The sequence below is a fragment of the Kluyvera intermedia genome, assembly GCF_021440345.1.
Classification (GTDB): domain Bacteria; phylum Pseudomonadota; class Gammaproteobacteria; order Enterobacterales; family Enterobacteriaceae; genus Kluyvera; species Kluyvera intermedia_A.
Window position 1 is genome coordinate 1 of record NZ_JAKCNS010000044.1, and the last position, 57,227, is coordinate 57,227.

Annotated in this window: 54 protein-coding genes and 2 pseudogenes (1 of these 56 running past the window's edge); 29 read left to right on the top strand and 27 right to left on the bottom strand. The window is 53.3% G+C overall.

All coding sequences use genetic code 11. The features are described 5' to 3' along the window. Positions 1-419: pseudogene (locus tag LZ634_RS13945) on the top strand (hypothetical protein); the annotation flags it as partial. A gap of 48 nt (positions 420-467) precedes the next feature. Here LZ634_RS13945 and LZ634_RS13950 read toward each other — a convergent pair. From LZ634_RS13950 to pcaH, 3 genes are all read right to left on the bottom strand, one after another. Then, positions 468-1,391 (bottom strand): LysR substrate-binding domain-containing protein, encoded by a 924-nt coding sequence (locus tag LZ634_RS13950; RefSeq protein ID WP_234506199.1) that lies wholly within the window; start codon positions 1,389-1,391, stop codon positions 468-470. A gap of 175 nt (positions 1,392-1,566) precedes the next feature. Next, positions 1,567-2,187, bottom strand: a complete 621-nt coding sequence (gene pcaG, locus LZ634_RS13955; RefSeq protein WP_234506203.1) for a protocatechuate 3,4-dioxygenase subunit alpha — start codon at positions 2,185-2,187, stop codon at positions 1,567-1,569. Continuing rightward, positions 2,184-2,924, bottom strand: a complete 741-nt coding sequence (pcaH, locus tag LZ634_RS13960; protein ID WP_234506205.1) for a protocatechuate 3,4-dioxygenase subunit beta — start codon at positions 2,922-2,924, stop codon at positions 2,184-2,186. The genes pcaG and pcaH overlap by 4 nt, the downstream gene beginning before the upstream one ends. 227 nt (positions 2,925-3,151) lie before the next feature. On the opposite strand from pcaH, the gene LZ634_RS13965 reads away from it, so the two are divergent. From LZ634_RS13965 to rimL, 4 genes are all read left to right on the top strand, one after another. Beyond that, on the top strand, positions 3,152-4,495 hold the full coding sequence (locus tag LZ634_RS13965; RefSeq protein ID WP_234506208.1) for a VOC family protein: 1,344 nt from the start codon (positions 3,152-3,154) through the stop codon (positions 4,493-4,495). A gap of 42 nt (positions 4,496-4,537) precedes the next feature. Continuing rightward, entirely contained in the window at positions 4,538-6,043 is a 1,506-nt protein-coding gene (locus LZ634_RS13970) for a carboxylesterase/lipase family protein (protein ID WP_234506211.1), read from the top strand. 113 nt (positions 6,044-6,156) lie between these two features. Continuing rightward, a complete protein-coding gene (locus LZ634_RS13975) occupies positions 6,157-7,812 on the top strand; it encodes a glucan biosynthesis protein D (protein WP_234506216.1) in 1,656 nt (551 codons plus the stop codon). Between the two features lie 65 nt (positions 7,813-7,877). Beyond that, positions 7,878-8,429 (top strand): 50S ribosomal protein L7/L12-serine acetyltransferase, encoded by a 552-nt coding sequence (gene rimL / locus LZ634_RS13980; RefSeq protein ID WP_234506219.1) that lies wholly within the window; start codon positions 7,878-7,880, stop codon positions 8,427-8,429. Here rimL and ydcK read toward each other — a convergent pair. Then, a complete protein-coding gene (gene ydcK / locus LZ634_RS13985; RefSeq protein WP_234506223.1) occupies positions 8,424-9,404 on the bottom strand; it encodes a YdcK family protein in 981 nt (326 codons plus the stop codon). The genes rimL and ydcK overlap by 6 nt on opposite strands. A gap of 181 nt (positions 9,405-9,585) precedes the next feature. Between ydcK and tehA the strand changes: the two genes are divergently transcribed. From tehA to LZ634_RS14000, 3 genes are all read left to right on the top strand, one after another. Continuing rightward, the gene (gene tehA / locus LZ634_RS13990; protein ID WP_234506225.1) at positions 9,586-10,587 is read left to right on the top strand and encodes a dicarboxylate transporter/tellurite-resistance protein TehA; all 1,002 of its coding nucleotides are present in this window, start codon (positions 9,586-9,588) and stop codon (positions 10,585-10,587) included. Next, the gene (tehB, locus tag LZ634_RS13995) at positions 10,587-11,183 is read left to right on the top strand and encodes a tellurite resistance methyltransferase TehB (RefSeq protein WP_234506228.1); all 597 of its coding nucleotides are present in this window, start codon (positions 10,587-10,589) and stop codon (positions 11,181-11,183) included. Before tehA ends, tehB begins: the two co-directional genes overlap by 1 nt. A gap of 147 nt (positions 11,184-11,330) precedes the next feature. Beyond that, complete coding sequence (locus LZ634_RS14000) at positions 11,331-11,999, top strand: DUF3313 domain-containing protein (protein WP_234506231.1); 669 nt, start codon at positions 11,331-11,333, stop codon at positions 11,997-11,999. 126 nt (positions 12,000-12,125) lie between these two features. On the opposite strand, the gene LZ634_RS14005 is transcribed toward LZ634_RS14000, so the two are convergent. After that, complete coding sequence (locus tag LZ634_RS14005) at positions 12,126-13,025, bottom strand: DMT family transporter (RefSeq protein WP_234506234.1); 900 nt, start codon at positions 13,023-13,025, stop codon at positions 12,126-12,128. Positions 13,026-13,210: 185 nt separating this feature from the next. Here LZ634_RS14005 and LZ634_RS14010 point away from each other — a divergent pair, with 185 nt between their 5' ends. Then, the gene (locus LZ634_RS14010) at positions 13,211-14,086 is read left to right on the top strand and encodes a helix-turn-helix transcriptional regulator (protein WP_234506237.1); all 876 of its coding nucleotides are present in this window, start codon (positions 13,211-13,213) and stop codon (positions 14,084-14,086) included. On the opposite strand, the gene LZ634_RS14015 is transcribed toward LZ634_RS14010, so the two are convergent. Continuing rightward, positions 14,063-15,271 (bottom strand): benzoate/H(+) symporter BenE family transporter, encoded by a 1,209-nt coding sequence (locus LZ634_RS14015; protein ID WP_265178958.1) that lies wholly within the window; start codon positions 15,269-15,271, stop codon positions 14,063-14,065. The genes LZ634_RS14010 and LZ634_RS14015 overlap by 24 nt on opposite strands. A gap of 94 nt (positions 15,272-15,365) precedes the next feature. Here LZ634_RS14015 and LZ634_RS14020 point away from each other — a divergent pair, with 94 nt between their 5' ends. Together LZ634_RS14020 and LZ634_RS14025 are read left to right on the top strand one after the other, a co-directional pair. Beyond that, positions 15,366-15,941, top strand: coding sequence for a helix-turn-helix domain-containing protein (locus LZ634_RS14020; protein WP_234506243.1), 576 nt, complete (start codon positions 15,366-15,368; stop codon positions 15,939-15,941). A gap of 197 nt (positions 15,942-16,138) precedes the next feature. Beyond that, on the top strand, positions 16,139-18,097 hold the full coding sequence (locus LZ634_RS14025; protein WP_234506246.1) for a peptidase U32 family protein: 1,959 nt from the start codon (positions 16,139-16,141) through the stop codon (positions 18,095-18,097). 72 nt (positions 18,098-18,169) lie between these two features. On the opposite strand, the gene LZ634_RS14030 is transcribed toward LZ634_RS14025, so the two are convergent. The 10 genes from LZ634_RS14030 to LZ634_RS14075 form a co-directional block, all read right to left on the bottom strand. Next, complete coding sequence (locus tag LZ634_RS14030; protein ID WP_234506249.1) at positions 18,170-18,295, bottom strand: DUF2474 domain-containing protein; 126 nt, start codon at positions 18,293-18,295, stop codon at positions 18,170-18,172. Then, positions 18,295-19,305 (bottom strand): cytochrome d ubiquinol oxidase subunit II, encoded by a 1,011-nt coding sequence (gene cydB, locus LZ634_RS14035; protein WP_234506252.1) that lies wholly within the window; start codon positions 19,303-19,305, stop codon positions 18,295-18,297. Before cydB ends, LZ634_RS14030 begins: the two co-directional genes overlap by 1 nt. Next, on the bottom strand, positions 19,302-20,702 hold the full coding sequence (locus LZ634_RS14040; RefSeq protein WP_234506255.1) for a cytochrome ubiquinol oxidase subunit I: 1,401 nt from the start codon (positions 20,700-20,702) through the stop codon (positions 19,302-19,304). Before LZ634_RS14040 ends, cydB begins: the two co-directional genes overlap by 4 nt. Before the next feature lie 98 nt (positions 20,703-20,800). After that, positions 20,801-21,469, bottom strand: coding sequence for an anti-sigma factor domain-containing protein (locus LZ634_RS14045; protein ID WP_234506257.1), 669 nt, complete (start codon positions 21,467-21,469; stop codon positions 20,801-20,803). Then, positions 21,466-22,014: a sigma-70 family RNA polymerase sigma factor gene (locus LZ634_RS14050; RefSeq protein WP_234506259.1), complete on the bottom strand. Its 549-nt coding sequence runs from the start codon at positions 22,012-22,014 to the stop codon at positions 21,466-21,468. Before LZ634_RS14050 ends, LZ634_RS14045 begins: the two co-directional genes overlap by 4 nt. Before the next feature lie 65 nt (positions 22,015-22,079). Beyond that, the gene (locus LZ634_RS14055) at positions 22,080-22,640 is read right to left on the bottom strand and encodes a fasciclin domain-containing protein (RefSeq protein ID WP_234506454.1); all 561 of its coding nucleotides are present in this window, start codon (positions 22,638-22,640) and stop codon (positions 22,080-22,082) included. Positions 22,641-22,833: 193 nt separating this feature from the next. Beyond that, the gene (locus tag LZ634_RS14060; RefSeq protein WP_234506262.1) at positions 22,834-23,538 is read right to left on the bottom strand and encodes an oligogalacturonate-specific porin KdgM family protein; all 705 of its coding nucleotides are present in this window, start codon (positions 23,536-23,538) and stop codon (positions 22,834-22,836) included. 56 nt (positions 23,539-23,594) lie between these two features. Beyond that, positions 23,595-24,746: a glycoside hydrolase family 88 protein gene (locus LZ634_RS14065; protein WP_234506266.1), complete on the bottom strand. Its 1,152-nt coding sequence runs from the start codon at positions 24,744-24,746 to the stop codon at positions 23,595-23,597. A gap of 30 nt (positions 24,747-24,776) precedes the next feature. Further along, positions 24,777-26,027: an oligosaccharide MFS transporter gene (locus tag LZ634_RS14070; protein WP_234506269.1), complete on the bottom strand. Its 1,251-nt coding sequence runs from the start codon at positions 26,025-26,027 to the stop codon at positions 24,777-24,779. Between the two features lie 4 nt (positions 26,028-26,031). Next, a complete protein-coding gene (locus LZ634_RS14075) occupies positions 26,032-27,885 on the bottom strand; it encodes a DUF2264 domain-containing protein (protein WP_234506272.1) in 1,854 nt (617 codons plus the stop codon). Positions 27,886-27,995: 110 nt separating this feature from the next. Between LZ634_RS14075 and LZ634_RS14080 the strand changes: the two genes are divergently transcribed. The 9 genes from LZ634_RS14080 (at position 27,996) to LZ634_RS14120 (ending at position 36,798) form a co-directional block, all read left to right on the top strand. Continuing rightward, a complete protein-coding gene (locus LZ634_RS14080; protein ID WP_234506275.1) occupies positions 27,996-28,931 on the top strand; it encodes an AraC family transcriptional regulator in 936 nt (311 codons plus the stop codon). 88 nt (positions 28,932-29,019) lie between these two features. Beyond that, complete coding sequence (locus tag LZ634_RS14085) at positions 29,020-30,432, top strand: PLP-dependent aminotransferase family protein (protein ID WP_234506280.1); 1,413 nt, start codon at positions 29,020-29,022, stop codon at positions 30,430-30,432. A gap of 284 nt (positions 30,433-30,716) precedes the next feature. Then, complete coding sequence (gene ydcS / locus LZ634_RS14090) at positions 30,717-31,862, top strand: putative ABC transporter substrate-binding protein YdcS (RefSeq protein ID WP_234506283.1); 1,146 nt, start codon at positions 30,717-30,719, stop codon at positions 31,860-31,862. A gap of 17 nt (positions 31,863-31,879) precedes the next feature. After that, positions 31,880-32,893 (top strand): ABC transporter ATP-binding protein, encoded by a 1,014-nt coding sequence (locus LZ634_RS14095; protein ID WP_234506285.1) that lies wholly within the window; start codon positions 31,880-31,882, stop codon positions 32,891-32,893. Positions 32,894-32,905: 12 nt separating this feature from the next. Then, complete coding sequence (locus LZ634_RS14100) at positions 32,906-33,835, top strand: ABC transporter permease (protein ID WP_414467742.1); 930 nt, start codon at positions 32,906-32,908, stop codon at positions 33,833-33,835. Continuing rightward, positions 33,825-34,640 carry an ABC transporter permease gene (locus LZ634_RS14105; RefSeq protein ID WP_234506291.1) on the top strand — a complete coding sequence of 272 codons (816 nt, stop codon included), beginning with the start codon at positions 33,825-33,827 and terminating at the stop codon, positions 34,638-34,640. The genes LZ634_RS14100 and LZ634_RS14105 overlap by 11 nt, the downstream gene beginning before the upstream one ends. 14 nt (positions 34,641-34,654) lie before the next feature. Continuing rightward, positions 34,655-36,079, top strand: a complete 1,425-nt coding sequence (gene patD / locus LZ634_RS14110; protein ID WP_234506293.1) for an aminobutyraldehyde dehydrogenase — start codon at positions 34,655-34,657, stop codon at positions 36,077-36,079. Between the two features lie 111 nt (positions 36,080-36,190). Next, positions 36,191-36,427 (top strand): hypothetical protein, encoded by a 237-nt coding sequence (locus tag LZ634_RS14115; RefSeq protein WP_234506296.1) that lies wholly within the window; start codon positions 36,191-36,193, stop codon positions 36,425-36,427. A gap of 197 nt (positions 36,428-36,624) precedes the next feature. Next, complete coding sequence (locus LZ634_RS14120; RefSeq protein ID WP_072129045.1) at positions 36,625-36,798, top strand: GhoT/OrtT family toxin; 174 nt, start codon at positions 36,625-36,627, stop codon at positions 36,796-36,798. Positions 36,799-36,801: 3 nt separating this feature from the next. Here LZ634_RS14120 and LZ634_RS14125 read toward each other — a convergent pair whose 3' ends face one another. Then, on the bottom strand, positions 36,802-37,833 hold the full coding sequence (locus tag LZ634_RS14125; protein ID WP_234506299.1) for an AI-2E family transporter: 1,032 nt from the start codon (positions 37,831-37,833) through the stop codon (positions 36,802-36,804). Between the two features lie 404 nt (positions 37,834-38,237). Between LZ634_RS14125 and mdtJ the strand changes: the two genes are divergently transcribed. The 3 genes from mdtJ (at position 38,238) to LZ634_RS14140 (ending at position 41,180) form a co-directional block, all read left to right on the top strand. Beyond that, entirely contained in the window at positions 38,238-38,606 is a 369-nt protein-coding gene (gene mdtJ, locus LZ634_RS14130; protein WP_234506301.1) for a multidrug/spermidine efflux SMR transporter subunit MdtJ, read from the top strand. Beyond that, on the top strand, positions 38,593-38,922 hold the full coding sequence (gene mdtI, locus LZ634_RS14135) for a multidrug/spermidine efflux SMR transporter subunit MdtI (RefSeq protein WP_234506305.1): 330 nt from the start codon (positions 38,593-38,595) through the stop codon (positions 38,920-38,922). Before mdtJ ends, mdtI begins: the two co-directional genes overlap by 14 nt. A gap of 92 nt (positions 38,923-39,014) precedes the next feature. Continuing rightward, on the top strand, positions 39,015-41,180 hold the full coding sequence (locus LZ634_RS14140) for a putative bifunctional diguanylate cyclase/phosphodiesterase (protein WP_234506309.1): 2,166 nt from the start codon (positions 39,015-39,017) through the stop codon (positions 41,178-41,180). Here LZ634_RS14140 and LZ634_RS14145 read toward each other — a convergent pair. The 4 genes from LZ634_RS14145 to LZ634_RS14160 all read right to left on the bottom strand — a co-directional run bounded on the left by LZ634_RS14145 (position 41,177) and on the right by LZ634_RS14160 (position 45,429). Further along, positions 41,177-42,001 (bottom strand): trypsin-like serine peptidase, encoded by an 825-nt coding sequence (locus LZ634_RS14145; protein ID WP_234506312.1) that lies wholly within the window; start codon positions 41,999-42,001, stop codon positions 41,177-41,179. The two genes, LZ634_RS14140 and LZ634_RS14145, sit on opposite strands and share 4 nt — an antisense overlap. A gap of 256 nt (positions 42,002-42,257) precedes the next feature. After that, on the bottom strand, positions 42,258-42,677 hold the full coding sequence (gene asr / locus LZ634_RS14150; protein WP_234506315.1) for an acid resistance repetitive basic protein Asr: 420 nt from the start codon (positions 42,675-42,677) through the stop codon (positions 42,258-42,260). A 169-nt stretch (positions 42,678-42,846) separates the two neighbouring features. Next, complete coding sequence (locus LZ634_RS14155; protein ID WP_234506318.1) at positions 42,847-44,043, bottom strand: MFS transporter; 1,197 nt, start codon at positions 44,041-44,043, stop codon at positions 42,847-42,849. Positions 44,044-44,178: 135 nt separating this feature from the next. Continuing rightward, complete coding sequence (locus tag LZ634_RS14160) at positions 44,179-45,429, bottom strand: MFS transporter (RefSeq protein ID WP_414467743.1); 1,251 nt, start codon at positions 45,427-45,429, stop codon at positions 44,179-44,181. Between the two features lie 116 nt (positions 45,430-45,545). On the opposite strand from LZ634_RS14160, the gene LZ634_RS14165 reads away from it, so the two are divergent. The 3 genes from LZ634_RS14165 (at position 45,546) to bioD (ending at position 48,617) form a co-directional block, all read left to right on the top strand. Further along, positions 45,546-46,463 (top strand): LysR family transcriptional regulator, encoded by a 918-nt coding sequence (locus LZ634_RS14165; RefSeq protein ID WP_234506321.1) that lies wholly within the window; start codon positions 45,546-45,548, stop codon positions 46,461-46,463. 110 nt (positions 46,464-46,573) lie between these two features. Beyond that, on the top strand, positions 46,574-47,791 hold the full coding sequence (gene mlc / locus LZ634_RS14170) for a sugar metabolism global transcriptional regulator Mlc (protein ID WP_234506324.1): 1,218 nt from the start codon (positions 46,574-46,576) through the stop codon (positions 47,789-47,791). A 130-nt stretch (positions 47,792-47,921) separates the two neighbouring features. Further along, a complete protein-coding gene (gene bioD / locus LZ634_RS14175) occupies positions 47,922-48,617 on the top strand; it encodes a dethiobiotin synthase (protein WP_234506328.1) in 696 nt (231 codons plus the stop codon). Here the strand turns inward: bioD and clcB are convergent. The 5 genes and pseudogenes from clcB to LZ634_RS14200 form a co-directional block, all read right to left on the bottom strand. Continuing rightward, positions 48,570-49,865, bottom strand: coding sequence for a voltage-gated ClC-type chloride channel ClcB (clcB, locus tag LZ634_RS14180; RefSeq protein ID WP_234506330.1), 1,296 nt, complete (start codon positions 49,863-49,865; stop codon positions 48,570-48,572). The genes bioD and clcB overlap by 48 nt on opposite strands. Before the next feature lie 5 nt (positions 49,866-49,870). Further along, positions 49,871-50,485, bottom strand: coding sequence for a Tat proofreading chaperone DmsD (dmsD, locus tag LZ634_RS14185; RefSeq protein WP_234506333.1), 615 nt, complete (start codon positions 50,483-50,485; stop codon positions 49,871-49,873). 47 nt (positions 50,486-50,532) lie between these two features. After that, complete coding sequence (locus LZ634_RS14190; protein WP_234506335.1) at positions 50,533-51,390, bottom strand: dimethyl sulfoxide reductase anchor subunit family protein; 858 nt, start codon at positions 51,388-51,390, stop codon at positions 50,533-50,535. A 1-nt stretch (position 51,391) separates the two neighbouring features. Next, complete coding sequence (locus LZ634_RS14195) at positions 51,392-52,009, bottom strand: DMSO/selenate family reductase complex B subunit (RefSeq protein WP_234506340.1); 618 nt, start codon at positions 52,007-52,009, stop codon at positions 51,392-51,394. Positions 52,010-52,019: 10 nt separating this feature from the next. Further along, a pseudogene (locus tag LZ634_RS14200) lies at positions 52,020-53,054 on the bottom strand (molybdopterin dinucleotide binding domain-containing protein); the annotation flags it as partial. 300 nt (positions 53,055-53,354) lie between these two features. Here LZ634_RS14200 and LZ634_RS14205 point away from each other — a divergent pair. The 3 genes from LZ634_RS14205 (at position 53,355) to LZ634_RS14215 (ending at position 56,979) form a co-directional block, all read left to right on the top strand. Beyond that, the gene (locus LZ634_RS14205; protein ID WP_063216352.1) at positions 53,355-54,689 is read left to right on the top strand and encodes a site-specific integrase; all 1,335 of its coding nucleotides are present in this window, start codon (positions 53,355-53,357) and stop codon (positions 54,687-54,689) included. Between the two features lie 1,610 nt (positions 54,690-56,299). After that, positions 56,300-56,785 (top strand): hypothetical protein, encoded by a 486-nt coding sequence (locus LZ634_RS14210; RefSeq protein WP_064513567.1) that lies wholly within the window; start codon positions 56,300-56,302, stop codon positions 56,783-56,785. Positions 56,786-56,787: 2 nt separating this feature from the next. Beyond that, positions 56,788-56,979, top strand: a complete 192-nt coding sequence (locus tag LZ634_RS14215; protein ID WP_074143632.1) for a hypothetical protein — start codon at positions 56,788-56,790, stop codon at positions 56,977-56,979. Here the strand turns inward: LZ634_RS14215 and LZ634_RS14220 are convergent. Then, positions 56,960-57,227, bottom strand: partial view of a hypothetical protein gene (locus tag LZ634_RS14220; RefSeq protein ID WP_063216582.1) — the 3' portion only. The gene runs 41 nt beyond the window's last position; the window shows 268 of its 309 coding nt (coding positions 42-309); its start codon lies off the right edge, out of view; its stop codon occupies positions 56,960-56,962. The two genes, LZ634_RS14215 and LZ634_RS14220, sit on opposite strands and share 20 nt — an antisense overlap.

The window sequence follows — 57,227 nt, forward strand, 5'->3', positions numbered from 1 at the left end:
GTAAGTTGGCAGCATCACCTTCTTCCGTACATCAATTTCTCGGTGCCACCTACCCGGTAACAGCGGATGAAGCCCCTTTTTATTGGCGTAATGGCATGGGTTTTTCCGATGATATCAACCAGGTGCTATTTGATTATGGCACGGTAACGTATCCCGCTTTACAAATTGCCTGCGCGCTCGGATATAAAGAGATCTATCTCGCGGGCCTGGATATGAATAACTTTGCGACGCCGCGGTTTTATGAACAAAGAGAAAACATGTTATCGACCCGGCTTGAAAGAGACTTTAATCCAATCATTAATGCTTTCATCACCGCTCAATTATATTGCGAAGAAAATAATATTCGCGTGATAAATCTTTCCCAAGCGAGCGCCGTCAATGCATTCCCCAAAGTCGCGTGGGATAGCGTCGAAAAATAACTCACCGTTAGATGAAAACTGAAGCCCGCGTTAGCGCGGGCGTAGCGGTCATGAAGGCATCGATTTACGTACCGCACTGAGTAAAATCTGTGCGCCAGCCGAAAGCGGTGTGTCGACACGGGTCAGAATGCCAATCGGCTCGCCCTGGCCCTGAGTGCCAATCGGCAGTGCGGTAAGAATACCGCGACGTAAATCATCTTTCACCGCCCCGGAAGGGACGAACCAGATGTAGTTATAGTCCACCGTCAACTGGCGGGAGAGCGATGCGGAGAGGGTTTCAATACAACCCGCGGGCATTTTACACCCCTGGTTTTGCAGCAACGTTTCTGCGTTCTGTCGCGGAACCGTGCCTTTGGGCGACACCACGACCGGCCATTCGAGCACCCGGCTTAGGGTAATATTGTCCTGCAACAGGGGATGATCGGGGCGAACCACCAGCTTCAGCGATTCCAGGAACAGCAGCTCATAGTTAAGCCCGGTCATTAACTCCGGATCGGACATCCGGCCAATACCCAAATCAATATCACCGGATTTTAACGCCGCCAGCAGCATCGTATTGTTCATGGTGGCGACCTGTAGCGTCACCTCTTTTTGCTGCTGATGAAACGGTCCTATCACGGAAGGTAAAACACCGAGGGCGGCAGTTGGTAGCGCGCCGATGCGCACCACATCATTGTTAACACCTTCTTTACGATTGAGCGCCTGGCCTGCTGTGTTCAGTGCGTCAAGAACCTTCACCGCATGGGTTAAAAACTGTTCGCCGGTGAGGGTGAGTTGTGCGCCCATGCGGCCGCGTTCGAACAGCCGAGTGCCGGTGAGTTGCTCCAGCTCATTGAGCGTTTTAGAGAGCGCGGGCTGGCTTAAATTGAGAGTTTCAGCCGCTCGCCCCAAAGTTCCTTGCTGGGCGACGGCTACGAATGTGTGCAGATGGCGCAGACGAATGCGCTGACTAAAGAGAGCATTTTTTTCCATAAGCGATGTTAAAAACGAAGCGGTATCAGTGACAAGTGATGTTGTTTAAATTTGATAACTTGCTAGCAAAATATTATTAACATTTGTGCGGTTTAACAGACAAGCGTTTTGTTGCATAAGAATAGGGAAAGTATCGCTACGCAGGTTTGCGCGTAGCGACACTGGAGAAAAAACGTTACACGTCGAAAAAGACGGTTTCTTTCTCGCCCTGAAGATAGATATCAAAGCAATACACCGTTTCGCTTCCACGGATTTCTTTGCGGCCAATCAGCGTCTGGCGGCGAACTTCCCATTCGATGATATTCAGCACCGGATCTTTGGCGTTGGCTTGCGTCTCGTCGGAGAAGTACATCCGCGTATTCAGGCCGATGTTAATCCCTCGTGCCACGATCCACAGGTTAACGTGCGGAGCCATCATGCGCCCATCGCGACCCGCTACCGGGCCGGGTTTGATGGTGTCAAAACGCCAGACGCTGCTGTCAAAGTTAGAGCAGGCACGGCCCCAACCGCGAAAATCCTCATCCAGCGCTTTTTCCTGCTGCTGGTCGGCGATGTGGTTGTAGCGCCCGTTGGCGTTGGCCTGCCAAATCTCAATCAACACATCGCGCACCGGCGTGCCTGAACCATCAAACACGCGCCCCTCGATGGCAATCCGTTCGCCTGGGGTGTGGCTGTTAGTCAGCGTTGGGCCAAAATTCTTCTCGAAAATATGAAAACCAGCCGCATCTGGCGCAAGGCCAATGTGCACGTAGGGACCGGCGGTTTGAGACGCGGTTTCCGGCAAATAGTCTTTCATCGTGCTGCCCCCTGAGTGCGGTTTTCAAATAACGTGGCGCGGTGGCCGCGCAGGACTAAATCAAAGCGGTATGCCAGGCAATCCAGCGGTATCGCCGCATGGGTATCCAGCTCGGCAATCAGTGTGCGAATTGCATCATCGTTATTAATGGCCTTCACGATAGGACACTGTTTGATAAGCGGGTCGCCCTCAAAGTACATCTGGGTAATCAGACGTTGGGCAAAAGCTTCGCCGAAAATCGAGAAGTGAATGTGCGATGGACGCCAGTCGCTGGCCTGGTTACGCCACGGATACGGGCCAGGCTTAATGGTGCGGAAAAAGTAGTAGCCATTTTCGTCGGTCATCACCCGGCCACAGCCGCCAAAGTTGGGGTCGATAGGGGCCAGATACTGATCTTTCTTATGGCGATAGCGGCCACCGGCATTAGCCTGCCAGACTTCAACCAGCGTGTTTTTCAGTGGACGACCAAACCCGTCGCGCACGTAGCCGTGAACGATAATGCGCTCGCCAATCGGCAGACCTTCTTTGGCGTAGTTAAGGATCAGGTCATTATCCAGCGGGCCAAGATCTTGCTGGGAAAAGACCGGACCGGTAATTTCGGACAACGAGTTTTGCAGCGAGATAAGCGCGTTGCGCGGTGAACGCAGAACGCTGGTTTTATAGCCCGGTGCATAAGCCGGCGGGTGATTGTTGTAATCCCGGTGAATCACTTCTTGCGGTGACCATTTCGTGCTCATAGGTGGCTCCGTGTAGGGTATTTTATTATTGCCACAGACAGTGTGTGTAAATGTATTGTTAATTTAAAGTGAATTTAAGGTGTATTTTGAATAACCTATGGTTATGCAATGGTGGAAATTCACTTACTAAATCAAGTCAGTAGCCGGGATCACACTTTGTAAATTCTTACCGCATAGCGTCCTTGGTTTTCCTACACTGCAAATATGGTCACAGGAGACATGACAACATGGCGCACACCCTTTCGGCAGATGATATTCGGGAAGAGTTTTCACAAGCGATGTCGGCGATGTACCAGCAAGAAGTCCCGCAATATGGCACTTTGCTGGCATTAGTAGCTGACGTAAATCTGGCCGTGCTGGAAAATAACACGCGCTTACATGAGCAATTGGCCAATGCCGATGAGTTGGCACGGCTGAACGTTGAACGACACGGGGCGATCCGCGTGGGTACCGCGGAAGAACTGGCGACGCTATGCCGCATTTTTGCCATCATGGGGATGCAGCCGGTCGGCTATTACGATCTTTCGGTCGCCGGGGTTCCGGTTCACTCCACCGCGTTTCGCCCGGTGGAGGATGCGGCGCTACAGCGCAACCCATTCCGCATTTTTACCTCCTTACTGCGTCTGGAGTTGATTGACTCTCCGACGCTGCGGCAAAAAGCCGCGCAGATCCTGGCCCAGCGCGATATTTTCACGCCTCGTTGCCGTGCGCTGATGGATATTCACGACGAACAGGGGGGCCTAACTGCCGTCCAGGCGCATGAATTTGTCCACGAGGCGTTAGAGACCTTCCGCTGGCATCGCCACGCGACGGTAGATAAAGAGACCTATCAAGCGCTTAACCAACAGCATCGACTGATTGCCGATGTGGTGTGCTTCCCTGGCTGCCACATCAATCACCTGACGCCGCGCACGCTGGATATCGACCGGGTACAGTCGCTGATGGCGGAATACGGTATTGAACCGAAAGCGGTAATTGAAGGCCCGCCGCGTCGTGCGGTGCCGCTGCTGCTACGCCAGACCAGCTTTAAAGCGCTGGAGGAACCGGTGCAGTTTGCCGGGGAACTCAGCGGCACCCACACTGCGCGCTTTGGTGAAATAGAACAGCGCGGCGTGGCGCTCACGCCCAAAGGCCGGGCGTTATACGACAAACTGTTGGCCGAAGCGGGGGTTGGTAAAGACAATCTGACGCATCAGGAACACCTGCAGGCGGTGTTTAAAGCCTTCCCGGACAGCGAGTTTTTACTGCGTCAGCAGGGGCTGGCCTGGTTCCGCTATCGCCTCACGCCAACCGGTGACGCGCACCGACAGGCCATTCGTCCCGGCGACGACCCGCAGCCACTTATCGAACGCGGCTGGATTGTGGCACAGCCTATTACCTACGAAGATTTCCTACCGGTCAGCGCGGCGGGGATATTTCAGTCAAACCTGGGGGATGAGACCCATACCCGTAGCCATGGCAATGCCAGCCGCGAGGCCTTTGAACGGGCGCTGGGACGGGCGGTACTCAATGAATTTAGCCTCTATGAAGAGGCCGAATTGCGCAGTAAACGCCGTTGCGGTCTACTTTAAAACGGGTACTCTGCAGGGATTGAAAGTAAAAAGGACAGATTCATGCAGAATGCTTCAACCCGCGTGGAAACTCAGCAGGGAACGTTGTCGGGAGTGGTGGACGGGGATATCCATCTGTGGCGCGGAATTCCTTACGCCGCAGCGCCAGTCGGTGCTCTACGCTGGCGCGCACCGCAGCCGGTAACACCGTGGGGCGGTGTGCGTCAGGCCGCTCATTTCCCCGCATCAAGCTGGCAAAACAGCGAATATTGCGTGGCGTTGGGGGGCGGAGATCCGGGCCATTTTTCCGAAGATTGCCTCTATCTCAACGTCTGGTCGCCCGCCGAACGCTCGGCCAGCCTGCCGGTGATGGTCTGGCTGCACGGCGGCGGTTATTCCATCGGCGCGGGTGGTTTGCCTCCGTACGATGGCAAAGCGCTGGCAAAACGCGGCGCAGTGGTGGTGACGATCAACTATCGCCTTGGACATCTGGGCTTTTTTGCCCATCCCGCGCTGGAAGGTGAAGACGGTGAACGGCTGTATAACTTTGGTTTAATGGATCAAATCGCTGCGCTGCGCTGGGTGCAAGAGAATATCGCGTCCTTTGGCGGCGATCGTGACAATGTCACTTTATTTGGTGAGTCTGCCGGTGCGCGCAGCGTAATGTCGTTGATGACCTCGCCGAAAGCGCACGGGCTGTTTCACAAAGCGATTATCCAAAGCAGCTACACATTACCCGATCTGCCGCGTGAGACGGCGCTGGTTCGTGGTGAGCGGCTGGCTGAACATCTCAATCTCCCTAATGCCACTGCGGACAAGCTACGCGAACTGCCCGCCGATGCCTTCTGGTCACTGGACGATGTCCATAATATCGGGCCGGTGCCTATCGTCGGCGATGCGGTTTTGCCGCAGCCAATGCTCGACGTTTTCTATGCCGGAAAACAACACGCCATGCCGGTGCTGGTGGGTTCCAACAGTGATGAAGCCAGCGTGATGCCGGTATTTGGCGTCGACCTTGCCGGGCAGATTCAGAAACTGCGCCGGGAAAGACGTTTGGGGTTAGGGCTGATTAAGCTGCTGTATCCGGGCGTGAAGGGCGATGAAGCGCTGGGTCGACAGGTTTGCCGGGATATGGCGTTTACCACCCTGGGCTATGTGGTGATGCAGGCGCAGCAGCGGGTTAATCAACCCTGCTGGCGCTACTGGTTTGATTATGTAGCCGAAGCCGAGCACCAGACCTATCTCCACGGCGCGTGGCACGGTAACGAAGTGCCTTATATCTTCGATACGCTCGGGCAGATAACGCCGTCACGTGATTATGTCACCGCTGATGACCTGGCGTTTGCATCCGGCGTCGCCGACTACTGGGTCAACTTCGCCCGCGACGCCAGCACCAGTCATACCGTGCTGGCGGGGCCGGTGCGTTGGCCTGCGGCGGTACGTGGTTGCGACCGTTTATTGCGCATGGGTCTCAACAAGCGCGCAGGTTTTCGCGTCGAAAACCGTTTTATGCGTGCCCGGATGGCGCTCTTCAAACGCGTAATGAAACATCATGTGAATCTGGACTAGCAGATTTTGTTCGCTGACCAATTGGATTATCAGTCAATTTTGTCTAGAGTGGGCGGTTCTGAGGCCGTTTTTATTTTGCAGCATTCCGACTTTAAAAGGACGCTTTGCCAGGCATGAATCGCAGACACTTTCTCAAATCTTCAATGGCTGTTGCCGCCGTGTGTGGTACCTCCGGTTTTGCATCGCTTTTCTCCCAGGCCGCGATGGCCCAGGAGTCCGATATCGCCGACGGCCAGACGCGTCGTTTTGATTTCAACGTCCTGCAATCTATGGCGCACGATTTGTCGCGCCAGCCGTGGAGCGGAGCCCCGCGCGCGCTGCCGGATACGCTGGCAAAGCTGACGCCGCAGGCCTACAACAGTATTCAGTACGATGCGTCGCAATCCCTGTGGAACAACGTTAAAGAGCGCCAGCTCGACGTGCAGTTCTTCCACGTGGGGATGGGTTTCCGTCGTCGCGTACGCATGTTCTCGCTCGACCCAGCCAGCCAGCAGGCGCGTGAAATTCATTTCCGCCCGGAGCTGTTCCAGTACAACGACGCGGGCGTCGACACTAAACAACTCGAAGGGCAGACCGATCTCGGCTTTGCAGGGTTCCGTGTATTTAAAGCGCCGGAACTGGCGCGACGTGACATCGTTTCATTCCTCGGCGCCAGCTATTTCCGCGCGGTGGACAGCACCTATCAGTACGGTTTGTCGGCGCGTGGCTTAGCGATTGATACTTATACCGACAGCCTGGAAGAGTTCCCGGACTTCACCTCGTTCTGGTTTGAGACGGCGAAACCGGGGGCGACCACCTTTACCGTTTATGCGCTGCTCGATAGCGCCAGCGTCACCGGTGCCTATAAGTTCGTGGTGCACTGCGAACAAGCGCAGGTGATCATGGATGTGGAAAACCATATCTATGCGCGTAAAGATATCAAACAGTTAGGTATCGCGCCGATGACCAGTATGTTTAGCTGCGGCAACAACGAACGTCGGGTCTGCGACACGATTCATCCACAGATTCACGACTCCGATCGTCTGGCGATGTGGCTGGGCAACGGCGAGTGGATTTGCCGTCCGCTGAATAACCCGCAGAAGCTGCAATTCAACGCCTATCAGGATAAGAACCCGAAAGGCTTTGGTCTGCTGCAGCTTGATCGCGATTTTACCCACTATCAGGATGTGATGGGCTGGTACAACAAACGCCCAAGCCTGTGGGTTGAACCTCGCAATCACTGGGGTAAAGGGGCCGTAAGCCTGATGGAGATCCCAACTACCGGTGAGACGCTGGATAACATTGTTTGCTTCTGGCAGCCGGAAAAACCGATGAAAGCCGGCGATACCATGGACTTCAGCTACCGTCTGTACTGGAGTGCGATGCCGCCGATTCGTTCTCCGCTGGCGCGCGTGCTGGCCACGCGTACCGGCATGGGCAGCTTCCCAGAAGGTTGGGCTCCTGGCGAACATTACCCAGAGAAATGGTCTCGTCGTTTCGCCATCGATTTCGTCGGCGGCGATTTGAAAGCGGCCGCGCCGAAGGGTATTGAACCGGTGATTACGCTCTCCAGCGGCGAAGCGAAACAGATTGAGATCCTCTACGTCGAACCGTTCGACGGCTACCGCATTCTGTTCGACTGGTATCCGACCTCCGACTCGACTGACCCGGTGGATATGCGGCTGTTCCTGCGCTGTCAGGGCGATGCCATCAGCGAAACCTGGTTGTACCAATACTTCCCGCCGGCACCAGACAAACGTCAGTACGTTGACGACCGTATCATGAAGTAATGCCTCTATAGCCCGGCCGAGCAGCGCGACGCCGGGTTTTTTCTCCAGAACGGAACCTCTTGACCATGACTCCCGCAGAAACTATCCCCGTCAGCGATACGCTTTCCCTCCAGGCCGTCAACGAAAGCCATATTCACGAGCTGCACCAACTGGTGCTGGACAATAGAGACTGGTTGCAGCAGACGCTGAACTGGCCGCAGTACGTGAAAAGCGAGCAGGACACCCGGCAGAACGTGCAGGGTAATATGATGTTGCACCAGCGCGGCATTGCTAAGATGTTCCTGATTTTTGGCGAGGGTAAAATGGTCGGTGTGCTCTCCTTTAACCAGATAGAACCGTCGAATAAGACCGGCTACATCGGCTACTGGCTGGATGAACGTGTGCAGGGCCAGGGGATCCTCTCGGCGGCGCTACAGGCGTTTATACGCTACTACGTTGAGAGCGGTGATATTCGTCGCTTCGTGATCAAATGCCGGGTGGATAACCTGCGCAGCAATCAGGTCGCCCTGCGAAACGGCTTTTTGCTGGAAGGGTGTTTACGCCAGGCCGAGTTCCTCAACGATAGGTTCCATGACCAGAATATCTACGCGCGGATTATCGACAAGTCCGGGTCATAACGCGCCAAACAGCGGCGTGCGAATAATACGCTGCGCGCCGCTGAACGATTTTCGTCCCCGCAGATGAATCGCTTCTCCCGGCAACGCCTCGACCACTACGCTGTCGGTCAAATCAATGTGATACTCGAGCAGCACATCGCCCGTCACCAGCACGTCGCCCTGCACCAGAACATGATCGTCAAGCAGGATTGGGCCGCCGCGTAATCGCGCGTTGCCGCCGACCAGCACATGATGTTTCAACACGCAGTTGCCTTCAACCACCGCGTTTTCAGCCACCTGCGCGCTGTAGCGCAGGGTGGGGATCTCATCTTCGCCGTATCCGGCAATGATGTGGGCATTGCCGTAAACCTTCGCGCAGTCGCACACCCAGATATTATTCTCTTCATTCCCTTCAAGACGCGCGTGGTCATAAATCTCCGCTCGGTGTTCAACAAAGGCGTAATTGAGCCACGCATTGCCGTAGATTTGCGCCTGGTGGACCACCCGGCAGTGGCTAAGGCGGGCGCTATCGTAGATTTGAAGCTCTCGGTCCTGCTCGGCGGTTAAACCTTTGGCGCCAACGATTTGGCAGTAATCGCTAATCCGCGCGTGACCAAACAGATGACAAACGCCATGCACCTGCGAATCCTGTATCGCGACATGGCCGCTTAGACGAGCGTGGTGGCTGATGTGGCAGGCATCGACCCAGGCGTTGTCGCTGATTAACGCCAGATGGCTGATTTCACAGGGGCGGGTCACGCGGGCATTGCCTTCCACTCGCGCATCGGCGTAGACCAGACTATTTTCGTCATAAATCCAGCAGTCGCCGTCGTGGCTCAGCGACCGTTCATTTTCCAGCCAGCCGCCGGGCGTACCAGCAGTAACGTCGGAAAAATCGCGCAGGGCGATAGTCTGGCGAACCACCCGGCTTTCTTTAGCACCGGGTCCACCCGTTTGTACGGTGCGACTTTCCTCGCTAAGACGGTATTTTTTCATCACAGGTTCCGAATTTATGCTTTTTTTAACTGTAGCAAAACCTGAACTTAGCGGCCGTTTCTGCGGTATAACATGTGATTCACACAGCCATAAAAGGCGGGGCGTTCTCTTTTTCTCGCTAGCATCGGCATAAAGAATCATTTAAAATGCAACTTAAATAATATTTGAATTTATAAACAAAATGCATAATAAAGACGATGAAGCCCGGGTACTTAATCTTCCGGCGGGCTATTTTGGCATGGTACTGGGCACTATCGGCATGGGCTTTGCCTGGCGCTACGCCAGCACGATTTTGCCGGTGAGTCATGCCATTGGCGATGGGCTGGTGATTCTGGCGATCGTCATGTGGTCGCTGCTCACGGTGTCTTTTCTGACCCGGGCGCTGCGTTTTCCTTACAGCATCTGGCAGGAGATGAATCATCCGATTGCCAGCAGCTTTGTGAGCCTGTTTCCCGCAACCACCATGCTGGTGTCGATTGGCGTTACGCCGTGGTCGCGAACGCTCGCCCTGGCGCTGTTCAGCGTAGGCGTGGTGCTCCAGCTTTGCTACGCCGCGTGGCAAACCGCCGGTTTATGGCGCGGTGAACATCCTGCCGAAGCCACCACGCCAGGCCTCTATTTGCCGACCGTGGCGAATAACTTTATTAGCGCGATGGCCTGCGGCGCGCTCGGTTTTAACGATGCCGGGCTGGTGTTTCTTGGCGCGGGCGTCATCTCCTGGCTGACGCTGGAACCGGCTATCGTGCAGCGTCTACGCAGCGGCGGTACGTTATCGGTGCCGTTGCGGACTTCGTTGGGTATTCAGTTAGCCCCGGCCTTAGTGGCCTGTAACGCCTGGCTTAGCGTCAACGGCGGCCATGCGGATGTCTTTGCCAAAATGCTGTTTGGCTACGGTCTGTTGCAATTGCTGTTTATGCTGCGTCTGATGCCCTGGTATCTCCGACAGGCGTTTAACGCGTCGTTCTGGAGCTTCTCGTTCGGCATTTCGGCGCTGGCGTCTACCGGTCTGCATCTCGGCCACGCCAGCGGCTCCGGATTTTTCCATAACCTTGCGCTACCGCTATTTATTTTCACCAATATCGTGATTGGCCTGCTGCTGCTAAGAACGCTGTTATTGCTACTTCAGGGCAAACTTTTGACCCGTGTTGCACCGTCGACACTGATGAAACCGAAGGATGAATAATGACCACTCGTGATGAAAACTACTTCACCGAAAAATATGGTATGACCCGCACCCATTCCGATGTGGTGCACGCGGCGACCATCGTTAAACCGGGGAAAACGCTCGATCTGGGCTGCGGCAATGGCCGTAACAGTCTGTACCTTGCGGCAAATGGCTACGATGTCACCGCATGGGATAAAAACCCGATGAGCATTCAGAATCTGCTGTCGATTCGCGATGCGGAAGGGCTGGAAAACCTGCAGGCGTCGATTGAGGATCTCAATGCGCTGAGCTTTGATGGCGAGTACGATTTCATTCTCTCGACCGTGGTGATGATGTTCCTTGAAGCCAAAACGATCCCGGGTTTGATTGCCAATATGCAGCGCTGCACTAAGCCTGGCGGTTACAACCTGATTGTGGCGGCGATGGATACCGATGATTTTCCCTGCACCGTTGGTTTCCCGTTCGCGTTTAAAGCGGGTGAGCTGAAAGAATACTATGCCGGCTGGGATTTACTGAAATATAACGAAGATGTTGGCGAGTTGCACCGTACCGACGAAAACGGAAATCGCATTAAATTACGCTTTGCGACGATGCTGGCACGCAAGCAATCATAATTGGTATTTATATAACGGGCGCAAGCCCGTTATTTGGTGAATCATTATTTATTAATAATGCGAGCAACCTCCATTTTTGCCACGACAAACTCCTGATTCCTTTGCTATAACTTACTGGCATTTGTGCATTTATCAGGGATTATTCTCATGCGTACTCAATCTTTTTTTAAAGTGGCCGCTCTTGTGGGCGTCATGGCATTGGCTGGCTGTGCTTCAAAAACAACGACACCTGAACAATACTCAGGTTTTTTAAAAGACTATTCGGGCCTTAAGGAAGTGACGTCGGCGTCAGGAAAAAAAGAACTGCGCTGGATCTCCCCGGATTACAAATCAAGCAACTACGATAGCATCGTCTACAACCCGGTAACGTATTATCCGGTCCCTAAACCTACGACCCAGGTTGGACAAAAAGCGCTGTCTGACATTCTTGCCTATACCAATACCGAATTGAAGAAATCCCTCGGCGATCGCAAACCGCTGGTGACAAAAGCGGGCCCGCGTAGCCTTATCTTCCGTGGCGCAATCACGGCGGTAGACTCCAGCAAAGAAGGTCTGCAGTTCTACGAAGTCATCCCAATTGCGATGGTAGTCGCCGGTACCGAAGCTGCTACTGGACACCGTACCATGGACACCAACCTTTATTTTGAAGGCGAAGTGATTGATGCGGCGACCAACAAGCCGGTTATTAAAGTTGTCCGTAAAGGCGAGGGGAAAAACCTGGCGAACTCAAACACGCAGTTGACGCTGGATACGCTGAAAAAAGTTATCGATGATATGGCGATTGATGCTGTGAAATTCGACCCCGACCAAAAATAACTGACGTATTATTTTATAAATAAAGGGTGGCAAATTTTGCCGCCCTTTATTTTTTTCAGGCTTAAACGGCTTTATTCCATTTTGCTGCCGACACCCCTGAAAATAAACTTTAGCACCTGGCTAATTTCAGGCGCGGCTGGCGAAGGGAATACGCCAGATCTGAGGCTTGGCAAACATCACCAGATTACCCAATAAAATCAATACCAATCCGATAATGGCATTCGCGTGCCACTGATAGCCCTCGTACATCGTCGAGAGCGTCAGCGCCACCAGCGGGAATAGTAGCGTACTGTATGCCGCGTTGCTGGCACCGATCCGCCCGACCAGGGTGAAGTAAACGCCAAAGGCGATGACTGACCCGAAGATGGCCAGATAGAACAGCGCGCCCAGATAGCCCACCGTCCATTGCACGCTGAAATCATCGCCGCGCAGCAGGGCGATGACGCCGATAATGGCGGTACCATAGAGCATTGCCCAGGTGTTAGTGGTCAGTGTTTCCAGCCCACGACGCTGATGGCGAATACTGAGCATATTGCCCAACGAGAATCCGTAGGTCCCCAATGCGCTCAGTAAGATCCCTGCCAGTAGCGTGCTACTCATGCCCACCGCGCGCAAATCTTGCCAGAACAGGATAATAATGCCCGCCAGGCCTAAAAAGGCGGCGAGATAAAAACGCTTAGGCGGCGTCTGGCGATAGAACAGGAAACTGTTGATGGCGTTAAACAGCACCGCCATTGAGAAAATTACCGACTCCAGCCCGGTGTTAATCCATCTGGCGGCGGTATAAAAACACAGGAAGTTAAAACCGAATACACAGCAGCCCTGCAGCACGCAGAACAGATGGTCGCGCAGCGTCAGTGGGCGAAGACGCCGCAGGCACAACAGGATGGTCAGCATTGTGCCGCTGGCGATGGCGAAACGCCAGAAAATCGACACTGCCTCCGGCACCGGCCCCTGTTGCAAAAAGATAGCAATCCAGGTGGTTCCCCAGATAACCACCACCAGAGCATAAAGCAACGCGTTCATAAGTCCTCACAGCAAGTCACGATAATGTGTCTAGTCTGTCGTGACGGGACTGCGGGCGCTTGCAGAAGATTGCGAAGCACTTGCATATTCTTGCGGTTTTTTATCTGGCACGATGCGCAGAGTGCTGGAATCCGGGCCGCGCAGGCTCTAGACTGGGACAATTGATACTGGTGGCTGATAGATGAATGACCCACACCTACGCGACGTTTGAAAGATTACAGAGTCAGAACGCGGTTCTGAGGGAAACCGTCGCGCTCAATTCCGGGATCCAACTGGCGGCCTGGTACAATAAATGCGACAACCTGACGGTACAAAGCGACCACCATACTCTCAGTCTATATGTGGCCGACGGCTATGAAAGCTATCAGAAAACGCCTCATGGCTGGAAAAACGGCGGTGGCCCGGACCGTTTTTGTCTGATGCCGCAGGACAGCGAGTCAACGTGGGATATTCGCGGCGATCTGTCATTTGTGCATCTCTACTGCACCGAAGAACATCTGCGCAAAGTAGGGGAACAGGTATGGGATCGCAGCCCGGCCTCGCTCAGCCTGGATGAACAGATTTTCGGCGATGACGCGAAAATTACCTTACTGTATCGCCAGTTCTTGCTGAGCTACGACTGGCAACAGGCAGCAAATCAGCTGACGTTAAGCAGCGCCAGCACGCTGCTGTTAACTCATCTTTTGCAGAACTATGCCAACGTAAAGTGGCGGCTTCCGACCGTCACCGGCGGCTTATCGCCCGGCGTTTTGCGTAATACGCTGGAGTATATTGACGGCCAGCTTTCCATGCCATTAACGCTGGCGGACTTAGCCGCGCAGGCGAGCTTAAGCGAATACCACTTTGCGCGCATGTTTCGTCAGTCGGTGGGGCTTGCGCCGCACCAGTACGTGATGCAGCGGCGAATGGACAAAGCGCAGCAGCAGGTGCGTTACACCACGCTGCCGCTCACCGAGATTGCGCTAAACTGCGGGTATAGCTCCGCCAGCCATTTCAGCAACCGTTTCAAAGCGGCCACCGGCAGTACGCCTTCTCAGCTACGCGCCACGCTTGCGGGATAACAACGCAAAGCTTATCCCGCCAATCACCAATCCCCAGAATGCGGAACCAATGCCGACAAGCGTGATGCCGCTGGCAGTGACCAGAAACGTCACCAGCGCCGCGTCTCGTTCATGCGCCACGTTCAGCGACTGAAACAGACTTCCGCCGAGAGTGCCGAGCAGCGCCAGCCCGGCCAGCATCTGGATCCACACCGCAGGCAGCGCCGACATGAGCGCAGTGATTGAACCGCCAAAAATCCCCGCCAGCAGATAGAAAACGCCGGCCGCTGCCGCTGCTAGCCAGCGTTTATGTGGATCAGGGTGGGCGTCCGGACTCTGGCAGATGGCGGCGGTAATGGCGGCAATACATACCGAATAGACGCCAAACGGGGCCAGCAGTAGGCCAAACGCGCCGCTGATGACAATCAACGGTGAAACCGGAACGTGATAACCTGAAGCCTGAAGCGTTGCCAGCCCCGGCGCGTTTTGCGAGGCCATCGTCACCAGAAAGAACGGGATGCCGATGCTCAACAACTGGGTTAGGGAGAAATGAGGGGCAATGTACTGCGGCGCAACAAAAGCCATGCTCAATGAATCGGTGACAATGTCACCTTTTATTGCTGCGACGAACATTCCAACCGCCAGCGCCGCAACGACCGCATAGCGCGGAGCCAATGCTTTAAATAGCAGCCATCCCACCAGCATACTGCCGCAAAGCAGCAGATGCCCCTGCAATGTGGCAAACGCCTCAAGGCCGAAACGCAGCAGAATACCGGCTAGCATGGCAGCGGCCAGCGAATGGGGAATCAGCTTCATGAGCTTTGCGAACCAACCGGTTAAGCCGCACAGGACGATCAGCGCATTGGCGAAGATAAAAATCCCCACTGCGTCATTGAGCGAGGCTCCTTGCAAACTCCCCACCAGCAGCGCCGCGCCGGGCGTCGACCAGGCGGTTAAAATAGGGACTTTACGCCATAAGGTGAGCACCAGCGTACTGACACCCATCGCCAGGCCAAGCGCCGTCATCCAGCCGGAAATTTGCAGCGCGCTGGCGCCAGCCGCTGCGGCCGCCTGCCAGATAATCGCCGCAGAGCTGGCATAACCTACCAGGACTGCGACAAACCCGGCGAGCAGAGTGGGAAAAGGAACGAGAGCAGAGCGCATAGGAATTCTCTTGTGCGTTATAACATCCGAACACTGTAGCATTGTGCGTTATAGCGTACAATGGCCATTACGCATTTGCTAAAATGTGGCAGGATGAGTGGGGTATACTGGCATCAGGCAATGAAACGGAGGTGGAATGAATATTGCGCAATACCTTGCTGCGACGCTGAAAACTCTGCGTCAGCAGCGCGGCTGGAGCTTGTCAAAGCTGGCGGAAGAGACCGGTGTGTCGAAGGCCATGCTCGGGCAAATTGAACGTAACGAATCCAGCCCGACCGTGGCGACCTTATGGAAAATTGCCACCGGACTGAACGTCCCATTCTCCGTCTTTATCACGCCGCCAGAGTCGAGCGGTGAACAGGCCTTTGACCCGCAGCAGCAGGCGATGGTGGTTACCCCGGTGTTCCCCTGGGACCCTGAACTGTGTTTTGACCATTTCTCCATTACCCTCGCTCCTGGCGCGGTCAGCGAATCCACGCCGCATGAAAAAGGGGTCATTGAGCACGTGGTGGTGATTAGCGGGACGCTGGATATGTATGTCGATGGGCGATGGCAATCGCTTTGCGCCGGGGCGGGGTTACGCTTTGCAGGCGATCTGGCTCACGCTTACCGCAACAGCGGCGAGCAGACGGCGCACTTTCACTCTATTATCCATTACCCCAAAGAAAAAGCCGCAGGCAAGCCTGCGGCAAATCACGACAATGAACCATAACGTGGCCGTTACGAGGAAGTCCGGAATACGTGAGTGAATTTATCGTAGCGCTGCCGCCGGTGGAAATGCCTAATTCGGCAATAGGTTGTTGAAAATAAGCTATTCATGAGGTGCTCTGGGGGAAATGTTTTCGTCTGTCGTGGCTTCTGGCTACAATAGCCACATCTTTTGTGAACCTACTGGATAATCCCGATTGTATGTACCAGCAGAACGCTCATCTTGAACTCCTTAGCCCCGCCCGTGATACGGCAATTGCCCGTGAAGCCATCCTCCATGGTGCCGACGCCGTGTATATCGGCGGTCCGGGTTTTGGCGCGCGGCATAATGCCAGCAACAGCCTGCAGGATATCGCTGAGCTGGTGCCGTTTGCTCACCGTTATGGCGCGAAAATCTTTATTACGCTCAATACGATTTTGCATGATGACGAGCTGGAACCCGCACAGCAGCTGATTACTCGCCTGTATGAGACCGGCGTCGATGCATTGATCGTGCAGGATATGGGTATTTTACAGCTTGATATCCCGCCTATTGAGCTGCATGCAAGTACCCAATGCGATATCCGCAGTGTGGAAAAAGCCAAATTTCTCTCCGACGTTGGTTTCAGCCAGATTGTGCTGGCGCGCGAGCTGAACCTCTCACAGATAAAAGCGATTCACGACGCGACCGATGCCACGATTGAATTCTTTATCCATGGTGCGCTGTGCGTGGCCTATTCCGGGCAATGTAATATTTCCCATGCCCAGACCGGGCGCAGCGCTAACCGTGGTGATTGCTCGCAGGCCTGCCGCTTACCGTACACGCTGAAAGACGATCAGGGTCGGGTGGTGGCGTTCGAAAAACACCTGCTGTCGATGAAAGATAACGATCAGACCGCCAACCTCGGCGCGCTCATCGACGCGGGCGTGCGTTCCTTCAAGATTGAAGGGCGCTACAAAGACATGAGCTACGTGAAGAACATTACGGCGCACTACCGCCAGATGCTTGATTCCCTGATTGAGGCACGCGGCGGCTTCACGCGATCTTCTGCTGGCCGCACGGAGCACTTCTTCGTGCCATCCACGGATAAAACTTTTCATCGCGGCAGCACCGATTATTTTGTCAACGAGCGGCAGATGAATATCGGTGCGTTCGACTCGCCAAAATTTGTCGGCCTGCCGGTGGGCGAAGTGCTCAAGGTCAACAAAGATACGCTGGACGTTGAAGTGACGGAGCCGCTGGCAAACGGCGATGGTTTGAATGTGCTGATTAAGCGCGAAGTGGTCGGTTTTCGTGCCAATACCGTGGAGAAAATCGGTGAAAACCGTTATCGCGTGAAGCCAAACGAAATGCCTGCCGATCTGTATAAAGTCCGACCGAATCAGGTGCTAAACCGTAACCTTGATCATAACTGGCAGCAGGCGCTGCTTAAAACCTCCAGCGAGCGTCGGGTGGCCGTGGATATTGCGCTGTCCGGCTGGCAGGAACAATTAATTCTGACGCTAACCAGCGAGGACGGTGTTTGCGTTACCCATACGCTGGACGGTGAATTTGCCGCCGCCAATAATGCCGAAAAAGCGTTGCAGCAGTTGCAGGATGGGATCAGCAAACTCGGGCAAACCCTGTATTACGCGCGTGACGTTGACGTGATGCTGCCCGAGGCGCTGTTTGTGCCGAACAGTATGCTCAATCAGCTGCGCCGTGAAACGGTGGAGATGCTCGATAAGGCCCGTCTGGAAGGCTATCGACGTGGACAACGTAAGGCGGTTGCCAATCCGCCGCCGGTTTATCCGGATAGCCATTTGAGCTTCCTCGCTAACGTTTATAACCATAAAGCACGTGAATTCTATCAGCGCTACGGCGTGCAGTTGATTGATGCGGCATATGAGGCGCATCAAGAAAAAGGCGAGGTGCCGGTAATGATCACCAAGCACTGTCTGCGCTTTGCCTTCAACCTCTGTCCGAAGCAGGCCAAAGGTTCTATCAAGAGCTGGAAGGCAACGCCGATGCAGTTAATTAACGGCGATGAAGTGTTGACGCTGAAATTCGACTGCCGACCATGTGAAATGCACGTGATAGGGAAAATGAAGAATCACATTCTGAAGATGCCGCTGCCGGGTAGTGTGGTCGCATCGGTCAGCCCTGACGATCTGCTGAAAACGCTGCCAAAGCGTAGGTAATCGGAACAGGGTGAAGGCCCGGCGAATGACGATTTCGCCGGGCTTTTTGTCGCAATACAGTGATGAGTGATGTCAGGATTTAAATCCGGCGGCCGTCATCAGGACGCGAAACAGTCCGCCCACCACCGTCAGCGCCAGCACGCTACCGCCCCACAGCGCCACCAGCCAGAAAATTCGCGAAAACCACAGACTTTTCATCAATGATACCCCTCATCCTGCGGCACTTTGCCGCGAAATACGTAGTAGCTCCAGAAGGTGTACACCAGGATAACCGGGATAATAAACAGCGCGCCAATCAGCATAAATTCCTGGCTTTGCTCGGGAGCCGCCGCCTGCCAGAGCGTGATGGATGGCGGGATGATCGCAGGCCAGATGCTGATCCCAAGCCCGCTAAAGCCTAAAAATATCAGCACCAGCGTCAGAATAAACGGCTGCACGTGGCTGGTATCTCGCCCCAGATGACGCCACAGCAGGGCGCTGGCGATGATGACCAACAGCGGAACCGGCAGCAAATAATAAAGATTCGGCAAGCTAAACCAACGTTCGGCAATCTGACTGTGTACCAGCGGGGTCCACAGGCTAATGACGGCGATGACCGCCAGTAATGTCAGCAGCAGCCCGCGAGCCGTTCTGCGCATAGTGTTTTGCAACGTTGATTCGCTTTTCATCACCAGCCAGGTTGCTCCCAGCAAGGCATAGGCGACAACCAGACCCACACCGCAAAACAGCGTAAACGGTGTTAACCAGCTAAACGGCCCACCGCTGTAGATGCGTCCGGTGACTTCAAAACCATTAATCACCGCGCCGACTACGATACCCTGGCAGAAGGTAGCCAGAATGGAGCCGCACATAAACGCTTTATCCCAGAATGGGCGGTGCGATGGGGTCGCGTTAAAACGGAACTCAAAGGCCACGCCGCGGAAGATTAATCCCACCAGCATTAGCGTTAAGGGAATGGTGAGGGCATCGATAATCACCGCATAGGCCAGCGGGAAAGCGCCAAATAGCCCTGCGCCGCCGAGCACCAGCCAGGTTTCGTTACCATCCCACACCGGCGCCACGCTGTTGACCATCAGGTCGCGATCCTGCGGACTGCGGGTAAAGGGAAACAGGATGCCAATCCCCAGATCAAAGCCATCCATGACGATATACATCAGCGTGGCGAATACGATAATGACGAACCAGATAATAGAGAGGTCGAGGCTCATGGGCGGTCCTCCTGATGAGCAATCGGGGTAATGGCGGCGGATAATGGACGCGCTGGCGTGCCGTGTGGCTCGACGTTGAAAGGCTGTGGCCCTTTACGAATTAAGCGAACCATATAGCTGTAGCCGACGCCGAACACCGAGGTATAGACCACGAAGAACGCCAGTAGACTGATACTCATGTGCAGATCGCCGTGCGCTGAGACCGCATCCACCGTCCGCTGCAGACCATAGACCACCCAGGGCTGACGACCCACTTCGGTAGTGACCCAGCCGGCGAGAATCGCCACCAGCCCGGAAGGCCCCATCAGCAGGGCAAACCACAGGAACGGACGGTAGGTGTAAAGCGTCTGCCGTTTACGTAACCATAGGGCCGCGACACCCAACAGCAGCATAAGCATGCCCAACCCGGCCATGATGCGGAATGACCAGAACACGATGGTGGCATTGGGGCGGTCTTGCGGGGCGAACTCTTTCAACGCCGGTACCTGTTTATCCAGACTGTGGGTAAGAATCAGGCTGCCCAGCGCCGGGATCTCCAGGCCGTAGCGGGTCCGTTCCTGCTCCATGTCCGGCCAGCCGAACAGCAGCAGCGGCGTCGGTTCACCCGGTACATTTTCCCAATGCCCTTCAATCGCCGCAATTTTAGCGGGCTGATGCTTCAGGGTGTTGAGACCGTGTATATCACCGACCATCGCCTGAATCGGGGCGACGATAAGCGTCATCCACAGCGACATGGAGAACATAATCCGGATTGCCGGCGTTTGGTTGCCCCGCAGCAGGTGCCACGCCGCGGAAGCGCCGACAAACAGCGCGCTGCTGAGAAACGCCGCGATGGACATGTGGAACAGGCGGTAAGGGAATGATGGGTTAAACACCACCGCGAACCAATCGACCGGGACCACCTGGCCGTTGACAATCTCATAGCCCTGCGGCGTCTGCATCCAGCTGTTTGAGGCCAGGATCCAGAAGGTGGAGATAATCGTCCCCAGCGCCACCATGCAGGTAGCGAAGAAGTGCAGCCCAGGCCCAACGCGGTTCCAGCCGAACAGCATCACGCCAAGGAAACCGGCTTCGAGGAAGAAGGCGGTGAGCACTTCATAGGTTAACAGCGGGCCGGTAATGCTGCCGGCGAACTGGGAAAAACCGCTCCAGTTGGTGCCAAACTGGTAGGCCATGACCAGCCCGGAAACCACGCCCATGCCGAAGTTGACGGCAAAGATTTTAGACCAGAACTGGTACAGCGACCGCCAGACTGGATTGCGGGTTTTCAGCCATAGACCTTCCAGCACCGCCAGATAGCTGGCAAGACCGATGGTGATGGCGGGGAAGATAATGTGAAATGAAACGGTAAACGCAAACTGTATGCGCGCGAGGTGAAACGCATCAAGACCGAACATGCAGACTCCGTGGAGATAAATGACTCGGTCTTGATTTTAAAGCTCGCCAGCTGCGGGTTGCAGAGACAGTCAGGCGGTATTAATACATAACAGTTCTCTCAACCCGGCAGGCTAATTTTGCCCATAAAGACGATAGGACCGGACGGCCCGGTGAGTTTCGACCCGCCAATCGGCTCAAGGCTGACCGCCAGGGTCGTCTGGTTATCCAGCGCACCGGCCTCCAGCTGGAACTCATTGCGACCGGGCTGGGTGATAAGCCCCAGCGCTTGCGGTGGCTCATGGCCTTTAATCAACCACAGTTGCAGACTTTTTGCTTCAGGAAGCACGACGTTCAGCGCTGAGACCTGAATAAGGCGGGTTGATTTGTCAAGACTGACCACAAACTGCGCGTCGGATTGGGTGCCGTTCAGGATGGCGACGGGCTGCATCACCGGTACCGTTTCTGGTTTTCTCACCGAGGTAAAAATCAGTATCCCTGCCAGGGCGGCGGCAAGCGACCAGCCGAGCCACGTTGCGGGCCGAAGCGAGGTAGGCGGCGTTGTATCGAGCTTTACTTTGCGCGCGATTTTTTGCCAGATTTCGGGCGATGGCACGCTATCCGGGGTGAGGGCATCCATACCGCTGAAGGCTTTTTGCCAGTGTAATACCTGCCGGGCAAAGGCGTCGTCGTCATTGAGCCGTTTGTCGAGCTGCTGGCGCGTTTGGCTATCTACCAGCCCAAGAACATATTCTGCGGCCAGGATGGCATCATTTTCTTGCGTTTTCATAGGCCAATGCACTCCCGGAGATGAATCAATGCGCGGCGAATCCAACTTTTAACTGTACCTTCAGGTTGGTTCAATGAGAGCGCAATCTCGGTTTGAGACAATCCGCGGTAATAGGCCAGAGCAATACTTTGCCGCTGTTCTGAGGGCAAATGTTCCATACAGTGGTGAAGCCGTTTCGCTTCCTGATGAACGTCATCGGCGGTCAGCGGTAACTGCGACATCTCTTCAGCTTCGTTAATATCGTCAACTGAACAGCAACGATTCTCATGTTTACGCAGGTAATCAATCGCGCGATTACGGGCAATATGGTTTAACCAGATTTGCGGTTCGCTGCGCTGCGCATCGTAATAGAGTGCCGTTTGCCAGATCTGAATGAAGGTATCGTGAAGGATCTCTTCGGCCCAATCCCGACGTCTGACAATGCGCAATATCATTCCGAATAACCGGGGTGAGAGCGTTTTATAGAGCAGTTCCAGGGCCTGTTTATCACCACAGGCTATCTGGCTCATCAATCCTGCATGGATATGCGCTGCATTGGTTGTCATTGGTTTCCCTATTAAAGGTGCAGCCACAGCGAGAGTGGCTGCACACAGTATAGGCAACAATTCATTTATGGCATCAGCACCGTATCAATGACGTCAATCACACCGTTGCTTTGATTAACATCGTAAGTGCTGATGTTGGCAATATTGCCGTGAGCATCTTTTAGCTGAATATTATGCGGGCCATTAGCCATTACCCACAGAGATCCCCCGTTGACGGTTTTAAGCTCAGCTTTACCGCCACCGGCTTTGAGTTTTTTCTCAAGGGCTTTCATATCGTATTTCCCAGCCACCACGTGATAAGTCAGAACGGCGGTGAGTTTCTGTTTATTTTCTGGCTTAAGCAGCGAGTCCACGGTCCCGGCAGGTAATTTTTCGAATGCGGTATTGGTCGGGGCGAAAACGGTAAATGGCCCAGTCCCTTCAAGGGTGGGTACCAATCCAGCGGCTTTTACCGCTGCAACCAGGGTGGTGTGATCCTTAGAATTCACCGCGTTTTGCACAATATTTTTTGACGGATACATCGCTGCTCCGCCAACCATCACGGTGCTATTGTCCATCATGGCTGCTTGAGTTACGCCGCTGAATACCAGTGCAGAAAAAAGAAGAGATGGCAGAAATTGTTTCATTTTCATTTCCTCATTAACGTTTTCGTAGAAGGACTCTGTTGCCCTCATCAAGTAATACGATTGAGGAAAGAAAACGGATGCAAAAAATTTTTTTATTACATTAGTGATGCGCTGTGGACAGTTGCTAAATGTGACACAGTGGCTGAATACCGCGGTCATAGGAGCTGAGGCGGTATTCAGGCCAGCGTCATGTTCAGAAGTAGTAACGAATACCCAGCCGAATACGATAGCGTTCGGCATTGTTACCGTTATCGCGGTCAAGCCAGGATAACTGCATGAATGGTCGCCAGATATTGGTCATTTTCCACGTAAATTTATTGTTCAATTCCCAGCTATGATCTTTGCCGTTTTTGCGTTTGTAGTCGCCGGTATTAATATAAAGATCGGGTTCAAATTCATAGCTCACGGTATCTGTCAGTTTATAGTTCACGACCATGACTAACTGATGATTATCGTTATAGTCTTCTTCGCCTGCCAGATCTGCCGTTTGGTAGTTCATATGGTTGAAGCGATACTTGAAGGCTATCGCTAAATCGGGGTTATAAACATACCCCAATTGCATATATGGTGAGGTTGTGGAACCCGTACTGGTGGAGTTGATAATTCCCCCTGGGTAAAACGTTAAATCATCAGTGATATGCCAGAGTGGGTACCATCCCTCGAGTTCATCAAAAGTATGTTTTAGCTGTTCGAGATTTTTTCCTGTATTAAAGACCGTCTGATATAATACACCCGCACCATTATCGAAGTTATAACCACCACCTAGCTTCAGTTGATGATCTTTTGATGCGGTCTCATAGGCCTCACGGACTTCAATATATCCACCAGCCATCGATGAAAATGAAATGCTTAAGAGTATAAAATAAATTAAACAAGGTATTGCTTTAATTATGCGCATAATTACTCCGCGGGAATTACTCCCGCTGTCAGGATGTAGAGGTTGTTAAGTTCGTTTTACCAGTATTTGGCTTCTGGTGAAAATAGCCGGGAAATTGCTTCAAATAAAAAATAATCGCCCCACGTAGAGTACTCTCCGACACCACGTTTTTTATTCATGTTATAAACTGAGTGAGTTAAATAACCGCCATAATTATGTTCGCTATCAAAATAAGTTTCCAACAGAGTGTCCAGCATGCTGAGAGCTTGTTGAATAAAATCGTGACGCTCCGGGTCAACGACCGAGAGATGGTTGGCGAGTTCAAGAAGGCCGCAGACGGCAATAATGGCAGCAGAGGTATCTTTCTGAGTCTCCGCTGCAGTCAGACTTAAATCCCAATAGCAGATGCCGTCTGGTGGTAGATGCGTCAAGAAAAAGCGTGCCGCTACCGTTGCTGAATTGAGGAACTGTTTATCGCCGGTATAGCTATAGCTCAGCGCACAGCCATAAATGGCCCATGCCTGGCCTCTGGCCCAGCATGAATTATCGGCAAATCCCTGATGTGTTTTACCTCCTCGCGGTTGCCCGGTCACTACGTCCATATAAAACGTATGGAACGTAGAGTGGTCGCTTCTGAATAAATAGCGTTGAGCCTGCTGCGCGTGGTTATACGCGCAATGTGCATAGTCGTCGCTACCGGTTTGTTCGCTTGCCCAGTACAGGAGCGGCAAATTCATCATGCAGTCGATAATCATCCGGCCTTGCTGTTCAGGATCCTGTAAATCCCCCCACGCCTGGATTATCCCGGCTTTTGGGTGATAACGGGTCATTAGCGTATCGGCTGCTTGTAGAGCGCTTTGGCGAGCTTGCTGATTGCCGGTCATTCGCCAGGTGTTTACGCAGGAGAGCGTGAAGAGAAAGCCAAGATCGTGTGTATCCAAATCGTGTTTCTGCTGCAGACGTTGCGTAAAACTCTCTACTTGTCGTTGAAGGTGGCTATGAAACAATGGCTGTTGACTAAGTGAGCTAGACAGCGCCGTTGCGCCGCTCCAGAATCCTGTCGTCCAGTCGGTGTTGGACGTGAGAGGATAAATGCCATTAATACTGCATGCTGCGGGGAATAACCCATCAAACGTATCTAACTGAAAGGCAAGTTTATCCGTGAGTTGGGTCACGATTGACTCGAGATAAGCGTGATTTCTGACCGACTGTTTATTTATGTTCTGCATGTAAAACTCTCTTTGCGATAACAACATTAATTAGCTAAGTGAACGATTGGATATGGATTTAGGGTACGATATTTGTTTATCGTCTCTGGATAGAACGAATATCGACATTAGTGAGAAGACGATAATAATCGCGCCCATAATAAAGTAAGAATGACCAAAACCAATACGGTCATACAGATAGCCAACCGGTGCGGAAACGAAGATTGTCCCGATATAAATAAAACACTGGTAGCCAATTAGGTACATGGTGGAGTTTACTTTTTTATCAAAATTTACTGCAATATATTTGAAAACAGAAATTAGCAGCAACGAGTTCTCCAATCCATAGAATGGTTTGATAAAGGCAATCATAAGTGGACTAGTTGCAAAACCGGAAATTAATAGACGAGTACCGATTAAAAGCCCAGCGATGATTAAGGTCTTACGTGCCCCCAGTTTGTTCACGATCCATGGCACGGTTAACATGGAGATAAATTCAACGATGGCCTGCACGGTGCTTAAATAACCATACCAGGAGTTGCCGGCTTTATCGCCGTGGAAAAATGAAACAAAGTAGCGTGGGAACTGTTGTTCGGCGATGTGCATAAACCACACGATACCGGCAACATAGAAGCAAAAACGCCAGAATTCCCCCTGCATAATCAACTCCCGAACGTCGGCAATATTGATTTTCTTTGCTGGTACTACGGCATTTTCTGCGTTGTCTGTTTCAGGTATTTTTATACTCATCAGTACGGCGAGCATAATTAATGAAACGATGCTGCTGATAGTGAAGTTAATTACCGGTGAAATATTGAACAATACGCCAGCGAAAGAGGCGGTAACGGCTGCGCCGCAAGAACCCCACATGCGAATCCGGCCAAATTCGAAGCCTTTAAGACGACCAAAACGATCGCAGTAAGATTCTGAGACAGCGACCCCTGCATACCAAGCGAGGCTTAAATAAATTGCGCCAACCACCACGCCAATCGGGAAGGATGAAATCAGTAGTGGATGATAGATGTAAACGAAAAAGGGCATCAGAAGTGCTGACATAATAGCGACAAAGTAAAGCAGGTGCTTTTTCATCCCCAGCTTATCGGTGATATAGCCATAGAAGGGTTTGAGTACCACCGCAAAGGCACCGTTGATTGCAAACACGGCGCCGATTGCTGCGCTAGATAGCGCAGCATGTTGCCCCAACCAGATAGCATACAGGCTAAAGCTCATGGTCCAGACAACGAAGTAGAGAAACATAAATGTGCTTATTTTTATATAATCAACTCTATTAGCAGCGTACATATTTTTACCTTTCAGAAATAAACATGAGTGAAATATTTCGGGATATTCCTTCATCCGTAATGGTGAAGTACGGGTGTTGCGGGTTAAATGTGAATGTTGTATTTATTTCAGCAGGCATACCGCGTCCAGCTTGTACCAGGCAGGCAAAGAGATGCTGGCCTGGTTCAAGTGTACGCTGTAATGTGACAATGCCGCTGCTGCAAGGATAAATAATATTGCTGGCCGGAGGGGATATGACGACTTCACTTTTACGGGGTATTTCCGGCGAGATATCTTTAATCCAGCTAAAAAGGTTTTCCTGCTGATTAATAATGCAGTGGGTTTTCTGCCCCGGTGAACCAATGGCAGTGGTTAATACCGGAATAGGAAATCCTCCCTCTACAGTGTCAATTATTCGGTTAGTATTAATCAGGTGCAGGCGAAAATGGCCCGTTTTTAAAGGCACTAGCCAACTGTGAACGGTAATGCCGTTCAGAGGTTGCCAATAGCAGTGAATACCACTATCGCTTATTTCCTCGTGCAGGTTGGTTCGGCGCCCTCGGAAATAACCGTCCTGCTCGGAGAAAAGCAGCATTGAATCACAAGCGTTCATTTCAATCCCGTAACGACTACGTTCAAGATTAAACCCGAGCAGTGATGAGTAGGCAAATTTGGCGTATTTACTTTCGCTATTGTTATAGTTTTTCGCTGGCAACTGCCCTGCATTGAGTAGATATCGATGCTGATTATAAGCGTCGTAGTGAACAATTTGTCCTGCGTGGGAATATGTCCGTAATGGCGAGGTTGCAGGGAGTTCACATGCTTTGCTTTGCCAGAAATTGCTCTGTTCACTCAGGGCCAGGATTAGATACGATTTGCATGCCCAGTAAGATGATCCAGGTGCATTATAGTCTTCTGCAATACCAGGATTATCATAGGTATAACCCACGTTCATTATGCCACGAGGGTCCAGGTATCCCTGTTGCCGCCACCAGTTGAGGTTACGCAGGACTAACCCCTTTATGACGCCAGTTGGAAACACCGGTAGTTCGGCAAAAGCGACGGCACTCCAGAAGGCAGATTGTGCAAAGCGGTAGGTCAGACTGCGGCCAAACGGAATTGCGCTGCCATCTTCGGCAAACATATGGATAAAATCGCGGGCAAACAGGGTGGCGCGGTCACGTAAAATTTGACAGCGTTGCGGGTCATGGTCGGCCATCAGGCGGGCGTAAACCAGACCATAAAAGTGCAATGCCATGGCGTTATAATAGTCACGCGGCCGACCTTTGCCATCGCTGTACCAACCGTCACCCAGGTAATAACTATCGAGCAGTTCGAAGTGGTGGGCAATGATGTCCGGCTGCCAGGTTTCACCTACCAGACATAGACCTGTTTCTACCATAATCGGGAAAAACGACCAGTTGTTCAGCGGCAGTTTGACGTGATGGATCTTTCTCAACCAACACACCAAATGGGCAAACTCGTCGGCTGATAAATGCGCTTTGAATTGCTCTCCTGCCAGTGCCAGCCCGGCACCGTAAACGGCCATTTCTACGCAACGCTGGTCGAAATCACCCGGTTCGCCCCAGTAGTTAGCGTGCTGCGGATGAGTGCCATTCGCGATGACCCGAAAAAACAGTGCGGGATCGGTTAGCCGACTCTCCGGGCAGGCGAGCTGAGAAAATACGCCCCACAGCAGACGGCTGAATGTTTCCATGGCCGCCGTTTCTTTACCGTAAAGGGGAATAACGTCGCCAGACAAAATACCGGTTTCCTCTCCGTTATGCAGCGACCAGGCGGCAGAGAGAATTGCGTTGAAATCATTTTCAACATCCTCTCTGGTGGTCAACGGTTGTGGTGAAAACGGTTGAAATTTCATAGGGTAAATCTCTTTTATATTAAGTGGAATAACGTTTCAAAGCATACTTCGATGGGACGTAATTTATTGGTGTTCGAGGCGAGGATTCGTTATGAAGATCACAAAAATAGATGAGTAAACTCGCAGTTCAGAAAAAACAGGCTTTATTCTGCGCGAATTTGAATTATTCTGAATCAAAATTGAACTATCTTGACATCGCCATTATGACACCAGAATTATTGCTCGATCGGATTGAGTTTGACGATCTCTACGCGGAGTTTCGTCGTGTGGAAGGGAAGAGCGTTGACTATTATCATTGGCACCAGTGCCTTGAGGTTTTATATATTGAGGCAGGGGTGGGGATTGTAGTGGTAGATAATCAACAGTACACGCTCCGGCCCGGAAGGATTTTTATTTTTCCGCAGGGTAAATTGCACAAGGTGACGGTTGAAAGCAGCCAGTCAAATATCTATAAACGTAATATTTTGCACATTGATGCCAGCGTGTTGACCTCATACTTTAATGCTTTTAATGAGTTTAGAGTTGTTCTTGAGAATATTTCAGCGACTGATTCCAAGGCATTTGTTTATGATCTCGGACAATCTCAGGACTATATTCGTAGGATGTTGGATTTGTACGAGGTGAAATACCGTTCAGTCTCAAATAAGGTTGAGGTAATGGCAGTGCTAGTCCTTAATTTATTTCAACTTTTTTCTGAGGACGCGTATGTCAGAACCGCTGCGACCGGTAAGATATCGTCGAAAATCATGCGTCTGATTGAACGGGATTTTCGCACCCGTCTGACGCTCAAAGATATTGCCGAAAATCTGGACATCTCACAAAGCTATGCGTCGCGGGTATTTCGTAAGGAGACAGGAGGGACAATTCAGGAATATTTACTGATTCGGCGGGTGAAGTATGCTTGTGACTTGCTGGAAAATACTAAACTGTCGGTGGCGCAGATTGCTGAGTTGGCTGGCTTTAACCATGCCACCTATTTTATTCGCTGTTTTAAAGAGCTGCTCGGTTGTGCGCCGCTGCGCTACAGAAATAGACAGAACCAGTAAGGCCCTTACTTATATCAGTTACATAAAAATGCATATTTTTTAACGCTGATATAATATAGACGCTAAGTTAGAGTTACCGGGATTAACCATGAAAAAGTACCAGCGCCTCGCTGAGAAGATGACGGAACAGATAGCCCTTGGGGTGTGGCAGCCGGGCGACAAACTGCCGTCGCTGCGCGAGCAGGTGGTGAATAGCGGGATGAGTTTTATGACCGTGAGCCACGCCTACCAGCTGCTGGAAAGCCAGGGGCGCATCGTAGCGCGTCCGCAGTCCGGTTATTATGTTGCCCCACGTCCGGTGGTCACGCGCCCGGTAGCTGCACCGGCGCAGGTGATGCCGGACAACGCCGTTGATATTAATACCTATATTTTTGAAGTCCTGCAGGCCAGCCGCAACGCGGCGGTACTGCCGTTTGCCTCGGCCTTTCCTGACCCAAAATTGTTTCCACTGCCGCAGCTTAACCGCTCGCTGGCGCAGGTCAGTAAAACCGCGACCGCGATGAGCGTGATTGAAAACCTGCCGCCGGGCAACGATGAACTGCGCCATGCCATCGCCCGCCGCTACGCCTTGCAGGGGATGACCATCTCGCCGGATGAGATTGTGATCACCGCAGGTGCCCTGGAAGCGCTGAATTTAAGCCTGCAGGCAGTTACCGAACCGGGTGACTGGGTAATCATCGAAAACCCCTGTTTTTATGGCGCGCTACAGGCGCTGGAGCGGTTAAAGCTTAAAGCGCTGTCGGTGGCGACCGATGTGAAAGAGGGCATCGATCTCGATGCGCTGGTGCAGGCGCTGCAAACCTATCCGGTGAAAGCCTGCTGGCTGATGACTAATAGCCAGAACCCGCTGGGTTTTACCCTGTCGCCGGAGAAGAAAGCCCGGTTGATTGCGATTCTCAGCGAATATAACGTCACCTTGATTGAAGACGATGTGTACAGCGAACTCTACTTTGGCCGGGAAAAACCGCTGCCTGCGAAGGCGTGGGATAAAAACGATATGACGCTGCACTGCAGCTCGTTTTCGAAGTGTCTGGTGCCGGGATTTCGTATCGGCTGGGTGGCGGCAGGGAAACACGCCCGCCGCATTCAGCATCTACAGCTGATGAGTACGCTCTCGACCAGTTCACCGATGCAGCTAGCGCTGGTGGATTATCTCGCGACCAAACGCTACGACGCCCATCTGCGCCGTTTGCGCCGTCAGTTAGCCGAGCGTAAACAGCTCGCCTGGCAGTCGCTGTTACGCTCTCTGCCGCCGGAAGTGCATATCCATCATAATGAAAACGGTTATTTTCTGTGGGTAGAATTACCCGCAGGAATGGATGCCGGCCAGCTAAGCGCCAAAGCGCTGGAGCACCATATCAGCATTGCGCCGGGCAAAATGTTCTCCACCACCGATAACTGGGCCTCTTTTTTCCGCTTTAATACGGCCTGGGGTTGGGGGGAAAGAGAAGATAAGGCGGTAGAAACGCTGGGCACGCTTATTCGTCAGTTAATGCGTTAATTGCCAACACCTCATTTATCTCCGTGTAATCACATTAAGCGGGGATGTCTTTATTCCGGTCATAGGAAATTCGCATAGCGACCTGTGGCCGGTAACTCCTTGTCTATAATCCAGAATATCTATTGCCGACATGGCATTTTTGCGTAATGCGCCCTTTGTCACAACCTGTACAAATTTCTTAAAGCCGCACAGGTGGCTGGCATAGTGACGTCTATTTTTAAACAGGGAGATATTTTTAACGGCACGGCTGCCGCTCAATTTCATTGTGACAGGAGTAAAACTTTATGAGCAAGAAATTTGCCCGCAGCAGCCTGTGCGCGCTCGTTATGACCGTGGCTAGCGTCAATGCCGCTGAACCACCGACCTCGCTAAATAAAGGGGAAGGACGGTTGGATATTATTGCCTGGCCGGGATATATCGAACGCGGCCAGACCGACAAGCAATATGATTGGGTAACCCAGTTTGAAAAAGAATCTGGCTGCCAGGTGAATGTTAAAACGGCCGCTACCTCGGATGAAATGGTTAGTCTGATGGCGAAAGGCGGTTACGATCTGGTGACGGCTTCCGGTGATGCGTCACTGCGCCTGATTATGGGTAAGCGCGTGGTGCCGATTAACACCGCCCTGATTGAAAACTGGAAAACCCTCGACCCAAGACTGGCCAAAGGTGCCTGGTTTAACGTCGATGGCAAAGTCTACGGCACGCCTTATCAGTGGGGGCCGAACCTGCTGATGTACAACACCAAAACCTTCCCAACGCCGCCGGACTCCTGGAACGTGGTGTTCGTTAAGCAAAATCTGCCGGATGGCAAAAGCAACCAGGGTCGCGTGCAGGCCTACGATGGCCCGATTTACATTGCCGATGCCGCGCTGTTTGTCAAAGCCACCCAGCCGCAGTTGGGTATTAGCGACCCGTATCAATTGACGGAAGAACAGTATCAGGCGGTGCTTAAAGTTCTGCGCGACCAGCACGGGCTTATTCATCGCTACTGGCATGACACCACCGTGCAGATGAGCGACTTCAAAAATGAAGGCGTGGTGGCCTCCAGCGCCTGGCCGTATCAGGCCAACGGGCTCAAAGGTGAAGGGCAGCCGATTGCCACCGTGTTCCCGAAAGAAGGGGTTACCGGCTGGGCGGACACCACCATGCTGCACGCCGAAGCGAAGCACCCTGTCTGCGCCTATAAGTGGATGAACTGGTCACTGACGCCGAAGGTTCAGGGCGATGTGGCGGCCTGGTTTGGCTCGCTGCCGGTGGTGGCCCAAGGCTGTAAAGCCAGCGCGCTGTTGGGCGATAAAGGCTGTGAAACCAACGGCTATAGCTTCTTTGACAAAATTGCCTTCTGGAAAACGCCAATTGCCGAAGGCGGGAAATATGTTCCGTATAGCCGCTGGACGCAGGACTATATCGCCATTATGGGCGGCCGTTAATTACCCAGGAGTCCATCATGACGTATGCAGTAGAGTTTCATGACGTCTCGCGACTTTATGGTGACGTGCGGGCGGTGGATGGCGTCAGTATTGCCATCCACGATGGTGAGTTTTTCTCAATGCTGGGGCCGTCAGGCTCCGGCAAAACCACCTGCCTGCGGCTGATCGCCGGCTTTGAGCAGCTCTCCGGTGGGGCGATTTCTATCTTTGGTCAACACGCCAGTGAACTGCCGCCGTGGGAGCGTGACGTCAATACCGTGTTTCAGGACTACGCGCTGTTTCCGCACATGTCGGTGCTGGATAACGTCGCTTATGGGCTGATGGTTAAAGGCGTGGCCAAGAAAGAGCGCCAGAACAAAGCCGCGCAGGCGCTGGAAAAGGTGGCACTGGGTTTTGTTGGCGGGCGTAAGCCGTCGCAGCTTTCCGGCGGCCAGCGTCAGCGGGTGGCGATTGCCCGCGCGCTGGTCAATGAACCGCGCGTGCTGCTGCTCGATGAACCCCTGGGCGCGCTGGATCTCAAACTGCGCGAGCAGATGCAGTTAGAGCTGAAGAAACTCCAGCAGGAACTGGGGATCACCTTTATTTTCGTCACCCACGATCAGAGCGAAGCGCTGTCGATGTCTGACCGGGTGGCGGTGTTTAACAACGGACGAATCGAGCAGGTAGACACGCCGCGCGCGCTTTATCTGCGGCCACGCACGCCGTTTGTCGCCAGCTTCGTCGGCACCTCTAATGTCTTTGACCCGGAAACGTCGCAAGCGCTGTGCGGCATGGTGGGAAGTTGGGCGCTGCGCCCGGAGCATATTCGGCTCAATGAGGGCGGAGAAGTTCAGGCCAAAGGGCAGGTGCAGGCGGTGCAGTATCAGGGGGCGGCTACCCGCTATGAGCTACTGCTCGACGGCGGCAGCAAGCTGCTGGTGAGCCAGGCGAACTTTTCAGCGGGACTCAATGCGGATGGCCCATCCGTCGGTCATACCGTGCTGGTATCGTGGGCGCGTGATGCGATGGTTGCGCTGGACGGAGGGAGGTAAATGGAGATGAGCATGACACCGGTTCCTCCCTCGCGCGGCTTGAAACGCTTGTCGAGCCTCTTCTGGCGTCGGCCGACGCTGGGGCTGTTCCTGCTTCTGCTTGGCCCGCTCATGTGGTTTGGCATCGTTTATTTTGGTTCCCTGTTGACGTTGCTGTGGCAGGGGTTCTACACCTTCGATGACTTCACCATGTCGGTGACGCCAACGCTAACGCTGGCAAATCTGTACGCGCTGTTTAACCCGGCCAACTACGACATTATCCTGCGTACGCTGGTGATGGCGCTGGCGGTCACCCTCGCCAGCGCGCTGCTGGCATTCCCGATGGCGTGGTATATGGCGCGCTATACCAGCGGTAAGCAAAAGGCGTTTTTTTACGTGGCGGTGATGCTGCCGATGTGGGCCAGCTACATCGTTAAAGCCTACGCCTGGACGTTGCTGCTGGCGAAAGACGGCGTCGCACAGTGGTTTCTCAACCATATGGGGCTGGGGTCGGTATTGAGCGCCATTCTGTCGGTGCCGGGCGTTGGCGGTAATACGCTTTCGACATCCGGTTTGGGGCGCTTTCTGGTGTTCGTCTATATTTGGCTGCCGTTTATGATCCTGCCGGTGCAGGCCGCGCTGGAGCGTATTCCCGCGTCGTTGTTGCAGGCCTCCGCCGATCTTGGCGCATTACCACGCCAGACCTTCCGTCATGTAGTTATCCCAATGGCTATCCCTGGGATTGCCGCCGGTTCAATTTTCACCTTCTCACTGACGCTGGGTGATTTTATCGTCCCGCAGCTGGTGGGGCCGCCGGGCTACTTCATTGGCAATATGGTCTACTCCCAGCAGGGGGCTATCGGCAATATGCCGATGGCGGCGGCGTTTACCCTGGTACCGATTGTTCTTATTGCCCTTTATCTGGCGTTCGTGAAGCGCCTGGGAGCGTTTGATGCACTCTGAACGGGCACCGCTATTCCTCAAAATTGCCGCCTGGGGAGGGGTTATCTTCCTGCATTTCCCGCTGGCCATTATCGCGATTTACGCCTTTAACACCGAAGACGCGGCGTTCAGTTTTCCCCCTCAGGGGTTGACGCTGCGCTGGTTTAGCGAGGCGGCTGGGCGCGGGGATATTTTCGATGCTGTGACACTGTCACTTAAAATTGCCACCTTCTCGACGTGCATTGCCTTAATACTTGGCACGCTTGCTGCAGCGGCTCTTTGGCGACGGGACTTTTTTGGCAAAAGCGCGGTGTCGCTGTTGCTGATGTTGCCGATTGCGCTGCCGGGCATTGTCACCGGCCTTGCGCTGCTGACGGCATTTAAAACCGTCAATCTGGAGCCGGGGCTGGTCACGATTATTATCGGCCATGCCACTTTTTGCGTGGTGGTGGTGTTTAACAACGTGATTGCCCGTTTCCGCCGTACTTCGTGGAGCCTCGTTGAGGCATCGATGGATTTGGGCGCTAACGGCTGGCAAACCTTCCGTCACGTGGTGCTGCCAAATCTGAGTTCGGCGCTGCTAGCCGGGGGCATGCTGGCGTTTGCGCTGTCGTTTGATGAAATTATCGTTACCACCTTCACCGCCGGGCACGAGCGCACGCTGCCGCTGTGGTTGCTCAACCAACTGGGGCGGCCGCGCGATGTGCCGGTGACTAACGTCGTGGCGCTGCTGGTGATGTTACTGACGATGATACCGATTTTAGGGGCATGGTGGCTGACTCGCGAAGACGAAGGCGCCGCCGGTGGAAGTACGACGTTTAAATAAAACAGGATCATGCTATGCAACATAAGTTACTGATTAATGGTGAACTGGTAGCAGGTGAAGGCGAATCGCAGCCGGTATATAACCCGGCGACGGGTGAGATCCTGCTGCAAATTGCCGAAGCCTCCGCCGGACAGGTTGATGCGGCGGTGATTGCCGCTGACCGTGCGTTCGAACAATGGGGACAAACTACCCCCAAACAGCGTGCAGAATGCCTGCTCAAACTGGCCGATGTGATTGAAGAGCACGCGGAAATCTTTGCCAAACTGGAGTCGCTTAACTGCGGTAAACCGCTGCACTGCGTGATAAACGATGAGATCCCGGCGGTCGTTGATGTTTTTCGTTTCTTCGCGGGTGCCGCACGCTGCCTTAATGGGCTGGCGGCGGGAGAATATCTGGAAGGGCACACCTCGATGATTCGCCGCGATCCGGTAGGCGTCGTGGCCTCCATTGCGCCGTGGAACTATCCGCTGATGATGGCGGCGTGGAAGCTGGCACCGGCGCTGGCGGCGGGGAATTGTGTGGTGATTAAGCCGTCAGAAATCACCCCGTTGACTGCGTTAACGTTGGGTGAACTGGCCAAAGACATCTTCCCAGCGGGTGTTCTTAACGTGCTGTTTGGCCGAGGCAAAACCGTTGGCGATCCGCTGACCGGGCATGCCAGCGTGCGGATGGTGTCGTTAACCGGTTCGATTGCCACCGGTGAGCACATTATTGCCCATACCGCGCCATCGATTAAACGTACCCATATGGAACTGGGCGGCAAAGCGCCGGTGATTGTGTTTGATGATGCGGATATTGATGCGGTGGTCGAAGGGGTGAGAACCTTCGGTTTTTATAACGCCGGACAGGATTGCACCGCTGCCTGTCGAATCTATGCCCAGAAGGGGATTTACGAGAAGCTGGTCGAAAAATTGGCGGCGGCAGTGGCCAGTATCCAGCCTGGTGCACCAGACGATCCATCAACCGAGCTAGGACCGCTCAGTTCACAGGCTCATTTGGCGCGGGTGAGCGAGGCGGTGACGCGGGCAAAAGCATTGCCGCACATCAAAGTCGTGACCGGGGGAGAGAAAGTCGCGGGCAACGGTTACTATTTCCAGCCGACGCTGCTGGCAGGTGCGCGCCAGGAGGATGATATTGTCCAGCGTGAAGTCTTTGGCCCGGTGGTTAGCGTCACCGTATTCGACGATGAAGCGCAGGTGCTGGCATGGGCCAATGATTCGCAGTACGGCCTGGCGTCATCGGTATGGACGCAGGACGTCGGGCGAGCGCATCGGCTGAGCGCCCGTCTCCAGTACGGCTGCACGTGGGTGAACACCCATTTCATGTTGGTGAGCGAAATGCCGCACGGCGGACAGAAGCTGTCGGGTTACGGGAAAGACATGTCGGTGTACGGGCTGGAGGATTACACCGTGGTCCGTCACGTGATGATAAAGCACTAATTACCCCCTTCGCGGTAGGCGGCAGGCCTACCGCGCAGCCCCTCTTTTTTGACATGCTCAAAACAACGTGCGAGGATCCGCGCCGTTGAAAAACTGAGCATAGTCAGAGCGATGAATAAAAGTCTTGTTTGTACCGCGGTCGTGATTGCCGCTGCGATAGGTGTGGGCACCTGGTTTTCGGCAAGCCGCATTGCGGCATGTGATGGCAATAACCGCGCCACGGCGGCCTGTCTGGGCGAAGCCTGGGACACAGAAAAAGTAAACCTGATTCCGCAGTACGATCCCAACCGTTACGTCAGCGATCCTTCCACAGACAGCATTTTTGCCGCGTCCCAGTTAAAACGCTAAGCGTTGGCTAAATCACAGAATTAACCGCTTTATAGGCATAACATAATTCTACATTCCGTTTTGCATGCAGATAATTCATCTGGAGATGAGTTGCTGTGTGCTGAATGTTCTCGAGCGGAAGCGGCGAAAAACTTGATGTACGTCAAAAAACGTAGCATATTGCGCCGCTTTAACTATCAATGATAAGGACTGGATTGGTGACGCTGTACCAACATATGCTCATCTTTTATGCGGTGATGAGCGTTATCTGTGCTTTTATTACCTGGTTTCTCACCAAAGAAAGCGCCACCATCCGCTTAATCGCGGCGCTGTTGATTGGCGCAACCTGGCCGTTTAGTTTCCCTGTTGCGCTGTTACTGTCGCTATTCTGAATGCTACTTGCTCAGATCGCTTAGCAGAATGGCAATGCTTCTTCCGCCTTCGGTCTGCTCAAGGGCAATTTTAACGATAATAGTTAACGGCACCGACAGCAGCATGCCGACCGGGCCAAGCAGCCATCCCCAGAAGATCAGCGACAAAAACACCACCAGAGTCGAAAGGCCGAGGCCGCGTCCCATGATCCGAGGCTCGAGAATATTGCCAAAAATCAGGTTAATCACCAGATACCCCGCAAGTACGATAAGCGCATCGTAAAAGCCGCTAAACACCAGAACCTGCAGGATAGGAGGGATCGCCGCCAGCACCGAGCCGATGTTCGGAATATAGTTGAGGGCGAAGGCCAGCAATCCCCAAATAAAGGCGAAACGCACATCCAGCAGTTCCAGCATTCCCCACGCGACAAGGCCCGTCACGACGCTGATTGCCGTTTTAAGCACCAGATAGTGCGACACGCTGTCCAGCGCCCGCTGAATGGCCGCCATGCCTTCAATTGGCCGGGTCATTACTTGCTGAAGTTTGGCCGGTAGCTGCGGAACTTCGAGCAGCATAAATACCACCGTCAGCAGCAGTAAAAAGATAGATGACATGGCGTTAGACAGCTGTGTTAACAGCCGGGAAACCAGCGTCATGGCGGCGTTGGGATCGATATACTTAATCAGTTCATCGGGGCTAACGCCGATACCAAAGCGTTGCATCCATGGCTGCAGGTTATACAGCGGCACCGCCAGCGAGGAACGATATTGCGGCAGGGTGCGTGCCAGTTCATTGAGCGAAGTACCCAGAGAGGCGAGCAGCAGCACGGCGGCCATGATGATCACCGCTATCAGCAGCGAAATTGCCAGAACCCGAGGCACCCGCCAGCGCACCAGCAGCTGCACCACCGGATTAAGCACCACCGCAATAAATAGTGCCAGTACGAACGGAACAATAATTTCCGCAGCAAAGCGGATACCGGTAAGAATGATCACCAGCATGCCCAGCATGATGACAATTTTTAATCCATTAAGGGTGATGATTGGCCTGGACATGTTGGGTTAACTCCAGCGAAAAACTATAAAGAATATGATAATTGCGATTTGCCTGATAATAAATGCATTCACATCAAACAACATCAGTAAAGATTTGAAAACATTTTGAGATACTTTGACAATTGTGTTAGAAATTAGCTGTGTTTAACTACTGAGGACAATTTTACTCCGCAATGATGAGAAGCAATACCGCGGATAATTGTAATTTTATGGACAATTTGTTCAGGACGTACCTTTCTACCAAACCTTCTGTATTACCTTCCTATTCTGCCTTCTATGGTGAGCAGCACTGGCGCAACGCGCTTTAGTCTCCTTCTTCGTTTGAGCTAAATTTTAATCATTTTTTTTCAGTTTGCGTTTCTCGCAAGCTGCGACGGATTATATTCTCATGCAGGAGAAGCACCATGTTTTATTGGATTTTATTAGCCCTCGCCATTGTTGCAGAAATTACGGGTACGCTGTCTATGAAATGGGCAAGCGTCAGTGATGGAAACACCGGTTTTATTTTGATGCTTGTGATGATCGCCTTGTCATATATTTTCCTTTCGTTTGCGGTAAAAAAGATTGCCCTCGGCGTGGCCTATGCGCTGTGGGAAGGGATCGGTATTTTGCTTATTACCCTGTTCAGCGTTTTGCTGTTCGACGAAAGCCTGACGGTGATGAAAACGGCAGGTCTGGCGACGCTGGTTGCCGGTATCGTGCTGATTAAATCGGGGACGCGTAAATCCCCGAGCAAGCCGATGAATAACGAGGTGGACCATGCAGCAGTTTGAGTGGGTTCACGGCGCATGGCTGGCAGGTTCCATCGTTCTGGAAATTGTCGCTAATATTTTCCTGAAGTTCTCTGACGGCTTTCGCCGCAAACTGTACGGCATTCTTTCGCTGGTCGCCGTACTGGCCGCGTTTAGTGCGCTGTCGCAGGCGGTAAAAGGTATCGACCTCTCGGTGGCTTACGCTATCTGGGGTGGTTTTGGGGTTGCCGCAACGCTTGCGGCAGGGTGGATCCTCTTCGGTCAACGCCTGAATTATAAGGGCTGGATTGGCGTAGCTCTGCTTTTGGTCGGAATGGTACTGATTAAACTCGCCTGATGTGATCGCTGCCTGAGAAATCGGGCAGCGAAATCGCCTGTCTGTATTACGCTTGTAACAAAGGGTTAATCGAGCGTATGCGAGGGTGATACATGTTAAATCCGTCACGCTGGCGCAATATTGCCACGGCCAGAACGCTGTTTGTGATGATCTTTTTAGCCGGCATCGGCCTGATTTTTTCCATTATCTCATTGTTGTATCTCTCGCAGCAGTTGATTAGCGCTAAAACCAACGACATTGACGCTCGTCGATCTGCACTTTCCGTTGATGGGGCAATTCAGACATCGATTAACCGCGTGCTGTCGCTGGTTATCGATAACGCCATCTGGGACGATGCCGTTCGTAAAGTTTACCCTCCGACGCTGGATACCACCTGGTTGTACAATACCTGGGGTGCCGGTTACAAAATCAATAATCTTTACGACGGCACTTTCGTGTTGGACGAAAATTACCGCGTGCTGTGGGGCGCTTTTCACAGCAATTCTTTTAACGAGCAGGACCTGCGCTTTTTTGGCGATGGGCTACAGGCGCTGATCGACCGGAATAAGGCGTCGCTCGGCGAAGGGAAGAACATGTTCGCCGGTATTACGCGAACCCGCGAAGGGGTTGCGTTTATTGGCATAGGGCTTATTCGGCCGATGACGGGGCGGCTGCAGATTTATGACGCGACCCGTCGCTATCTGGTTATCACTCGCCACGTCAATCCGACGCTACTGCGCAATCTCGGCAATACCTTTCAGATTGAAAATCTGACCCTCACCGACGCGCCGCAAAACCAGTACAACATTCCAATCCGCACTGCCGGAGATCGGGTGGTGGGCTGGCTTAACTGGCAGTTGCGCCAGCCGGGTGTTGAAGCGGCAAATGCGGCATCGCCGCAAATTCGTGAAATCGTGCTGCTGGCCACCGGGTTGATTCTGCTGTTTATTTTGTTGAGCAGTCTGGGTTTATGGAAGCTGGCTCGCGGTGAACGCCAGGCGCGTGAAATTGCGCTCACCGACTGGCTCAGTCATTTACCCAACCGCCGGGCGTTGATTGAGCAGCTTGAGCGCATCAGCCTGCGTGGCGACAAAGATCTCAAAACGGTGGTATTTATCGACCTTGACGGGTTCAAAGATGTTAACGACATCTACGGCCATGATATCGGCGATATTCTGATTATCCATATCGCCGATATGCTGCAAACGCTGGTGCCCTCGGGAGGAATGCTGGCGCGTATGGGCGGCGATGAATTTGCGATGACCGTCGGCGGACAACATTCCCAGGCTCGCGCCACCGAATTTGCCGTGCGGGTGTTGGATTACCTCAATACGCCGATTCGTATTGGTGAACGGACGCTGCATATCAGCGCCAGTATTGGTATTGCCAGCGGCACGTTGCAGTCCTGCTCCAGCTCTGAGCTGTTTCGTCAGGCGGATATTGCGATGTACCACTCCAAAATTACCGGTAAGGGGCGCATTACCCACTACGATGCCGAACTGAACAGCGTCCGCGAATACCAGTTATCGATTGAAAACGATATTCGTCATGGCCTGGAACATGATGAGTTTGAGGTGTGGTATCAACCGATTGTCTGCGCGCGTTCTCAGGCGATGGTCGGGGTTGAAGCTCTGGTACGCTGGCCGCGCAGGGCGAAAGGGGAACTGATGCCCGATGCGTTTATCACCATTGCGGAAACCAGTGGACTGATTTATTCGTTGGGGCAATTTGTGCTGGCTCGCGCCTGTCGGGATCTGCTGGCACATAACGATTTAAAATTGTCGGTGAATATCTCCCCGGCGCAGTTTCGTGACCCGGAGTTTGAAGAAAAAGTCTCCAGCGTGCTGAAGTCGTCAGGCTTCCCACCGGCGAGGCTGCAACTGGAAGTGACCGAAACCTATGTGCTGGAAAAACCGGAACGCGCGCGGGCGGCTATTACGGCGCTAAAAGCGCTGGGCACCGCGGTGGCGCTGGACGATTTTGGCACCGGGTATTCCAGCATTGGCTATCTACGTCGCTTTAACTTTGACACCATCAAGATCGATAAATCGCTGGCCGGGCTGGTTGATAATGACGATCAGGCGGCGGCATTGGTGGGTGGAACCATCCGTATTGCCAGCGCGCTGGGGATGACGGTGATTGCCGAAGGAGTGGAAACGGAGAAGCAGATGAAGCTGTTGCGTCTGGCGGGGTGCGACCAACTACAGGGCTTTTACTTCAGCGAGCCGATGCCGTTGTCATCGCTGCTGGCGTTGCGACACCAGCAGCGACAAAGTTAGTTTCCGGCGGCCAGTGCTTCCAGCTTGTCGCGAAAACCGGTCACGGAGATGGCGCGGTTATCGGCCCGCCAGCGGTCTTTTGCCGCCGGAGCTGAACTTTGTACCGCAATCACCTGCCAGCCCGCGTCGGTTTTCAACAGCAGCGGTGAGCCACTATCGCCCGGCAGGGTATCGCACTGGTGCGAAAGGACGGAAGCTTGTGCCCACCCGGTCACCAGACAATTTTGGTGGCTGTACAGCGACTCAAGATGATCGACCGGATAGCCTGACTGCGTGACTTTACGGTCAACGGCCTTCAGGGCGGCGGTCAGCTCGGTTTTATCGCCGGTAAACAGCGGAATTGGCGTGATCCCGGACGGCGGGTAGCGCAATACTATCAGGCCGAAATCCCACGGCGCGGCGGACGCCGGAACAATCCAGCCGTCACCGTCAGGTTTCAGTCGTTTACCAAGGGACGGGTCGACGCGTCCTTCAATACCATGAATTTCATAGCGCCAGCTGCCTTTTTGCGACACGAAACGCAGGGCGATGGCTTTGTCCTGCTTGCCGCGCGGCGGTTCAAGCAGACAGTGTCCGGCGGTTAGCGCCAGGTTGGGGGTAATTAAGGTGGCGGTGCACAGGTTGCCGCTAGCGGTTTCCAGTTGTCCGATGGCATCCCACGGCGGCTGCGCCGGGTTCGTCACCAGAATGCGATCGTCCTGACCAAAGAACAGGGTTTTAATATCTTTGGCGCTGATGCCGCTATCACCATCATCGGCGTGTGAAAGAAAAGGTGTTACCGACAACGATCCCAGTAAACAACACACAAAGGCTGTACGCATATGACTCTCTGATGGGGCAATTATGATTATAAAAGAAATACCCAATGAGACTACTATAGACGGGAGGAATGAAAAGTGGGAGAAAAATCAGCGAACTACGCTCAGTAAAAGAAAAACTGGGTTGCGATCAGTGCGCAGATGATAAGTAAAGCCAGGATGAGCTCGAAACGATAGCGCCGCAACATGATTGCTCTCCAGGAAAAAATCGGCGCTATATAAGCGCCGATGTATCATCAAGAATATCCTACCGCTTCAATTATGCAGCTGGCTGTGCAGCTGGTTTTGCAGCTTCGTGTTTAACTGCTTTTTTGTGTTTTTTAGCAGCCTGAGCTTTCTGAGCTACAGCAGGTTTAGCTGCTGCTTTTTTGTGTTTCTTAGCAGCCTGAGCTTTCTGCTCTACAGCAGGTTTAGTTGCTGCTTTTTTGTGTTTCTTAGCGGCCTGAGCTTTCTGCTCTACAGCAGGTTTAGCGGCTGCTTTTTTGTGTTTTTTAGCAGCTTGAGCTTTCTGAGCTGGAGCGGCTTTCTTGTGTTTTTTGTGATGAGTGGTTTTCGCTGGAGCCGCGTGAGTAGCGGTCGCAGTGGCAGCCGGAGCCGGAGTTGCAACTGCGTCAGCAGCGAATGCAGCGGAAGACAGACCCATAGCAGCGGCAACAACCAGAGCTAATACTTTTTTCATTCTAATACCCTCGAATTGGTTTTTTCATTCAACCCCACTGCGGGGCCGTTGAAAGAACTATACCTTCGAGCGCTTAGGCTTTCCGTGAGTGATTGGTTTCGGCGTGTAACGTAATGTACGAGATTTGTAGACTCTATGTACGGGGCAATTTTCATTACCCCATAATGAGTTAGCTGCGGCAGGCCGGCTGGCTGGAACGCTGAGCCAGGTAAACGCGCAGGATAAGTACGAAGGCCATCGCCACTACCACCGAAGCAATCAGGTAAATACTCTCCAGTCCGTAATAACCGGCAATCCAGCCCGCCACCGGCCCGGTTATCCCTAACGCCAGATCGAGAAATGCGGAGTAGGTGCCGAGCGCCGTGCCCTGGTTTTGCTCTTCAACCTGCTTAACCGCCTCAACGCCCAGCGCCGGGAAGACCAGCGAGAAACCTGAACCAGTAAGAAACGCGCCTACGCCCGCCAGCCATGCGTTGGGTGCGAACCAGATAATTAAGAGCCCCAGGCATTCGACCACAAAACAAATGAGCGACACGCGAATGCCGCCAAAGCGAATAATCGTATTGCCGAGGACAAGGCGAATACAGATAAAACCAATGCTAAACAGTGACAGCGTAAACGCCGCTCCTTGCCAGCCATGAGCGGTGAAGTAGAGGGTAATAAAGGTGGCAATGACGCCAAAGCCGACGGTGCCCAAGCCTAAACCCAGACCGTAGGGCCAGATTTTGCGCGCCACTACGTGGAAAGGGGCGCGCACGCCAGCGCTCACGCTGACATCATCGCGGGTACGAGCAAACAGCAGGCCAATCAGCGCAATGATGACGATAAGCGTCGCAAAACCGCCGATACCAAACCAACCGTTGAGCAGCACACCGAGCGGGGCACCGGCGGCCATAGCGACGTAGGTGGCGACCCCGTTCCACGAAATCACGCGTGAGGTGTGGATTGCGCCGACGGTTTTAATGCCCCACAGCGTTGACCCGGTTGACGTAAAGCTTTCGCCGACCCCCAAAAACACGCGCCCAATGAGCAATAGCGCGACCGCCGCTAGCGGACTGGCAATCACGGCTGCCGCGGCGAGGGTAAATAAACCGCTCATCAGGCAGCAAATAATCCCCAGACTGACGACCTTTTTCGGCCCCCAGATATCGGTATAGCGCCCGGCATGAGGGCGGCTGACGAGGGTGGAGATATATTGCAGGCTGATAACCGCCCCGGCCACCAGCGTGCTGTAGCCGAGATCGTAGTGAATAAAACCCGGCAGTACCGCCAGCGGAAGACCGATAGAGAGGTAGCAGATACAGGTGAAAACGACTATCGAGATAATGCGTAGATTGAGCTGAGTATTGCTAGTGTAGGGAGTCATAACGCTAAACGGATAAGTCAAAAGTGGCTTCATTATAGGAATTGCCATCTAGTATGGCGAGATGGCAAGGCATTTTATGTCAATAACATAAGTACTAAAAATAATGGGCGGCAAACCATTAACCGCCCCTAATGATTAGCGCAAGCGTTTATGCAGCAGCAGGCCGGTGAGCAGGGCGCCAACCAACAGTAAAGCGATAAACCCGCCTACACCGTTCCAGCCGTATTGATGCCAGAATACACCGCCCAGCGTCCCGGCAATGCTGGAACCAAGATAATAGCTGAACAAGTAAAGCGATGATGCCTGGCCTCTGGCGCGGCGCGCACGTGGGCCAATCCAACTGCTGGCAACCGAGTGAGCGGCGAAGAAGCCGGCGGAGAAAAGCAGCATCCCCGGGAAGATAACCCACAGCGGTGAAAATAGGGTTAACAGCAGACCCAGCAACATGATGCCGGTAAAGAAGATCATCACCGGCCCGCGACCATAGCGAGTGGTCATCATCCCGGCTTTCGGTGAGCTCCACGTCCCGGTCAGATAAGCGACAGAGAGCAGGCCAACGACGGCTTGATTCAGCGACCACGGTGAGAGCATCAAACGATAGCCAATGTAGTTAAACAGCGTCACAAAGGCGCCCATTAACAAAAAACCTTCAACAAACAGCAGCGGAAGACCACGATCGCGCCAATGCAGGCGGAAGTTAATCAGTAGAGATTTTGGCTTCAGCGAGCTGGGGCGAAAATGACGGGACTCCGGCAATATGCGCCAGAACATAATGGCCGCGCCTAACGCAAAGGCGCTGATGACCGCCAGGGCCACGCGCCAGCCAAAGAAGTCGGTAAAGACCCCGGTAAGCAAACGCCCGCTCATGCCGCCGATGGAGTTCCCGCTGATGTACAGCCCCATCGAGAAAGCAACAAAACTGGGATGGATCTCCTCGCTGAGGTAAGTCATGCCGACGGCGGCCACCCCGCTAAGCGAGAGGCCAATCAGCGCGCGCATAATCAAAATCCCGTGCCAGCTGGTCATCATGGTTGAGAGCAGCGAGCAGCACGATGCCAGCACTAAAGCGGTGACCATCACCTGCTTGCGGCCAATGGCGTCGGACAACGGGCCGGTGAACAGCAACCCGACCGCCAGCATGGCGGTCGAAATCGACAGCGAAATACTACTTTGCGCCGGAGAGACGCTAAATTCGTGAGAGAGCACCGGCAGAATCGGCTGAACGCAGTACAGCAGGGCAAAGGTTGCCAGCCCGGCGGAAAACAGCGCGAGAGTGACGCGGATAAACGGCGGCGTACCGCGACGGATAAAGGTGTTGGATGGAGAAGGGGCATCATCGCGGACATCAATAACGGGTGTATGGTCTGCGGTCGTTGTGCGGCTCACGGGAAAATCCTTGCTTAAAAACGAGATGTAATAACGACATAGGTCACATAATTAGAGTAGGAAATCGTAAATATTCTGTCTAATATATTAATAATCTCAATTAAGACTTTTAAAGTATGAATATCGAGTTGCGTCATCTGCGCTATTTTGTCGCCGTTGCTGAGGAGCTGCATTTTGGTCGCGCCGCTGCGCGCTTAAACATCTCGCAGCCGCCGCTAAGCCAGCAGATTCAGATCCTCGAACAGCAAGTGGGCGCCCGTCTTTTTGCCCGCACTAACCGCAGCGTGAGCCTGACGGAAGCGGGGCGGCAGTTTCTTGCCGACAGTCGTCAGATTTTGCTGCAGGTCAACGAGGCCGCCGCGCGGGCAAGCCGTTTGCACCATGGCGAAACGGGTGAATTACGCATCGGCTTTACGTCGTCTGCGCCGTTTATTAAGGCTGTTTCCGATACTTTATCGACCTTCCGCCAGCGCTACCCTGACGTACATATCCAGACCCGCGAGACCAATACCCGCGAACAAATCTCGCCGCTGACCGAAGGCGGTCTGGAGCTGGGATTGATGCGTAACACACAGTTGCCCGACACGCTCGACTGGCAGGTGATCTTGCGCGAACCGCTGCTGGCGATGATCCATCGCGATCATCCGCTGGCCAGTCAGGAATCGGTGAGCTTGGTTGAACTGGGCCAGCAGCCGTTCGTCTTCTTTGACCCGCACGTGGGAACCGGGTTGTATGACGATATTCTTGGCCTGATGCGACGCTATGGGGTGACGCCAACCATTACTCAGGAAGTGGGGGAGGCTATGACGATTATTGGCCTGGTGGCGTCGGGGCTGGGCGTCTCGATTTTGCCCGCTTCATTTCGCCGCGTGCAGCTGCAGGAAATGCGCTGGGTTCCGATTGCGCAAGAGGATGCGGTATCGGAAATGTGGCTGGTTTGGTCAAAACATCATGAACTCAGCCAGGCGGCCGAGCGTTTTAAGCAGCATCTGTTAACGGCGGCAAAGGTGAGCGTTTCTACGCCAAAAGTGTGAAAAAATGTGCAGTAAATCACAAGGCTAAGTAAAAATTTGACGCAGGCCATTGAAGTACTTCACCATAGTCCAAAGTTTATTTCGAAGCGCGAAAATAAGGGAGTTTTACGGTGGTAGCGGACAGTCAGCCAGGCCATATCGATCAAATTAAGCAGACCAATGCGGGGGCGGTTTATCGTCTCATTGATCAGCTCGGCCCGGTATCCCGTATCGATCTCTCACGACTCGCGCAGCTGGCTCCGGCCAGTATCACCAAAATTGTCCGTGAACTGCTGGAAGCGCACCTGGTTCAGGAGACGGAAATTCAGGAAGTGGGCAGCCGTGGTCGTCCTGCGGTTGGGTTAATGGTGGAAACCGAAGCCTGGCACTATCTTTCCGTTCGTATTGGACGGGGTGATATTCATCTTTCGCTGCGCGATCTGAGCAGTAAGCTGGTGGTTGAAGAGCAGCTTGAGCTGGCGCTTGAGCATGAAGTGCCTTTTTTAAGCCGCGTCCTTGCCCATATCGACCAGTTTTTCATTCGTCACCAGAATCTCCTGGAGCGTTTAACGGCGATTGCCATTACGCTTCCCGGTATCATTGATACTGAAAACGGCATCATTCACCGTATGCCGTTTTACGAAGTGACCGACGTGCCGCTGGGGGCAACCCTGGAAGCGCATACTGGCGTTCCGGTTTATCTCCAGCATGATATTAGCGCCTGGACGATGGCCGAGGCGCTGTTCGGGGCATCTCGCGGGGCCAGGGATGTCATCCAGGTGGTGATTGACCATAACGTTGGCGCCGGGGTGATTACCGACGGGCGTTTGCTACACGCGGGCAGCAGCAGCCTGGTGGAGATTGGTCATACTCAGGTCGATCCATATGGAAAGCGCTGCTACTGCGGGAATCATGGCTGCCTGGAAACCATTGCCAGCGTGCAAAGCGTGCTGGAGTTGACGCAGGTGCGCATGCAACAATCGATGAGCTCAATGCTGCATCAAAAGCCGCTGACCGTTGATTGGCTATGCCAGGCGGCCGTACAGGGCGACCTGCTTGCCAAAGACATTATCGGCAGTATCGGGACCAACGTTGGGCGCATTCTTGCCATCATGGTGAATCTGTTTAACCCGCAAAAGATTCTTATCGGTTCCCCGTTCAATCAGGCTTCTGACATTCTCTTCCCGGCCATCAGCGACTGTATTCATCAACAGTCCCTCCCGGCATACAGTAAACATATTTCCGTCGAGCAGACGCAATTCTCTAATCGTGGCACGATGGCCGGCGCCGCACTGGTCAAAGATGCGCTCTATAACGGAACATTGCTGATTAGATTGTTACAGGGTTAACATTTTTTTGCGGTTTTGCAAAAAATTGCGCTAACTCAATCCACCTGACATGTGCATCACGTAAACTTTCACCCGGTTGAATTATTCATTGCCTTGATTTATACAGGCGTCGCTGTGGGGTTAGTTAGTCATGCTTAATCGTTTCTTTATTACTGGGACTGATACTTCTGTCGGTAAGACGGTGGTTTCTCGTGCGCTATTACAGGCGCTCGCCGCCAGCGGGAAACGGGTAGCGGGATACAAGCCGGTGGCAAAAGGCAGCAAAGAGACCGCCGATGGCCTGCGCAACAAAGATGCGCTGGTGCTGCAAAGCGTCTCATCGCTGGCGCTGCCTTACGAGGCCATTAATCCTATTGCGTTGAGCGAAGAAGAGAGCAGCGTAGCGCACAGTTGCCCTATCAACTACAGCCTGTTGTCCGATGGGCTGGCTAATCTGAGCAAGCAGGTTGATAACGTGGTGGTCGAAGGCACGGGCGGTTGGCGTAGCCTGATGAACGACCTGCGTCCGCTCTCCGAGTGGGTGGTGCAGGAACAACTGCCGGTGCTGTTGGTGGTGGGGATTCAGGAAGGGTGCATCAACCATGCGCTGTTGACCGCGCAGGCTATTGCCAACGATGGTTTGCCGTTGATTGGCTGGGTGGCGAATCGTATCAATCCAGGTCTGTCGCACTACGCGGAAATTATCGACGTGCTGAGTAAGAAACTCCCGGCACCGTTGATTGGCGAACTGCCGTATCTGCCGCGTCCGGAACAACGCGAGCTGAGCCACTACGTTGATTTAACGATGCTCAGCAACATGCTGACGGTAGATAGAATCCTGGCGTAGGGTGCGGGACAGCACTGAAGCAATCACGCAGGCAATCAGCAAACCGGGCAGCAGCGTATACTGCCCGGTCATTTCACAAATCATCAGCGTCGACATAATCGGTGCGTGGGTGGTGGCCGCCAGCAGGGTGGCCATTCCGGTGATCCCCAGCAGAATCGTCGTTGTCTGATCCCCCGGGAATGCAAAACCCCACGCATTGGCGAACAAAATCCCGACGGCCAGCCCGATAAACAGCGTTGGGGTAAAGACCCCGCCGGGTGCACCTGAGCCACTGCTGGCGAGAATGGCCAACAGTTTGCACACAAATATCCCGGCAATCACGGTGAAAACCGGCGGTGCGAGCAAAAAGCCTTGCACTACGCTATAGCCGTTACCCCAAACCGCTGGCGTCAACAGCGATAGCAAACCAACCAATAATCCGCCAAGCGCCAGTTGCCAGGGCGGGGACAGTTTGAGCCACAGAAAGCCGCGATGGCTGACGTCCATCAGCCACATCAGCACTGGCCCGCCGGCGCCGCAGACCAGCCCAGCAGCGAGCATCAGCACGTAGTGGCTGGCGGTCAGCGTGGGTAATGGTGCAACGCGATACAGCAGTTCTGCGCCACCGTTCATCATTTGCGTCGTTAGCAGGGCGACAACCGCCGAAACCACTACCGGCCCGAGCGAGGCGAGCATCAGCGTGCCGAACAGTATCTCGGCAATAAACAGGCTCCCGGCCAGCGGCGCATGATAGGCGCTGGCCATCCCCGCGGCGGCTCCGCAGGCAATCCACAGTTTCCACTCATCTTTTGGCGTAAAACGCTGAGCAAAAAATGAGGCCGCCAGTGCTGCCAGCAGGATCATCGCACCTTCACGGCCAATGGCGCTGCCGCTGGCCACGACCAGTAGCGAAGCGGTGGATTTTACCAGGCTGGAGCCGGTGTCGAACTTTCCTTCATCACTTTCCAGAGCTTCCATGTAATCGGTGGGCGCATGTGGGCGCTGGCGCGTGTAGCGCTGCCAGCACCACAATAACGTGCCGGCGGCAAGCCCGCCGAGAGCCGGAGTCATCAACCGCCGCCACCACACCAGGCCCTCAGCCGCGTTGACCAGACTGCCGCTGTCGTTGCTTAACAACAACCATTCGAGAAAGTACATGGCGTGACGGAACAGGGCGACGGCTAGCGCCGCCAGAACGCCGACGACGGTAGCGATTAACAGGCGACGAAGCATCGCCTTGATATCGGGATAGTGATGAAGGCGCTGCATTGGAATTAGCGATACAGCTTTTTATCTGCCACGGGGATCAGCAGAAGGGACTGCCAGTGCCCCAGCGTCTGCTGTGTGAGTTGCCCCAGCGCCGTATAGAACGGGTCCTCGGCTTTGTCGATAAATTCGCTGATAAAACGGTTGGCCCACGGTAACAGATGCCAGGCCAGCAGTTGCTCGCAGGCTTCATAGCGATCGTTTTCGACCAGCCAGGCGGCCAGCATCAGCAGCGTGCCGAAGTGGTCTTCCGGCTCATTTTGTTGCACATCAAAGGCAATCTGGTTGTCGCGCATCCACTGGCGCAGCGCCAGCGTGGATTCACCGAATAATACGTTTTCGCGATCTAACCACACTGAACCCCACGGCGGTGAAGGTAATGCCGACGGGCCGATGAACAGCCGTTGCCAGGCTTCAGAACGCGACTCATTGCTTTTTGCCGTGAACCCGGCGGACAGCGTATCTAGGTGGTTGACGGGATAGGGCCACTGTGCGGCCCATTCGCCATCACTAAAAGCGGCAACCAGTGGCTCAGCAAGCGCACTATCCGGCGCAAAGTAAAACAGCGCCCCGAGAACGCGGGCGGAGAAAGCTAAAGCGTCGTGGTGCTGAACGTCATTCATTACTGCATTTCCTTAAATGCGTGCGGGACGTATCCCGCACCGATAAATTACCCGGCAATCGCCATACCGACGGTCATGTGCAGGCCGTAAAACAGCCCACGGCCGATAAATTCCCCTGCTAGCACCAGCAGCAAACCTATGGCTAAGCCGATAGCGTGCGACGGAACGCGACGCAGAAGTGGGCAAAGCCAGCAGCCTAAACCTGCGAGCAGCAGTACAAAGCGCCATACCTGCAGGCGGCCCCAGTCGGGCAGCAGCGCGTTGGCTTGCTGTACCGAACTGTGAATAAAGCCGAGTTCAGATGTCTGCATCACCACCACCGCAAGGCTTGCCAGTAAAGCCAGCACGCTGAGTGAGGCAAAGAATTTACCGTTAAACGGCACCTTCGCCAGCTTCAGCAGCAGGGCAGCGAACAGCGGCCCGGTGAGGACCACGGTTAAGAAGAACGACGCCGTGGTGTATCCATTATACCAGGTTGGCACCGTGTCTATCTGATAAACACGCGTCATCGCCCAGACAAAGATCAGACCCAGCACCATGCTGATGACTAACCAGATCCGTCCGAGCGTGGCTGGCATTTTACCGATAACCGAAAGCAGCCACCAGAACCCGCCTACCGCAAAGAATACCGAGCCACTGGCGATTTCATTACTCAGCGCCGATGAACCAATGCGATTCAGTGAGTTGAAGGCGCGTAAAGGGGAGCCAAGGTGCAGTACCGAGGCAAAAAAGGCAATCCCCATGATGACCCACAGGAAGAACATATTAAGGACAATCCGTCGCTCATCGGCCCGTTCATTACGTGCCGCCAGCCAACCCATTCCGGTGATAATTGTCGCACCCACGACGCACTGCCCCAGTACCGTAAACAGAACCAGCGGCCATTCATGCCATCCACTTCCCATCTCACACCTCCTTCGGGTTGGCCAGATAGCCGGTTGTGTCACCGCACGGACGTGCGTTGGCGTTGGGTTTAATCACGATACTCGGTTTGGTGAAGTGCGCGGACGGCAGCGGTGCCACCGCGGCCAACTGGCCGTATTTCTGACGCAGCTCTTCAATCGGGCCAAAGTCCAGCGCGCGCAGCGGGCAGGATTCGACGCAGATCGGTTTCTTGCCGTCGGCTACGCGCTCGTGGCAGCCGTCGCACTTGGTCATGTGACCTTTCGCCGCGTTGTATTGCGGTGCGCCGTACGGGCAGGCCATGTGGCAGTAGCGACAGCCGATGCAGACATCTTCGTCCACCACCACGAAACCGTCTTCGCGCTTGTGCATCGCGCCGCTCGGGCAGACCTTGGTACAGGCCGGGTCTTCGCAGTGGTTGCAGGCAATCGACAGGTAGTAGGCAAAGACGTTCTGGTTCCAGACGCCGTTGTCTTCTTGCCAGTCGCCGCCCGCGTACTCGTAGATGCGGCGGAAGCTGACGTCCGGAGTTAAGTTCTTGTAATCTTTACAGGCCAGCTCACAGGTTTTACAACCGGTGCAGCGGGCGGAGTCGATGAAAAATCCGTATTGCGTACTCATGGGTTAGTCCTTATACCTTCGCAATCTGAACCAGGTTAGTGTGCTGCGGGTTGCCCTTAGCCAGCGGTGACGGGCGGTGGGTGGTCAGCGTGTTGATACATGAACCGTGGTCAATTCTGTCACCATCCATCTGTGCATCGTGCCACGCCCCCTGGCCCATGGCGGAGACGCCCGGCATAATGCGCGGCGTTACCTTCGCGGCAATGCGCACTTCACCACGACCGTTGAACACTCGGACCATATCGCCGTTCTCAATCCCGCGCTTCTTCGCATCTATTGGATTCAGCCACACTTCCTGACGGCAGGCCGCCTGTAGTACATCAACGTTACCGTAGCTGGAGTGGGTGCGTGCTTTATAGTGGAAGCCGAACAGTTGCAGCGGGAATTTATCGCGCAGCGGATCGTCCCAACCTTCGAAAGTCGAGGCGTAAACCGGCAGAGGACTGATGGTTTCATCTTTCTCAAGCTGCCATTTGGCGGCAATGTCTGCGAGCCGGGCAGAATAAATTTCAATTTTGCCAGACGGAGTTTTTAATGGATTGGCCTCGGGATCGTTGCGGAAATCTTTATAGGCCACGAAGTGACCGTTCGGATCTTTGCGCTTATAGATACCCATTTTCTTGAGATCGTCATAGCTTGGTAGATCCGCATCTTTAGCGCGCATTTTGGCGTAGAGGTACTGGAGCCACTGCTCCTGGGTGCGGCCTTCGGTAAACTTCTGATGAACATCATCCCCCAGACGTTTGGCAACTTCGCTTAAGATCCAGTAAATCGGTTTTCGTTCGAACTTCGCGCTGGTTACTGGCTGGATAAAGATCAAATAGCCCATGTTCCCGGCGTAGTCGTTCGGGATGATATCTTCCTGCTCGACGGTCATCAGGTCAGGCAACAGGATATCGGCGTATTTCGCCGACGCGGTCATGAAGTTTTCAATCACCACGATCATTTCGCATTTGCTCTCATCCTGCAAAATCTCATGGGTTTTGTTGATGTCAGAGTGCTGGTTGATGATGGTGTTGCCGGCGTAGTTCCAGAAGAACTCCATTGTCAGACGGATGGACGGACTTGAAGTAGTTGACTTAACGCTACTTAAGGTCTTGATATGACTGACATTAATCATGATAATACTGTATATCCATCCAGTTGTTTGCTAGGGTCTCCCTATCTGTATGGGCAAGGTTACACCCCAAGTCCTGACACAAGGCTGACACAAATCAAGGACCTTGCAGTGCCTCAGATAGTCCGCAGAGCTAACGGTCGGTATACTATCCGTCTACGGCTTAAAGGGGACACCAAGCCATTTCTTTCAGTATCGACCCGCAATACAGACAGGAGAGTCGCCGTCATGCGTCAGAAAGAGTTAGCCGCTACAGCTAAAGCATTCATGTTGGATAAGCCGGAAGTCTCACTACGGGCTCTCACAGCCCACCTGAGGTCTATGGCTGAGCAGTTCCTGACAGACGCTAGTGATGATTATTGGAATGGGGTAGATGTTGCTACTCTGGTCGACGAGAAGTCGAACCTGAGGGAGCTAGCCGCAACGCAGGCGCTGAGTGTTGACCAGCAGAAGGGCATAAGGTTGGCGCTGGAAGTCCTGACCGCAGCGCAGCAGCGCGTAGACACTGGGGATACCTCCGGTCTGATTGATATTGTGATGAATAACCATACAGGTTACTCAACTATAGGTGACTCTACGGCAATTCTGAGTAACGAGCAGGGGGGCAGCCCAGAAGTATTCACGCAGGAGCGCCAACCTGAGGTCGCTATCTGTAGTTTTTCTGAGCTTGTGTCCTCACTGCTGGCTGAGAAGGTCCAGACCTTGAAGTCATCCAGCTACAAGGACCTGTCGTCCTCACTGAATACCGTCTCCCGGTTCCTTACTTCTGGCATGGACCTGATGTCCCGCTCTGAGTGGCTGGCAGTGAGGGACGCTATGCTGTCTGCTGAGGTGAGACCATCGACGATTAACAAGCTGCTGACCAAGGCGAAGATGTGTCTTGATTATGGTCTGATGAATGGGCAACTTGAGGGCCGCAATCCGATTGAGCGCATGAAGCTGACCAAGGATGTCGACTCGAAGCGTAGAGCATTCACTGACGAGGAGCTGGAGAGACTTCTTGTCCGGGTAGAGGCTGAGTATCAGTTCACACGACACACCGCTCACACGACCTCTGAGGCTCGCAGATGGGCGACTTTGGTCTCTGTGGTCACGGGCGCTCGGTCTGCTGAGGTCTGCCACCTGACTAAACGTGACATTGTTACTATCGACGATATGGTTTGTATCGACATTAATGAAGATGGGGACGGGAAGTCCGTAAAGAACAAGCATTCAGTCCGACTTGTACCGCTGACCAGTGGTGCCTATGGGTTCGACCTTGAGTCTTTCCAGCAGTGGGTAGACACTCAGCCTGATGATGGTCCTCTCTTCGGGATGACACCGAGCGCCTACTCTAGCTGGTTTAACTCAAGGGTCCTGACTGAGGCCCTGCCAGACGCTGATAACGTCTCACTTCATAGTCTGAGGCATTGGCTGGCGACCCGCATGAAAGAGCGTGGGGTCAATCTGGTTGACGCTCAGGGCATCTTAGGCCATAGCTCCCAGTCAATTACGTATGACCTGTACGGGAAAGGACATGCAGTAGGTCGGTTAGCTGCTGGTCTACGGACAGCGCTACTGTAGGCATTAAAAAGCTATTAAAGTCAGTGATATACAAGAGTGCCTCCCAATTGATGGGAGACAGAAAGTCAGACCTAATATGTGGCTTATGGATGAATCAACACTTTAATGAAACCCACGCTATAGGGGGGGGTAGGGAGACTTAACGTTTCTATCCACCTTCATAGTCCGGCCTTGGGGTTGACATAGTCAACTGAAGATGTCAACACTTTAATGAGACCCACACTGTAGAGACCACCTTGATTTAAGGAAGGTACACTATAGGGAGAGACACAAAGTCATCCCATCTATTGGCGTTTAGACCATAGCTCAGGCACTGCAAGGCGATTGGAAACCTCTTGCGATACGACCTCATGACTTTAAGTAGTCCAGCTATAGCCTTAAACATATTATATTAACGTAGCTATCTCTCCTCTTTGACGGGCGGGGAACTGTTATCACATCCGACTTTAAGTTGGCTCTTTAGTGATAAATAACGGTGCGAGATAGTGAAGGGCAGAAGACCACAGCATTATTGTGGCATCCTAGACGGGCGGAAACTCAAAGTAGTTGACCAATTGGCTATGCTTAGAGTTTGTACTTTGAGTCTTACCAGCCTGTGGGACTTAAAGACCCGTGAGATGGTGATTGTTATCACTCATTGCTTAAGTCATAGCTTCCTGTCCTAGACCGGATGTCTCCCAAGGCCTTGATGGGATGTGGATACCAATCCCTCACAGACTTAGAGTCCGAGCCTACAGGGCTATGGCCTCCACTCTGGCCTAACCTGAAGTACAGGCCTAAGGTCTACCCTCAAGTCATACTGTGGTTCATAGTCAACTGAAGATGTCAACACTTTAATGAAACCCACACTATAGGAGGAGGGACTTTAAGTCTCCTGAGCTATGTAGTTTGCCTACGTTATAGTTAGCCTGCAATTAACCACACTATAGAGACCACCTTGATTTAAGGAAGGTACACTATAGGGAGAGACACACACCATAAATAACTTTGCTTCTTGTCCGACCTACAGTCTATGTAGCTCGGCTCGCATTGTATCAATGGTCGCGTCGCCCTCCATCCTTAAAGTTACAACCAATGTGGTAGAGACCTTAGAGACGCCTCAGCATCGTTTCTCTGAGTCTCTTCCCATTTATATCACCTTCAGGTAAGGACACTAGGATTTAATCACGTTGTATCTCTGGTCTGTCTCGAAGTGCGTACCGCAGACTGTAGAATACCAGCAGTACGATGGGCTTAGAGTTATCAGCCTAGTGTCCTGACCTGAAGGCTCAACTTTGGTCTGTCCTCTATGTGGAGGACTAAAGACGCTAAGCCCTACGCTCTTGCATGGAAATCTCCACTCAAGGGAAAGGCAACCAGTCTTATGTTACTGGCCCCAAGTTTGCAACATTCCAATATGCTGGATGCCCGCAAAAAATGCGGTCATTAGGGCAAATACTAATCATTACTGGTCATCGCAGACCATATCAATTACCGCTAGTAGCTCGTGCTACTCGCTACCTCAAGTCATTCTGTTTGTGTCCTGTTGCCTGCTGGTCTCCCTTTACGTGGGGGCTTGAGTAGGTCAGTAGGGTGCGACTTCAGGGTGCAAACAAAAGGAGTACACGTAAATGTCTCAACAAGAATACACCATCCATATCTTCGGTCAGGACCTCACCAGTCAGGACGGATTGTTTCGACTGGATGAGATACGACGGGTCGGCATTCAGATTGGCACAGTTGCAGATGGCAATAGTACAGAAGTCAGACGCTTTGCTCGTACCAACGTCGGGCGCTATCTTATGGGACCGAAAAGTGGTCGCATAAAGAAAGTCGATATGGGGCGCCTCGGTACGTCATGGCTTGCTGACCCCACGTCCGCTGTCAAGTTTGGCGAGTGGCTGGACTTTGAGTATGGAATAGCTGTAGCGGATGCCTTCGTGTCTATGACATCCAGTGCCACCGTACAGGCCGCTGTAGCATCTTCGGATGATATCTCGCCGGACTCTAAGTCATTCATTAAGAAGCACACTGTATCGCACTACAGGGCTGGACAACTCGTCTCGAAAGAGGAGTTTGAGGAGCTACGGGTCGGTCGCTGTGAGTGGAGACTTTAACAATGGCTATGATTGACCCGCGCACTCCAGAAGGCCGTTTGACCCTGCGTTACCGTGGTCTTCCCACTTCTATTTTGTTGTCGATGCTTGGAGTAGACAAAGCGGCTACGAATAACCGACCATTTTATTCTCGCAATGAGCTAATAGAACAGTTGGTCATTCGCACTATGTCAGTTAACCGAGAAAGTAAGTAAGAAATTCTCTGGTCACTGCGTCAGTAAACCCCACAAGTAATGCGATAGCCGAAGGGATGATATTAATTGCTGCGACAGAAAGTGATTTTATTATTCTCTGTTCTTTGGATGCCTTTATTAAAACCGCAAAGATAAACACTGGAATGAATGCAAGTAGGGCTACGGTGATTATACGTTCAAGCATATACAGTGTGTGCCAAGTTATTCCACCTGTTATATATCCAGCGCCGTATCCAACTGCATAAAAG

Coding starts and splice junctions, on each gene's coding strand:
- LZ634_RS14085 (WP_234506280.1), top strand. CDS start 29,020: ATGAAAAAGTACCAGCGCCTCGCTGAGAAGATGACGGAACAGATAGCC.
- LZ634_RS14105 (WP_234506291.1), top strand. CDS start 33,825: ATGCACTCTGAACGGGCACCGCTATTCCTCAAAATTGCCGCCTGGGGA.
- LZ634_RS13970 (WP_234506211.1), top strand. CDS start 4,538: ATGCAGAATGCTTCAACCCGCGTGGAAACTCAGCAGGGAACGTTGTCG.
- LZ634_RS14060 (WP_234506262.1), bottom strand. CDS start 23,538: ATGCGCATAATTAAAGCAATACCTTGTTTAATTTATTTTATACTCTTA.
- LZ634_RS14005 (WP_234506234.1), bottom strand. CDS start 13,025: ATGAACGCGTTGCTTTATGCTCTGGTGGTGGTTATCTGGGGAACCACC.
- LZ634_RS14165 (WP_234506321.1), top strand. CDS start 45,546: ATGAATATCGAGTTGCGTCATCTGCGCTATTTTGTCGCCGTTGCTGAG.
- LZ634_RS14195 (WP_234506340.1), bottom strand. CDS start 52,009: ATGAGTACGCAATACGGATTTTTCATCGACTCCGCCCGCTGCACCGGT.
- LZ634_RS14115 (WP_234506296.1), top strand. CDS start 36,191: ATGAATAAAAGTCTTGTTTGTACCGCGGTCGTGATTGCCGCTGCGATA.
- LZ634_RS14095 (WP_234506285.1), top strand. CDS start 31,880: ATGACGTATGCAGTAGAGTTTCATGACGTCTCGCGACTTTATGGTGAC.
- LZ634_RS14000 (WP_234506231.1), top strand. CDS start 11,331: ATGCGTACTCAATCTTTTTTTAAAGTGGCCGCTCTTGTGGGCGTCATG.
- LZ634_RS13975 (WP_234506216.1), top strand. CDS start 6,157: ATGAATCGCAGACACTTTCTCAAATCTTCAATGGCTGTTGCCGCCGTG.
- LZ634_RS14065 (WP_234506266.1), bottom strand. CDS start 24,746: ATGCAGAACATAAATAAACAGTCGGTCAGAAATCACGCTTATCTCGAG.
- LZ634_RS14020 (WP_234506243.1), top strand. CDS start 15,366: ATGAATATTGCGCAATACCTTGCTGCGACGCTGAAAACTCTGCGTCAG.
- pcaH (WP_234506205.1), bottom strand. CDS start 2,924: ATGAGCACGAAATGGTCACCGCAAGAAGTGATTCACCGGGATTACAAC.
- LZ634_RS14190 (WP_234506335.1), bottom strand. CDS start 51,390: ATGGGAAGTGGATGGCATGAATGGCCGCTGGTTCTGTTTACGGTACTG.
- bioD (WP_234506328.1), top strand. CDS start 47,922: ATGCTTAATCGTTTCTTTATTACTGGGACTGATACTTCTGTCGGTAAG.
- LZ634_RS14025 (WP_234506246.1), top strand. CDS start 16,139: ATGTACCAGCAGAACGCTCATCTTGAACTCCTTAGCCCCGCCCGTGAT.
- cydB (WP_234506252.1), bottom strand. CDS start 19,305: ATGAGCCTCGACCTCTCTATTATCTGGTTCGTCATTATCGTATTCGCC.
- LZ634_RS13950 (WP_234506199.1), bottom strand. CDS start 1,391: ATGGAAAAAAATGCTCTCTTTAGTCAGCGCATTCGTCTGCGCCATCTG.
- LZ634_RS14045 (WP_234506257.1), bottom strand. CDS start 21,469: ATGAAAACGCAAGAAAATGATGCCATCCTGGCCGCAGAATATGTTCTT.
- ydcK (WP_234506223.1), bottom strand. CDS start 9,404: ATGAAAAAATACCGTCTTAGCGAGGAAAGTCGCACCGTACAAACGGGT.
- LZ634_RS14155 (WP_234506318.1), bottom strand. CDS start 44,043: ATGACTCCCTACACTAGCAATACTCAGCTCAATCTACGCATTATCTCG.
- patD (WP_234506293.1), top strand. CDS start 34,655: ATGCAACATAAGTTACTGATTAATGGTGAACTGGTAGCAGGTGAAGGC.
- LZ634_RS14030 (WP_234506249.1), bottom strand. CDS start 18,295: ATGAAAAGTCTGTGGTTTTCGCGAATTTTCTGGCTGGTGGCGCTGTGG.
- LZ634_RS14080 (WP_234506275.1), top strand. CDS start 27,996: ATGAGTAAACTCGCAGTTCAGAAAAAACAGGCTTTATTCTGCGCGAAT.
- mdtJ (WP_234506301.1), top strand. CDS start 38,238: ATGTTTTATTGGATTTTATTAGCCCTCGCCATTGTTGCAGAAATTACG.
- ydcS (WP_234506283.1), top strand. CDS start 30,717: ATGAGCAAGAAATTTGCCCGCAGCAGCCTGTGCGCGCTCGTTATGACC.
- LZ634_RS14125 (WP_234506299.1), bottom strand. CDS start 37,833: ATGTCCAGGCCAATCATCACCCTTAATGGATTAAAAATTGTCATCATG.
- LZ634_RS14015 (WP_265178958.1), bottom strand. CDS start 15,271: ATGCTACAGTGTTCGGATGTTATAACGCACAAGAGAATTCCTATGCGC.
- dmsD (WP_234506333.1), bottom strand. CDS start 50,485: ATGAATGACGTTCAGCACCACGACGCTTTAGCTTTCTCCGCCCGCGTT.
- asr (WP_234506315.1), bottom strand. CDS start 42,677: ATGAAAAAAGTATTAGCTCTGGTTGTTGCCGCTGCTATGGGTCTGTCT.
- LZ634_RS14070 (WP_234506269.1), bottom strand. CDS start 26,027: ATGTACGCTGCTAATAGAGTTGATTATATAAAAATAAGCACATTTATG.
- LZ634_RS13965 (WP_234506208.1), top strand. CDS start 3,152: ATGGCGCACACCCTTTCGGCAGATGATATTCGGGAAGAGTTTTCACAA.
- LZ634_RS14040 (WP_234506255.1), bottom strand. CDS start 20,702: ATGTTCGGTCTTGATGCGTTTCACCTCGCGCGCATACAGTTTGCGTTT.
- LZ634_RS14010 (WP_234506237.1), top strand. CDS start 13,211: ATGACCCACACCTACGCGACGTTTGAAAGATTACAGAGTCAGAACGCG.
- LZ634_RS14210 (WP_064513567.1), top strand. CDS start 56,300: ATGTCTCAACAAGAATACACCATCCATATCTTCGGTCAGGACCTCACC.
- tehB (WP_234506228.1), top strand. CDS start 10,587: ATGACCACTCGTGATGAAAACTACTTCACCGAAAAATATGGTATGACC.
- LZ634_RS14140 (WP_234506309.1), top strand. CDS start 39,015: ATGTTAAATCCGTCACGCTGGCGCAATATTGCCACGGCCAGAACGCTG.
- clcB (WP_234506330.1), bottom strand. CDS start 49,865: ATGCAGCGCCTTCATCACTATCCCGATATCAAGGCGATGCTTCGTCGC.
- rimL (WP_234506219.1), top strand. CDS start 7,878: ATGACTCCCGCAGAAACTATCCCCGTCAGCGATACGCTTTCCCTCCAG.
- pcaG (WP_234506203.1), bottom strand. CDS start 2,187: ATGAAAGACTATTTGCCGGAAACCGCGTCTCAAACCGCCGGTCCCTAC.
- LZ634_RS14075 (WP_234506272.1), bottom strand. CDS start 27,885: ATGAAATTTCAACCGTTTTCACCACAACCGTTGACCACCAGAGAGGAT.
- LZ634_RS14100 (WP_414467742.1), top strand. CDS start 32,906: ATGACACCGGTTCCTCCCTCGCGCGGCTTGAAACGCTTGTCGAGCCTC.
- LZ634_RS14205 (WP_063216352.1), top strand. CDS start 53,355: ATGCGTCAGAAAGAGTTAGCCGCTACAGCTAAAGCATTCATGTTGGAT.
- LZ634_RS14050 (WP_234506259.1), bottom strand. CDS start 22,014: ATGACAACCAATGCAGCGCATATCCATGCAGGATTGATGAGCCAGATA.
- LZ634_RS14215 (WP_074143632.1), top strand. CDS start 56,788: ATGGCTATGATTGACCCGCGCACTCCAGAAGGCCGTTTGACCCTGCGT.
- LZ634_RS14055 (WP_234506454.1), bottom strand. CDS start 22,640: ATGAAACAATTTCTGCCATCTCTTCTTTTTTCTGCACTGGTATTCAGC.
- tehA (WP_234506225.1), top strand. CDS start 9,586: ATGCATAATAAAGACGATGAAGCCCGGGTACTTAATCTTCCGGCGGGC.
- mdtI (WP_234506305.1), top strand. CDS start 38,593: ATGCAGCAGTTTGAGTGGGTTCACGGCGCATGGCTGGCAGGTTCCATC.
- LZ634_RS14145 (WP_234506312.1), bottom strand. CDS start 42,001: ATGCGTACAGCCTTTGTGTGTTGTTTACTGGGATCGTTGTCGGTAACA.